This window comes from Porticoccaceae bacterium LTM1 (assembly GCA_030252795.1).
In the GTDB taxonomy this organism is placed as follows: domain Bacteria; phylum Pseudomonadota; class Gammaproteobacteria; order Pseudomonadales; family Porticoccaceae; genus SCSIO-12696.
On sequence record CP127080.1, the window covers coordinates 1,266,888 to 1,324,558 of the forward strand.

Sequence of the window (57,671 nt, forward strand, 5' to 3'; positions counted from 1 at the left end):
ACTTTGTTTTTAGAGGCGGCTGGTATTGCAAGAGTCAATGTAAGCGCGTCTGGTATTGTTCTTACGTCAGTTAAGAAATAGTGAAATTATTTTCTGAAATAGGTGGCAAAAATTTTGAAAACCCACTCTTGTTTATTGAGATTAATGATCTCAATTGATAATCGATAAATATGAGGGGTCAGGTATATGAAATTGTTTTACAAAAGATCTGCTTTAACGTTGGCGATTCTGGCGTCAAGTGCCAATTTGGCAGCCATGGCTGATGATGACAGGCAAGTTAATTTCAGTGTTAAAGCTCAACCTTTGGTTTCAGCAATAAAAGAATTTTCCAAGCAGTCCGGTATCCAGATTGGGTATGATTCCGATCTGTCAGTTGGGTTGAGTTCTCTCGGTGTTAATGATTCCATCAGTATAGAAAAAGGGCTTGAGAGCCTCCTTAAAGGAACCGGCCTTACTTATGAGTTTATAAATGATGCAACTGTAATCCTGAAAACAGTTGTAAATCCTGATGAAAATGACGAAGGGGAAAGGCAACCAAAAGTAGTAGAAGAGGTTGTAGTTACCGGATCAAGAATTCGCAGCAATGCTCAACCCACTTCTTACCTGAAAGTGGTTCACCGGGAAGATTTTGAAAAGCTGGGCTTGGCGAGTGCGGAGGATATCGTACGCTACTTGCCCCAGAACTTTTCCGCCGTAAACTCTGGCACTACAAGTACTGGTCAGGGAAACAATACGACTCCTATTGGAACTCTCGGACAATCTGCGGCCAACCTTCGTGGGTTGGGAAGCAGTGCAACATTGGTGCTGGTGAATGGTCGCCGTATTGCCGGTTCTCCTAACTATGAGGGCGACGGCACAATCAACCTTTCAACGATTCCCTCTGCGGCCATTGAACGTGTTGAAATCCTTCTGGAGGGTGCATCTGCTATATACGGTTCTGACGCGCTGGGTGGTGTAATCAACTTTATCCTGCGCAAGAACTGGACGGGTTCAGAAACCACAGTTCGCTATGAAAACAGTGCTCACGATGGTGATATCCGCTCGATTAATCAGGTGTTGGGTACAACCTGGGAGACTGGTAATGCGACACTGACTCTTGGTTATAAAGAGAGTGATTCGGTAAATGGCCACAAAGCGGGTTACAACTCTTCTGACTACTCATCGAAAGGTGGTAGTGATTTTAGAACCTATCCTATTAGTCCAACCTCTGGTCGTCCCGCCTATTATTTGCCTTCCCGAAACGGATATGCTGTTTTTTTAGGTGCGCTGCCTCAAGGTTATACTGGTTCCGATTGGACGATAGATGATTTGAGTTTTGATAATCTCGATGTCTACGACAGCGTTGCCGTTAGGGGTGTCAATGGCACCTCAATCAGTAAAGACAAAACGGTAACGCTAAACTTCGAGCAAGAATTGGCAGGTACTTTTGTTGCTTTTGGTGACTTTCTATACAGCGATAAAACAAATAAAACCACTAGTAATATCAAGGCAACACCTTTTTTTGGTCCAGAAATGGGCGCAGATAATCCGCACAATAATCTCGGAATCCCTGTCACGGTAGACTATCTGTTTGGCGATGAACCTCTGCCGGCCATGGATAACCATGTAGATCTAGATCGTTTTAACGCCAATTTGGGTGTGAGATTTGACCTGTCTGATAGTTGGCGAATGTCAGTGGTTGCATCCTATGGTACCGAGCGGAATCGTTCCTACTCGACCGAGCTGGGTGGCGCAGCATACCTGTCTGCACTGGCTGGATTTCAGGTGGATGAAGAAGGTGAGCTGATATTGGATGGCAGTGGAGACCCAATACCTGTACCAGCAATTAACTATTTTACTGGTGAACATGATGAAGGGTTGGATTGGAGCAGTTTTGTAGTTCCGAGATTTTCAAATGGCGAAACTACCAGTAAGAATGAGTCTCTTGAATTCAGTGCCGATGGTGATTTGTTCTCTATCGCCGGGGGCGAAGTAAAACTAGCAGTAGGTGGGCAACTGCGTACCGAGTCTTACGACTTGAGTGATAACGGATTTGCCAAATTAGTGAACAACCTTGATGGTGTAGATCCACTTTTGGAGCGTGATGTACAGGCAGCATTTTTTGAAGCCAGTATCCCTGCCATCAGTGAGCAAAATTCTTTACCGGGTATCCAGGCACTGGTCTTTACTGTGGCAGGGCGCTGGGAAGAGTACACCATGGAACACCAGTTCAATGGACCGGACTCACCCAAAGAAGAAAAGGTATTTAACGAATTCAGTCCTAAAATCGGCTTTATGTGGCAACCCATAGATGAAGTGCGTGTCCGAGCCAGCTGGGCCGAATCGTTCCGGGCACCTTCGCTACTTGCTTTGGCGGAGCCGCCCACATTTTGGGGAAATTTCGAATACGAAGATATTGATCACCCGGACTTTCCCGGGGAAACAGTTACTTACAATGTGGATCAATATCGTGCCGGTAACCCCAATCTTTTGCCTGAGACCGCAACCACAATATCTGCGGGCGTTGAGTGGATGCCGACGTTTCTTGAGGGTTTGACGATTTCGGCTACCTATACCGAAATTGACTGGGAAGACAAGATCGAAACCCTTCGCTACAGCGATGTTCGCCTTGCATCCAATACTGAGCTTTATCCCGATATTTATATTAGGGGCGAAGACGGTTACCTCGTGGAACTGTATCAGCGCGCAGTCAATCTCTCGCAAAGTACAACCGAAGTGGTCGATCTCAATACGCGGTACGATTTCGATACCAACCTTGGTGCGTTCTATGTTGGTTTGGCAGCGGTTTATACGCTGGATGCCAGCAATACTATTTTGGAAGGAGAAGCCCCAACTGAATTGGTAGCAACAGATTTTGGCCCTGATGAACTGGTATTGCGTGCCGAGATGGGTTGGAACGCAGGGGGCTTCGGTCTCAATCTGCTGGCCAGTTATTCCAGCAGTTATGACTATACAGACTTTGGTCGTAGAGAGCTGACAGGTCAACCTTTTGATCCTGTAGAACACTATTCAACCATTGATCTGACAGGTTTCTACAATGCGGATAATAATTGGCAAATAAAAGCAGGTGTTCGAAACCTGTTTAACAATCAGTATCCTTTCGTAAATAGCTTTCGATCACCTTATGACCCCCAGCGGGTAGATACTCGTGGACGTATCATTTACATGGATGTCAGAAAATCATTTGATTTCTGATGATGTTGTCAAACCTGTGCTAAACCAGCCGAGGGCGGGGATTTCCTGTCCTCGGTTGTAAAGTTGAGTTGAAAGTGAGTTGTAAGTGAGTTTCGCGAGGTAATTATCTTGAAGCAGTTGATGAGTCTCCTGGTTGGTTTGTGCTTTTTATATGGCCCTGGGCTGTCAGCGAGTGACTTGCCTGACCATCTGAAAAATCTGTCTGTTGCTGGACCCACAGAGAGGGATCCTGTAACTGTGGCAGCTATGGTATGGCCAAAAGAGGCCAGTCCTGGTGATGAAATCACGGTTGCGCTCAAGGTTCGTATTAAACCCGGTTGGCGAATTTATCGATATGTTCCTGCATCAGAGCCGTACATAACCGCCAATTGGAAGTTGGAGTTGAGTGACAATCTTGAAAAGCTGGGGGAGTGGGAAAAGCCGGCGCCAGAAGCCTACCCGGAAAACCCCGAAATTTATATTTACCAGGGTGAACAAGTCTTTACGCACAAGATAAAAGTGCTAAAAGCAGGCAGTGGTGATCAAACCGTTAAAGCGACTATCAGCTATCAGACATGCAACCGGGATATTTGCTTGAGGCCACAGGAAAAAAGTAAAACGATGAAAGTCGTTATCAGCGGTAGTTAACAACTGATGTTTAGTGAGGGAAATGATCGGTATGAAAACAATGAATAGTAAATTAGTGCGAATAGTAAAGGGGCTGTTGGTTCTGGTCGCAGCCACATTGTTAATGGCTTGTGGTAAGCAAGTGGAAGCACAGTCAATTGAGAAGTCTGATTTAAGTATTTTGTACGTTGGACCGGATCCATCCAAGCCACTATCTGATCGAGACAGGCAATTCTCGGTAGACCCGGATCGCTCCGAAAAACTGCAGCAGAAACGAGCGGCCGATTTCAAAAGTTTGCTGAGTCAATACTTCTCGAATGTTGAGGTTGTTTATAGTGACAACTACAAAGAGAACATGTCTGCTAAATACGATGTGACCATTTTTGATGCGCTTCCACCAAAGTTATCCGGTGGCAGGGTTGTTGACCCTGAAACAGGCGAGGAAACCTACGAACGGCGTCAGTATTTATCAGAAGAGTACAACCACGCCACTGTTATGATTGCCGAACCATCGGCATTTATCGGTGAGGGTCGACAATTAAAGATTGATCATTTGTGTCTTTGCCTGGATGCCCATGCGCATGGCATGAAGCTGAATCATCCGATTTTCCATACACCCTATAAAGTTGATATCACCTACGAAGAGCGAAAAACCCCCGGCAATTATGTTGCTCGTTATGGTGGGCGAGACCTGGGTGAAACTATGCCAATGTGGCGTATGCAGACGGAAGGGTTTGATGACGGCAAGGGCTTTCCTATCGGGCTTGTGTCCACAGGTTATGGCTTTGGTAACGGCATCGATTCTGAATGGATCTCCAGCGGAGCTTGCCAGAAGGGTGTTGAGGCAACCGCCATTGGTCGACATGCCAACTTTTTTCACTGGGGCTTTGTGGCAGCACCGGAGTATATGACCGAGAGCGCCAAGCTGGCATTTATCAACGCCATTCACTATATCGCGCCTTATAAAGGTGCCAGACAGGTAACGCGCAAGATTAAGGGTGTCCAGTTGAAACCTTACTTGAGGGAGCAAGAGTGGACTGTTTCTGACCGGGGTTCAGCCCAGTGGCTTGCTTACCTTGAGAAGGGGCGTCAAAAATCCCTGAAAGAGCGCAAAGAGATGCAGGCGAAAAAAGATGCTGGCGAAGCGCTAACCGAACTTGAAAAAATGAAGCTGGGCTTCCCGGAGCAAAAGCAAGAGACACGCGCCTGGACAATTCGCCATGAACCGGAGACCCTAAAAGAAAAGTTTGGAGAGGACTGGTCCGCGTATGAGCGTTATTACGCAGAAAACCTCGATTATTTTTATCCAGTAGCCGGTGAATGGTACAAAGTGGCGGTAGATGAAGATGCCAAGTCTTTGGAAATTCCTAACAACGATATCAAGTTGCTGGACACTGCAGTTGCAATGGTAGCTGAAGGTAATCGCAAAGATATGGCCATGGGCATACTGACTCGATACACCAACGAATCCTTCAAGACCGCAAAAGAGTGGGAGAATTGGTTGAAGGCCAATCGCGATCAGCTCTACTTTTCAGAAGGGGATGGATACAAATTTGTTGTTGTTCCCAAGTAGTAGAATTGCTTTACCTCGCAAGTTGTCATCCTGAGCGTAGCGAAGGATCTCGGTTTTTGTTTTGAGATCCTTCACCCGCTTCGCGGACTCAGGATGACAGTGTCGGGATGGCAGGGCTCGCCAGCTGTCATCCTGAGCGTAGCGAAGGATCTCGTTTGTAGCTTCAACTTGTCGCTTTTGGTGCATAGCGGGCCGAAGGCGACAATCTCGGCCTCAATCAACAACGAGATCCTTCACCTGCTTCGCAGATTCAGGATGACAGAAATTGGGATAACTATTTTTCCACCAGCAGCGACCAAAACGCCGCAACCAGCGGATTCTTTAATTTCTTTTCCAACACACACAGCCCAACATCATAAGGCTCAAGCCCCGGCTCAATATCCAGCACCCGAACCCGATCTGCAATCGGGCTATGATCCAACACAATCTTCGGCACCACACCCACGCCAAAGCCCAAACTCACCATGCTAACAATCGCCTCGTTGCCACTGACCTGAGCATAAATTTTTGGCTTGATTTCCTGATCATGAAACCAGCTGTCGATATGTTTTCTCGATACACCACCTTCGGGAAAAATGACCGGAATCTTTTGCCAATTAATAAATTTGTCGGTGATCTGATCACTGAAGTCACAATTTTCGGCAGGAGCAATAAACAGTAAAGGGGTGTTCACGATGGGTTTAAAGGCCAGGCCGCGCGGCAGCCGATCCGGGCGGGCGGCGATGGTTATATCTTCTTCCCCGGCGGTAATTCTGGAAATGGCGTTCTCAGGGTCACCGGTATGCAACTTCAGATCAATGCCCGGGTACGCCTTTCGAAAATCCGCCAACAGGTTGTAGAGAATGCTGTAACTGGCCGTTACCGAGCAGTACATGCTGATCTCACCGCTGAGGTTGTCGCTGTTCTCAATCAAATCTGTTTTGATCAGATCCCACTGCTCAATGGCATCGCGTGCGTATTGCTGAAACTTTTCCCCTTCCTGGGTGAGCTCAACCGTACGATTGTCGCGGGTAAACAACTCCACGTTCAGCTCTTCTTCCAGCTGCTTAATGCTACGGGACAGGGCAGAAGGGCTGATATGACAACTTTCACTGGCGCGACCAAAGTGCAGGCAATCAGCCAGAGTGAGAAAGTGTTTTAGTGTACGTGTATCCATGTGATTGCACCGTAACTCAGGTAGTTTCGTCATTCCCGTGAAAGCGGGAATCCAGTGGTTTGCTTCTTCAAAAATATGGATTCCCGCTTTCGCGGGAATGACGGAATGAGGAATTGAGGCAACTATAGCTTATGTTGTGGAAAATGGCACATAACATTGCATTTATATCATTTTACGCAACGCCAGACTTCGACTATGGTTACTGCCATCCGGCGTTACCGCCCAAATCAGACAACCCTTTAACCAGGTAAAAGACCATGCAACTGTACTACGACAAAGACTGCGACCTCTCCATCATCCAGGGCAAAAAAGTATCCATCATTGGCTACGGCTCACAAGGCCACGCCCATGCCTGCAACCTGAAAGACTCCGGCGTTGACGTTACAGTTGGCCTGCGCGCTGGCTCCTCTACCCGTCAAAAAGCAGAAGCCCACGGCCTCAAAGTTGCTGACGTTGCCGATGCGGTAGCTGCCGCGGATCTGGTAATGATTCTGACCCCGGACGAGTTCCAGGGCCAGCTGTACAAAAACGAAATCGAACCAAACCTGAAGCAGGGCGCTACTCTGGCGTTTGCTCACGGTTTTGCTATCCACTACAACCAGATTGAGCCGCGCAAGGATTTGGACGTGATCATGATCGCCCCGAAAGCACCGGGTCACACTGTACGTTCCGAGTTTGTGAAAGGCGGTGGTATTCCTGACCTGGTTGCCGTATTCCAGGATGCTTCCGGCAACGCCAAGCAAGTAGCCCTGTCTTACGCCATGGGTGTTGGCGGTGGCCGCACCGGTATTATCGAAACCACCTTCAAGGACGAGACCGAAACCGACCTGTTCGGTGAGCAGGCTGTACTGTGTGGCGGCGCTGTTGAACTGGTGAAAATGGGCTTCGAAACACTGACCGAAGCGGGTTATGCGCCGGAAATGGCTTACTTTGAGTGTCTGCACGAACTGAAACTGATCGTAGACCTGATGTACGAGGGCGGCATTGCCAACATGAACTACTCCATCTCCAACAACGCCGAGTATGGTGAGTACGTGACTGGTCCACGCGTGATCAACGAAGAGTCTCGCAAAGCCATGCGCGAAGCACTGAAAGATATTCAGAACGGCGAATACGCCAAGAAGTTTATCCTGGAAGGTGCCTCCAACTATCCGTCCATGACCGCGTACCGCCGCAACAACGCTGCACACCCGATCGAGCAGGTGGGTGAGAAGCTGCGCGCGATGATGCCTTGGATTACTGACAACAAGATTGTTGATAAGAGCAAGAACTAAGAAACTATTGGTCGCACGTCGCACGTCGCACGTCGCACGTCGCACGTCGCACGTCGCACGTCGCAGCCAAGCTGTCATCCCCGCGCAGGCGGGGATCCATCTTGTTAAATTCACATGGATCCCCGCTTGCGCGGGGATGACGAATTAACATCAGAGGCAGCCGCCTTTAGCGTGCGACGTGCGACGTCAGACGTGCGACCCTATAATCAAAACTGAAGCCCTACACTGGCACCAAACCCATTCGGAGTACCCCATGCCCAAACTAAGATCCGCCACCACCACCGAAGGCCGCAATATGGCCGGTGCCCGAGCACTGTGGCGCGCAACCGGTATGAAAGACGGCGACTTTGGCAAACCGATTATCGCCATCTGTAACTCCTACACCCAGTTTGTGCCGGGCCATGTTCACCTCAAGGACCTGGGCGACCTGGTGGCTGAACAGATCGAAGCCGCCGGTGGTGTTGCCAAAGAGTTCAATACCATTGCCGTGGATGACGGCATTGCCATGGGGCATGGCGGAATGCTTTACAGCCTGCCATCCCGCGACCTGATTGCCGATTCCGCCGAATACATGGTCAATGCCCACTGTGCCGATGCCATGGTGTGTATCTCCAACTGCGACAAAATCACCCCGGGAATGCTGATGGCCGCCATGCGCCTCAATATCCCGGTAGTGTTCGTGTCCGGTGGCCCGATGGAAGCCGGTAAAACCAGATTGGCCGAAGCCAAGATTGACCTGGTGGATGCCATGGTGGCTGCTGTTAAAGATGATGTCAGCGACGAAGAGAGCGAAGCTATCGAGCGCAGCGCCTGCCCGACCTGTGGTTCCTGCTCCGGAATGTTTACCGCCAACTCCATGAACTGCCTGACCGAAGCGCTCGGGCTGTCACAGCCCGGCAATGGCAGCATGTTGGCTACCCACGCCGATCGCGCCGAACTGTTCCGCAGTGCCGGTCGTCGAATCGTCGAACTCTGTGAACGTTACTATCGCGATGATGACGAGAGTGTATTGCCGCGTAATATTGCCAATAAAACTGCTTTCGAGAACGCGATGGTGTTGGATATCGCCATGGGTGGCTCGTCGAATACCGTATTGCACCTGTTGGCCGCAGCCCAGGAGGCCGGGGTGGATTTCACCATGGCGGATATCGATGCCTTGTCTCGCAAAGTGCCGCACCTGAGTAAAGTGTCCCCGGCAACGCCGCTCTACCATATGGAGGACGTCCATCGTGCTGGTGGCATTATGGCGTTGATGGGTGAGCTGGATCGCGCTGGCCTGATCGATACCTCAGTTGGCCATATTGCCGGTTCAAGCCTGGCGCATGTCATCGACCACTGGGATATCAAAAGCCCCAATTGCCCTGAACATATCAAAGAGTTCTTCCGCGCCGGTCCGGCAGGGATTCGCACTACCAAAGCATTCAGTCAGGATTGCCGCTTCGATACCCTGGATGATGACCGCGAGAATGGTTGCATCCGTTCCATCGACAACGCCTACAGCCCGGAAGGTGGCTTGGCGGTATTGTTTGGTAATATCGCCGAAGACGGCTGCATCGTAAAAACCGCTGGTGTGGAAAAGACCTGTTACCAGTTCACCGGTAACGCGCGTATTTTTGAAAGTCAGGAAAGCGCTGTTGAGGCAATTCTTGCTGATCAGATCAAACCTGGTGATGTAGTAGTTATTCGCTACGAAGGCCCCAAAGGCGGACCTGGTATGCAGGAAATGCTGTATCCCACCACCTATCTTAAATCCAAAGGTCTGGGCACCAGTTGCGCACTGATTACCGATGGCCGTTTTTCAGGCGGTACCTCTGGCCTGTCCATCGGGCACGTGTCCCCGGAGGCTGCATCCGGCGGTACTATCGGTCTGGTGGAAGAGGGCGACAAAATCGAAATCGATATTCCTGCCCGTCGTATCGAGCTGAAAGTGTCAGACGACGAACTGGCCAAACGCCGCGAAGCCATGAACGCCCGCGGCAAACAAGCCTGGAAACCCGTCGACCGCCAACGCACCGTATCCGTAGCCCTAAAAAGCTACGCCATGCACGCCACCAGCGCCGACCGCGGAGCGGTCAGAGACTTGAGTTTGTTTGACGAGTAGTCAAGCACTCTCATTCTGAACTTTGCCTCACTGTCATTCTGAACTTTGCCTCACTGTCATTCTGAACGAAGTGAAGAATCCCGTGGTTGATTGAACCTAGAGATCCTTCGCTGCGCTCAGGATGACACGATTGATGTTTTGCTTCTTTGTCATTCTGAGGAGCAAGGCGACGAAGAATCTCATAGTTAGAAAGCAAACCAAAACCCGTCATTGCGAGCCGCAAAGCGGCGAAGCAAACCAGCGTCTTCCACGCCTGAACCTATCCAACCGTAGGGTGCGCCATGAGCACCAAAAGAAAAAAGCTCAATAGTGATACCTAACCTGAGCAATCAAAATCGACTCCCCCTGAGCTTTATAAACAATGCGATGCTCATCATTGACCCGCCTCGACCAGTACCCCGAAAGCGCATGCTTTAAAGACTCGGGCTTGCCAATACCATCAAAAGGATCTCGTTGAATGGCCTTAATCAGCAAATTGATACGCTGCAAAACCTTCTTGTCCGTTTTTTGCCAATGCAAATAGTCGTCCCATGCATTCCCTGCAAAAACTATTTTCATTCAAGCAACTCCCTCTCTTCGCCAGCACCTGATTCCAGCTCTGCAATTGCCTGTACCAAAAGTTGCGCGTTCTTTGGGCTCCGCAATAAATAAGCGGTCTCTTCCAGTGCTTGATAATCCTCCATAGAGATCATCACTACAGCGCCTTCACCTTTACGAGTAATCGCAATAGGGGCGTGGTCCTCGCAAACCTTGGCCATAGTCTTGGCAAGATTGCCTCGGGCAGCGGAATAACTAATGCTTTCCATAATCAAAAACCTGTACATGTACAAAATTACGTACATAGTATCTCAGGACCGCCCCAAACGGTAGCTCGTATGCAGCGAAGCGAAATGCGGGAATATGTAGGCCCATCAGTACCCCTGCATTACGCTTCGCTCCATGCAGGCTACAAAGTTACATACCGTCTTTGCGAGCCGCAAAGCGGCGAAGCAATCCAGCGTCTTATATGGCCAAGTCCCTGGATTGCCACGCTTCGCACGCAATGACGAAAATCCACAAAACCTGTAGGAGCGGCTTCAGCCGCGAACCAATCAGCCGCACCAAACCATCCTCTCCCCAAAAAACCTCCTTTAGCCATCCCCCCAAATCAAGTAAAATCCCGGCCGCTCAGACTCAAATCTTTATATAAGGACTCCCATGCCCACCGACTCCAAGATCATCGTCGCCCTCGACTACAACAACGCCGACGCCGTTTACCAACTGGTCGACCGACTGGATCCGAGCCTGTGCCGCCTGAAAGTGGGCAAAGAACTGTTCACCGTTGCCGGGCCAGACGTAGTACGCCAACTGGTCGCACGCGGATTCGATGTATTCCTGGACCTGAAATTTCACGACATCCCCAACACCACCGCCAATGCCTGTGCAGCGGCAGCGGACCTCGGTGTATGGATGGTAAACGTCCACGCCTCCGGCGGCCGCAAAATGATGGAAGCCGCCAAGGCCAAGTTAGACGGGCAGGGCAGTGATACTCTGTTGATCGGCGTAACCATCCTCACCAGCATGTCTGCCGAAGACGTCGCCGAAATTGGTATTCAACGCTCACCGGCAGATCAGGTTTTACATCTGGCCAATCTCGCCAAACAAAGCGGCCTCGACGGCGTAGTGTGCTCTGCACAAGAAGCAACCTCGCTTAAAGCTGCCTGTGGAAAGGAGTTCAAACTGGTAACCCCCGGCATTCGCCCGGCTGGCAGCGACGCAGGTGACCAACACCGCATCGTCACCCCCGAACAAGCCATAACCAACGGCAGCGACTACCTCGTAATCGGCCGCCCAATCACCCAAGCCGAAGACCCAATCGCAGTCCTCAAGGCAATCAACAGCACCCTGAAATAACACAATTGCCGCTCCTGCAATAAATCCCAAGCCCCCGTAGGAGCGGCTTCAGCCGCGAACCCAATATTCACCGTCATTGCGACCCCACGGGACGCAGCAATCCAATATCTCACCCACACAACCTGATCCTCCCAGTGCTTCCCCAAACCCCCTAGTACTCAATATACCCCTGTGATTAAATACTCCAATGACCACTCAAACAGACCCAGTCATTCTCCAAATTATCGAATTAGCTAAAAAAGATAATTCGATTGAACTCCTATGGTTGTATGGCTCACGGGCAACAGGTAAAAGTACCGAGTCAAGCGATTACGATTTGGCCGTAGCGTACAGGGAGTTTGAGAAAGACCCCTATCAGGCAACAATCCGTCCTCACTTACTTGCAATGGATTGGCGAAATGAACTTGGACTCGGTGAAAGTCAGTTGTCCGTCGTTGATATCAATCGCTGCCCGATTCCATTGGCGTACAATATTGTTGATCAGGGGCAGTTGCTTCTGAGTAAAGACGACTTGCGTCAAGCGCGGGAACAAAGTCGAATTTGGGGTTTGTGGGCAGACCAGGAAGAGTGGGTCAAAGTTATGGAGAGGGATTCGAGGTGACATTCAATGCCTATACCAAAGCAATTCGTGAACAAATGTCTATTCATACAGCCATTCTGGATGAACTTAAGGGTAAGTAGTTGCCCTATTCGGCCCTAGAACGGGCGGCTGCAGAAAGAGCGTTGCAACTTCTGGTAGAGGCCCTGATAGGCTGTTGTAAACATTTGAATAAACATTTCGGCCTGCCAAGCCGAGGTGACGCCTATCAGACGATATTGCAGCTCTGTGAGCACAGGCATATTGATCCCCAGCTGCTTCCTAAACTCAAGGGAGCCATTGGAATGCGAAATGCCATAGTGCATGATTATTTGAACCTCGACTGGGGGCTGATTGGAGCGGTTATCGGTAACAAGCAATATATGGTAATTCAGGAAACCACAGAAGCTATCTGCCAAAAACTAGACAGTCCCACCCCGTAGAAACGGCTTCAGCCGCGAACCCACACCGTAACCGTCAGCTTAAGGTAGCCCGCATACAGCAAAGCGAAATGCGGGAAATAACCCGATGCCCCGCAAATCGCACCATACCCACCGCAGCTTCCCAATCCCCCCGTCATGGCGAGCCTCCAAAGGAGACGCGGCAACCCAGCGTCTTCCCAGTCCCCACATCTAGCAGGCTGTTGAAAAACGTCATCGAGGCAGTCAATGCAAGGCAAAAATGAACGAAAAGAGGGAGTTTATTGCAATAAATGACCGATTTACTCGCTTTGCTCGCCCTTCGGGTCGCCTTCGGCGCTCAACGGCTACGACTTTTGTGAGGCCATTTTTAACGCCGCAGTGGCAACGCAGATAGTTTTTCAACAACCTGCTAGCACTAAAGCAGGATTTACATCTCCCTCCCTTTTATATACCTTGCTTCCCAAATGAATACGGAAGTTCATCAACCACACCACATGGAGGTGTACCATGAAGCAAGCAATTGCAGCTTGTCTGATCGCGCTTAGCGCAACCCTGCCAATGACCGCCGTACAGGCCGCTGATGCAAAAGCTACTGCCAAAGAACCGGCAAAAGCTGAGCAAACAGTAACCAAGGTCAACATCAACACCGCTGACGCCCAAACCATAGCCGACAACATCAAAGGCCTTGGTCTCAAAAAGGCTCAACGAATCGTTGAATATCGTGACCAGATCGGTGGGAAATTTGAGTCCCTGGACCAGCTACTGGAAGTGAAGGGGATTGGCGAGAAGACGTTGGCAAAAATGCGCCAACAGCTGACGCTGTAGCCCAAGTAAAGCCGCAGCCATTCGGGTTGCGGCTTTTCCCTATATTTATGATTTTTAAGGAAAAAATTCTAATTTCGACCGTCTTCAAGAGCCATCTAGTCTCTTAATCTGTTTTCATCACCCAAAATCAGTCCTTTTCATGGCACTGTCATGCCTCAGTCGGTATAATTCGCGGCTTGGTTTGTGGGGTGTAGCTCCACAGGAAGCTTGCAATGGAAGAGTAAGACTTAATTATAAGCAGTGGAGGCATGACCTCTGAGTCTTACAGATATTCCTATTTGTGATAACGACTCCAGATGGTCAAAAAATTATATGTCTAAGAAAGTGTTACTGGTTTTTGGAACCAGGCCTGAAGCCATTAAAATGGCCCCTTTGGTTCATAAGCTAAAAGGCGATGAGCGGTTCGAGGCAAAGGTGTGTGTGACTGCACAGCACCGCGAGATGCTGGATCAAGTACTCGAGCTTTTTGAAATCGTACCAGACTACGATCTGGACATTATGAAACCTGGACAAAACCTGTCTGAGGTTACATCAAAAATCCTTCTCAATATCAAGCCAGTTCTGGAAGAGTTTCAGCCGGATGTAGTGCTGGTGCATGGTGATACCACAACAACTCTTTCGGCCGCTTTAGCTGCATTCTATATGCAGATTCCTGTAGGTCATGTAGAAGCTGGTCTGAGAACTGGAAATCTTTACGCCCCTTGGCCAGAAGAAGCTAATCGAAAACTTACTGGAGCCATTACTGAGTTCCACTTTACTCCCACTGATACATCCAAGCAGAATTTGCTGGCCGAGAATGTGGCGAGTAACTCTATTCATGTCACAGGCAATACAGTAATCGATGCTCTGATGTGGGTAAGAGAAAAATTAACTAGTAGTGATCTCACTTCAGATTTATCAAGCAAATATCCATTTCTTGATCAAAACAAACAAATAGTTCTGGTTACAGGCCACCGACGTGAAAACTTCGGACAAGGTTTTGAGGATATTTGCCAGGCACTTAGAGAAATTAGTCAAGCACACTCCGATGCTCAAGTGGTCTATCCAGTACATCTAAACCCAAATGTACAAGAGCCTGTAAACCGTCTATTGGGTGATTTAACAAATGTGCACCTGATTCCACCGCAAGATTATTTGCCATTCGTTTATTTAATGAACAGTGCAAGCATAATTTTGACTGACTCTGGCGGAATTCAGGAAGAGGCTCCTTCGCTTGGTAAGCCTGTTCTGGTTATGCGCGAAACTACTGAAAGGCCTGAAGCTGTCGAGGCTGGTACTGTAAAGCTAGTAGGAACATCTCCAGAGAAAATTGCATCCGAAGTAGGTCGCTTACTTACGAATAAGAAAGCTTATGCTGAAATGAGCATGGCACACAATCCTTATGGTGATGGTATGGCTTGCCAGAGAATAGCTGACATTCTTGCATCGTAAGAAATTAAATCAGAATTAAAAATCAGGAAGTAAATAATGTCATTTGAAACAGTATCCGTAATCGGGCTTGGATACATAGGGTTGCCAACTGCAGCAGCTTTCGCTTCTAGACGGAAAAAAGTAATTGGTGTTGATGTCAATCAGCATGCAGTCGATATCATTAATAAAGGTGAGATTCATATTGTCGAGCCCGAGTTGGATATGGTTGTACATGCTGCTGTAACAGAGGGTTATTTGAGGGCGACTACGACTCCTGAGCCTGCAGATGCATTTCTGATTGCTGTACCTACACCCTTCAAAGGAGATCATGAGCCAGATCTTAGTTATATTGAAGCTGCTGCAAAATCTATCGCACCTGTTTTGAAAAAAGGTGACTTGGTGATTCTTGAGTCTACCTCTCCAGTTGGGGCGACGGAGAAAATGTCTCAATGGCTTGCTGAGGCTCGAAGTGATTTAACTTTTCCTCAAGCTCTGGGAGAAAATTCTGATATTCGAATAGCGCATTGTCCAGAGCGAGTACTGCCCGGCCATGTTATGCGCGAACTAGTGGAAAATGATCGAGTCATCGGAGGGGTGACTCGTAAGTGTTCAGAAGCTGCAATAACGCTTTATAAAACATTTGTGGAAGGTGAGTGTGTTGTTACTAATGCCCGAACTGCAGAAATGGCAAAATTGACTGAGAATAGTTTTAGAGATGTTAATATCGCCTTTGCAAATGAGCTTTCAATTATATGCGACAAAATAGATGTTGATGTTTGGGAGTTAATAGAGTTAGCGAATAGGCACCCTCGCGTGAATATTCTGCAACCAGGTGCTGGAGTCGGTGGTCACTGCATTGCAGTTGATCCTTGGTTTATCGTGAGTGAAACGCCAGATGAAGCAAGGTTGATCCGTGCTGCACGTGACGTTAATGATAGTAAGCCAAATTGGGTTGTTGAAAAAGTCGAAATGGCTGTTTCTGAAGTTCTGAAGGGAAGCCCAAATAAAAAAATTGAAGATGTAAAAGTTTGTTGCTTGGGCTTAACTTTTAAGCCGGATATTGATGATTATCGTGAAAGTCCAGCTTTGCAAATTGTGGAAAAACTCTCTAGAGAATTTAAGGGTGATCTGATTGTTGTTGAGCCTAATCTAGAAAAGTTGCCTGCTATTGTTGAAAATAAAGTTGTGTTTTCAAATTCTTATGGCTCTCTCATGGAGTCCGATGTTGTGGTTATTCTGGTTAAGCATAAAGAATTTTATTTTATTCCAGATGTTCTGAAAAAAAATAAGAAGTCAGTAATTATTGATTGCACTGGCATATGTAATAGTTGAGGCAAATGTATGAGAGTGGCCGGTCCTTGTGCTTTGTTTCTAATTTTAGTGTCTATTTATGGCTATTATTTTTTTTCAATAGGTGTAAGTGATCTTGCTGCTGTAAGTTGGAGCTTGAGTTATTTTGTTGGTTCTCTGCTTTTATTCCTATCATATATTGATAAGAATAAAATTTTATTTTTAATCAATAATGTCCTTTGGTTTAAGTTCTGTTATGTTCCCGCTGTAATCTTGGAGAATAATCCTGATTTTGCGTCGTTTGGAATTGATGTCAGCGCGGGGTACTTTTGTGCAAGCCTTTATGCCATGGCTTGCATGGTTTCTTTAAATTTTGCTTTTTACTTTGTGAGTAGATATCTATGTGCTGTCGATAAAAATAGGCTTTTCTATAATAATATTGTCCATGGGCAAGATTTTAAATGGGGATTATTTGGGCTTGCATTTTTTGTTTTTATTTCTTCTGTTTTATACAAGGTGGGTAATCCCGTGGAGGTGTTTTCCCATCGATTGATTGAGAATCAAGGTAAAGGTTTTTTGCAAATTGGTGGGTTCATTGGGTATGGGTTGTCGTTCTTTTTTGTGTATAAGTATCTGCTAACTAAAAGAAAAAGATTTTTGTTGTCCGGATTTCTTGTTGCTGCAGTTGGTGGGGGATACTTTGCTTTATTGGGGTATAGGGGTGGGGCTCTATATTCATTAATTATATTTATTGTTTTGATTTTTTTTAGTGCTGATAAGAGGTGGGGGTTTGCGGTTTTCCTTCCGTTGTTTTTTCTTTTAATCAATGAGGTGAATTGGGTTACGGGGGCGGTTAGGATGATCGTTTCCGGTTATGAAGGCTCCTTTTCAGAGTTGTACGCATGGTATAAAAGTCAATACTTGATTCCGTTGGCCTTTAATCATTATGAGCTTGTTTCGTATCTGTTTGAAAGTAGGGGGTTGCAGGAATTGTTTTTTGGTGGTTGGGAAACGGTATGGTCATCATATACGAATTGGATCCCGAGGTCGCTGGTTCCTGATAAGGGGTTGACGAGTGGTCCAATGATCGGTCTTGAGGTTTTGCCAGATATTGTAACTAGTGAAGGGCGAACTTCGAGTTTGACGACGGGTGTTGTTTTTGAGTCTATATATAATTTTGGGGCTGTTGGTGGTTTGATTTTTGTATTTCTATTCTACTCCCTATTTTCGTACTTCTTAAGGGCGTTTAAGGTGGATTCCTTTCCTCGGATGTACCTTTATGTTTTGTGTTCGTGGGTTTTTGGTTTTTCAATTTATTTTGATGACTTAGGTGGGGCAATCAATAAGGTTGTCCTCATATTGGTTGGATATTTCATCTTGCTTGCACTGTCAAAGGTTTTGAAGAGGGTTTCTTTTGGGTAGTAAGTGGGACTATGCAATAAATATTGTTGGAGCAATTCTAGCAAGGGGTTGTTTCTTTTTGGTTAATGTTGCTCTTTCTTTTTTGTTGAGTGTGGGAGAGTATTCTGAGTATGGATATTTTATTGGATGGATTAATGCTCTGTCTGCAATTGTGTTTCTTGTTGTCGATGTTCTTCAGAAAATGGATCTTTCCAGTCATGGGTATTTTGTAAAGAATAAAGTTTTTTTGATGTTTCTGTGCCTGACAGCTTCCCTTCTTGTTGGGTCGGTTGGTTTGGTGTTTTTATCTTCTGAGTATGGGTTTCGGGAAAAGGTTCTCTTTTGCTTCGGTGTCTTTTCTATTTCTATGCTTCAGGTTCTGGCAACCAACTACTCGATAAATAATAAAATTGTTAGATTTAATGTGGTTCAGTCCGTATTTATGGGGCTATATTTGTTCTCAGCTTTGTTTGTGTTCTATTTGGGTGGGGGGGTGTTTTCATATGTTTTAATTTATTTAGTGTCAGTGTTTTTTTGTGGGCTTTGTCTTCTGTTTGGTGATGGCTTTTTTGAAGGCGGCTTTTCTATTTTGGGTGGTTTTAAGGCTTTTGTATTTGGAGCGCTTACATCCCATATTATTCCCTTATTGATTCAGTCTTTAATGGGATTGCCATTACTAATGGTTATTCAGTATTTCATAAAAAATACTGAAGGTGGGGATGTTGCTATATCGTTGATATTTTTGGGGTCACAGCTTGTAAATGCGATTAATATTTTTTCCTCAAAGTATCTTCAGGTTTTGCTCCCCAAGGTTATATTAACGGTCAATAGTGAAGGTGGAGGGGCTGTTAATGGGTGTTTTTGGGGGTATTTGAAAACTATGGCTCTTGTTTTGCTTGTGGTCATGGTCCTAATCCTCTCGGGCTTAGAGTGTGTGGACTTTTGGGCAAAGGAATACAAAAGCTTTTTCTTGTTAATAGTCACATTTTCAATCTTCAATGTAATTTATTGGTGGTACTCTGATGTGGTTAATGCATTTGGCGGTGCCAGATATGTTCTTGCCTCAAGTCTGATTTGGGGGACGCTTGTCCTTCTGATTTTTCTTCTTATTTGGGAAACTCAATGGATGTCATTGTATCTAGGGTATTTTTTGGCACTTTACCTTTCCAGAATACCTTGTTCTTTGTTTCTCAAGTCTCGAATTGGTAATGTTGTATGAATCGTTTTTATTTGTTGCAAATGCTAGGTACGCCATGTGTGAGAGCCCGTAAAATTATAAGTATGGCCTCAAGTGAGTTTGATGTGACTTATTTAGGTGTTAAGAGATCGATTGAGGATGTGTCAAATGATGATGTGATTCATTTGGGCGTGCCAATAAGGAGGGGCAGTTACGGGAAGATATTTTTTCAATTCTTCTATTTTTTGCATGCGGTATTTGTGCTAGTTAAAAAAAAGCCTAAGGTTGTTTATGCAGCTGATTTTGATGCTGGAATTCCGGCGTTTCTTTATAAGTTGATTGTTAGAAAGAATGTGTTTTTTGTTTATGACGTTTTAGATACGTACGCTGATAGGTATAAGGTTCCTAAGATTGTATCTAATGCTTTAAGGTGGTTGGAGTGTTCTGTTGCAAGATGTGCAGATTTGGTGGTTCACGTTGATAAGATTAGGATTCAAACGTTACCTGTGAAATTAAAACAGGTACTTATAGTACGGAATCTTCCGATGCTAAAAGATCTTCCTGGTTCTGTAATCAACAGGCGTGAGGTTGCAGGAAGTGAAGATAAAATTAAAGTTTTATTTTCTGGTGGTGTTTTTTGGCACAGAGGGTTGTCTCAAATTGTTGAAGCAATTCGTATTATTAAAGAAAAATATGCTCAAGATGTGGCTTTAGATGTAATTGGATATGGTGGTGATAGTGAAATTGAATTTTTAAAACAAAATAGTGATATCTGTAACTATCATGGTGTTGTCACAAGTAAAGAGGCTCTTGAATTTTCTGCTAGGTCGGACTTTTTGGTAGCTCTGTACTCTCCTGATTCAGAAATAAATAGGCTTGCCTGCCCGAATAAAGTATATGATGCATTTTATACAGGTATACCTATTATCCTAAATAGGGAGTTGTATATTTCTGCTGGATTTGAAGGGTATAAAAATGTGGTTGTTGCATCTTATGATAACCCGGAAGAAATTGCTGATAATTTGTATGGAGCCTTTCTGAGACAAGATGAGGTTTTTTTATTTGGAATGGAGCTTTCTGAAAGGTGGTTGAAGGGATGCTCGTGGGAGTCTGAATTTGAAGCTGTTATTCGTGAGGTGAAGGGGGGTGTATGTATAGAATAATTAATAAGATTTTTAAAGGTGTTGTGTTTTTTTTGATCAATCTGTTTTGGCATTTTAGGCCAGAGCTCTCTACGTCAATTTATGCGTGGCTGTTGAGGAGAGGTGGGGCCGAAATAATAGGTACTCCAAATTATCTTTCGGCAAAAATATGGTTTGATGGAAGTGATTATTCAAGAATTTCCTTAGGAAAAGATGTGACTATATCAAGTAATGTCAGGGTGCTGACGCATGATTGGTCTATTTTTACTGTAGGGAAAGGGCTTGGTTATGAATTTGAAGGGCCTGTGGGTGTCCATCGTAAAATTAAAATTGGTAATTATGTTTTTGTTGGAACTGGCTCTATTTTGATGCCGGGTTGTGAGATTGGTGATTGCTCCATAGTTGGTGCAGGCTCAGTTGTAAGAGGCATTATTCCACCAAATTCAATTGTTATAGGTAATCCAGCTCAAGTGGTCGGAAATGCAAAAGAATATGTGGATAAACAACTTAAGAATCTTGGTGGAATCTAGTATTCCATTTTAATTTTTAAATGGTAAATAAAAGTGAAACAAATTTTGCAAAATATCTCCAATGGAGAAACACATCTTTCTGACGTTCCGTGCCCTGAACCTAGAAGTGGTCAGATTTTGATAAAAACAGAATCATCTTTGGTATCAGTTGGCACAGAAAGGATGTTAATTGATTTTGGCAAAGCAAATTGGATTGAAAAAGCACGTCAGCAGCCAGATAAGGTCAAGATGGTGCTTGATAAAGTTAAGACGGACGGTCTTTTGCCTACTCTCGATGCAGTTAGGTCCAAGCTTGATCAGCCACTACCTCTTGGGTATTGTAACGTTGGCACAGTCGTCGATTCTGGTGGATCAAGCTTTACCAAGGGAGATAGGGTGGTCTCTAATGGTCACCATGCCCAGATAGTTAGGGTGCCTAAAAATCTAGTTGTAAAGATACCTGATTCTGTTGATAACGAAAGTGCTGCTTTTACTGTTTTAGGTTCAATTGCCATGCAAGGTGTGCGTTTGGCAGAGCCTACAATTGGTGAAACTTTTGTAGTTACAGGATTGGGTTTGATTGGTCTTCTGACTGTTCAAATACTCAAGGCCAATGGTTGTAGAGTCATTGGACTCGACTTTGATTCAAAAAAATGTGAGCTAGCAAGAGAGTTCGGCGCTGAGACAGTTGACCTATCTAAGGGAGAGGATCCTATACAGATAGCTGCTTCTTACTCCAGGGGGAGTGGTGTTGATGGAGTTATTATTACAGCCAGCTCTAAGAGTAATGAAATTATTCACCAAGCTGCAACAATGTGCCGGAAACGTGCCAGGATCATACTGGTTGGTGTGGTTGGTTTAGAGCTAAGAAGGTCTGATTTTTATGAGAAAGAGCTGACATTTCAAGTGTCATGCTCGTATGGGCCTGGCCGTTATGATGATAGTTATGAACTGAAGGGGAATGATTATCCACTTCCGTTTGTTCGCTGGACAGAGCAGAGAAATTTTGAAGCAGTTTTAGATTTAATGGCCAGTGGTGCGCTGAATGTTAAGCCACTTGTCAGTCATACGTATAGCTTCTTTGATGCTCTTGATGCCTATAAGGTATTAGAGGATCGTTCATCACTGGGAATTCTTCTGACTTACCCTCGTTCTCCTTTACCCGAACTCCTTCAAAAATCTGTACAGTTGAAAGATGTTTGTGTTGAGGCTAGTAGTCTGGCAAAGGTGTCATTTGTAGGAGCTGGTAATTACGCTTCAAGAGTATTGATTCCTGCATTTAAGAAAGCAGGTGCAACATTGGGTTCAATCATCACCAGTGGTGGTGTTAGTGCAGCTCACCATGGAGCTAAAAATTCTTTTCAGGAGGCTTCGACAGAGTTCTCCAATTGCTTGAAAGAGGATGTTGACGCTGTTGTCATTGCAACCAGACACGACCTGCATGCGGCACAGACAATAGAATCTATTAAGTCAGGTAAACATGTCTTTGTCGAAAAACCATTAGCATTGACATTGCAAGAGCTTAGTAATATTGAAAAAGAGTATAAAGCCCAAGCTAAACCGCTCAGTGTTATGGTTGGTTTTAACCGGCGCTTTGCGCCACATATCAAAAAAATGAAGGAGCTAATTAGTAGCAAAAAAATGCCAAAAACATTCATCATGACGATGAATGCCGGTAACATTCCATCAGATCACTGGACACAAGATCCTGAAGTGGGTGGTGGGCGTATTATCGGTGAAGCTTGTCATTATATCGACTTGATGCGCTTTCTAGTTGGTGCACCAATCACAGGGTGGAATGCAATTAAAGTTGCAGATGACAAAGGACTTGATGTAACAGATGATAAAGCAATTATTACTTTATCATTTGAAGATGGATCTATTGGCTCCATTCACTATTTTGCAAATGGTGGAAAATCCTTTCCTAAAGAAAGGGTAGAGGTATTTTGTGACGATGCAGTGCTTCAGCTTGATAACTTCCGTAAACTCAGAGGGCATGGTTGGAAAGGTTTTTCCAAGCTAAGCAGTCTATCCCAGGATAAAGGACAGAATGCATGTGCTGAAGCCTTCATTCGATCTTTGAAGCAAGGAGGTGAACCTCCTATTAGCTTTGAAGAGATTTTGGAAGTATCCAGAGTGTCAATAGAAGTCGCTAATTCGCTACGATAGTAAGTATGTGTGATTCAGGAGAGGGCACTTACGTGCCCTTGTTCGTTTATGGAAAAATTTCTTAAATACTACAATACTTTGAAATATGTTAAGCCTTCCCAGTTGGTTTATAGGGTGTGGAGGCACTTTTTCCGCCCAAAAACTCGTGAGGTTCATGTCGTCACTGCTGAGAGTTTAAATTTTGGCTCGTGGGTGAAGCATGAGCTTTATGAGCCGAAACTTTTGAGTGACCAATCAGTTAGCTTTCTGAATGAAACTGGCATTATCGATAGTGTGGAATCCTGGAATTCGCCAACACATTCAAAATTATGGCTTTATAACCTTCATTATTTTGATGAATTGAATTCATTTGGTGCACATAAGAAAAGGGCTTTACATGATGGTTGGTTAAAACGATGGGTAAGGGAGAATCCACCTGGTGCCGGTAATGGATGGGAGCCTTACCCAATATCTTTGAGGTCTGTTAATTGGATAAAGGCATTTTTGTCAGGATTACAACCTGATGCAGAATTAAACAAAAGCTTGGCTTTGCAAATAGATCATCTATCTCAGGATTTGGAAAAGCACCTTCTTGGCAATCATCTCTTTGTTAATGCCAAATCCTTGATATTTGGTGGGTGTTATTTTCAAGGTGAAGCTGCAGATAGATGGCTGAAGTGTGGTTTATCAATTTATAAGCGTGAACTTAATGAGCAGGTACTCAAGGATGGGGGGAATTTTGAGCTAACGCCAATGTATCATGCAATCATGCTTGTCGATTTACTCGATTTGATTAATTTGTCTCGAGTGTATCCAAATCGAATTCCTGACTCAATTGTGATCAAGACACAACAAGTAGCAAACAAAATGATTACTTGGCTTCAGCGAATGTCCCATGCACAGAAAGAGATAAGCTTTTTTAACGATAGCGCAATGGGTGTTGCACCCGAAAATTCTTGCATTTTTGATTATGCAGAAAAGCTAGGCCTTTCATCAAAGGCGTTGAGTGTGGGAAAAGAGTACAAAGTCTTTGATATGCCTGATTCAGGTTATGTATCAGTGCACTCTGAAGAGTTGACACTGATTGCTGATTTGGCAGCTATTGGCCCTGATTACATACCTGGGCATGCCCATGCAGATACCCTTAGTTTTGAAATGAGCTTGGGAGGGCAAAGATTATTTGTAAACTCAGGGATTTCAGAGTACGGGCTAAGTAAGAATAGACTGATCCAAAGGAAGACATTGTCACATAATACAGTTTCAGTTGATTCATTGGATTCTACTGAAGTATGGAGTGGTTTCCGAGTGGCACGAAGGGCAAGAATTCTCAATAGGTTTGTGTTAAACCAAAGCTCTGATGGAATATGCTTTGGCGCTACTCATGATGGTTTCAGAAAACAAGGTTGTCCAGTTCTTCATCGAAGAGAATGGCGATTATGTAAAAATGAGTTAATAGTCAAAGATTTTCTTGAAGGCTCATGGAAGACTTCTGTTGGCTTTTTGCATCTTCATCCAGACGTGAAATTATTGAACTTCTCTTCATCGATGGCGCTTCTTCAAGTTGGAGAGTATCACGTCGAGCTTAAGGTTGAGGGTGGAAAGATTAATGTTGTGCCTTCCACATATCACCCTAGGTTTGGTGTTGTTGAAAATAATGAGAAGCTTGAATTGTCTTTTACTAAGGATCAGATGTCCTCATATATCAAGTGGGAAAAAGTGGCTTAAGAAATGCATATTTTATTTTTGACAGATAATTTTCCACCAGAAGGGAATGCTCCTGCAACAAGAACTTATGAGCATGCACGGGAGTGGGTGAAAGCTGGTCATAGAGTGACGGTTATTACTGGTGTGCCAAACTTTCCGGAGGGGAAGGTCTTTGATGGCTATCAGAATAAGTGGTATCAGAAAGAGTGTGTTGAAGGAATAGAAGTAAGACGAGTTAAGACCTTTATTACGGCAAATGAAGGCTTTGTAAAACGTACTCTGGATTTTATGTCCTTTATGGTTACGGGTTTCATCGCTGGGCTCTTTGTGAAGCGGCCAGATGTTGTTGTGGCGACGTCGCCTCAATTCTTCTGTGCAATAGCTGGCTGGCTTTTATCCGCGCTGCGTAGGAAGCCCTTCATCTTCGAGTTGCGAGATATTTGGCCTGCCTCCATTACAGCAGTAGGGGCTATGGAGAGATCTATAGTAATTCGTTTCTTGGAAAAACTTGAGATGTTCTTATATAAGCGGGCTGATCATATTATTTCAGTGACTCATGCTTTTAAGAAGGAGTTAGGTGAAAGAGGAATTGACACAAGGAAGATATCAGTAGTTTTGAACGGTGTAGATCTTTCAAAGTATGAGCCTCAGCCCAAAGATGTAGAGCTTTCCAATCTCTATAATTTAAATGGAAAATTTGTTGCTGGCTACATTGGTACCCACGGTATGGCGCATGCTTTGGAAACTATTGTTGAGGCAGCGGAAAGGTTACAGAAACAGCAGGATATTGTCTTTTTGTTCGCTGGAGGTGGTGCCGCTGTTGATAATGTGAAAGATCTTGTAGAGGCGAAAGGGCTTACGAACGTAAGAATGCTTGGGCGTCAAGATAAGTCGCTTATGCCAAAGATATGGTCTCTTTGTGACGTATCAGTTGTTCACCTTAAGGATGTTCCACTTTTTACAAGTGTGATCCCATCCAAGATTTTTGAGTCTATGGGAATGGGGCTACCAATTTTGATAGGTGTGCCAGAAGGTGAGGCAACAGAAATTGTGGTTTCTTCTGGTGCTGGCATTGCAATTGCACCAGAGAACAGTGATGTTATGGCAGAGTCTATATTGCAGTTCTATTTAGACAAAGAGTGTCTCTCTGCTCTATCTGAGAATAGCTTAAGAGCAGCTTCTCAATATAGTCGTAGAGCTCTAGCGAATAGTATGCTTGAAAGTCTTGAAAAAGTTGTTAAGCCGGCAGTTGCCAAATCAATTGTTAATTGACTTGGTCCAATTAAGGAGCTTATTGGATAGGCCACGTGTAATTACAATAAGTCGCTTAATTTGCTTTGATGCTTTATAAGCATGCCTAAAAGCATAAAGGTGGCACAGGAAAAGGACAATAAACAGGGCTGCACTAAAATAGCTTGGCGCAGAGGATAGGGCTCCACCTATTGATGCACAAGTCCCTCCATAAATAATAAGAGAAACTAGTGCCTGTCTTCTAGAAAGTCCACCTTTAACAAGGATGTGGTGTAGGTGGGTTTTGTCGGCAACAAATGGTGACTGTTTCTTAAGTATTCTTCTGACCATCGTACTAATCATGTCGATCAGCGGCACTGCAACGAGCCACAGGGCTGTTGCAGGAGTGAACGCGGCGTTCTCACCTTGCGAAAAATAGATCATTAGACCAGCAATGGTGAAGCCCATAAACATACTGCCAGCATCACCTAGAAAAATTTTCTCATGTGTACTAGGGATTATTTGTAAATTGAATAAAAGGAAAACAGCCAGGGATGCTGCCATGAAGGAGAGAAGGTTAATCTCAGAGTCAGATGCAGTTGGGTATGTTAGAACTAGCAAGCCTAGAATAGCTATCAATGACATTGATCCAGCAAGTCCATCTATCCCATCAGTCATATTGTAGGCATTAGTAATGCCAGCGATAGCAATTGCAGTTACAGGGATTGTGGCGATACCCAGCCCAATATTACCAAGTCCGAACAGGTTGCCTAATGAGCTAAGGCTGATACCAATCCCGCTAGCTAGGGCAATGCCAGCCAGTATTTGAATCCACAATCTAAATTTGGCAGGTAAGTCGTATTTGTCATCTAAGGTTCCAACTAGGGTTATAAGGCCACCAAGTGACATTAAGCCCATAAGTTGAGTGTTTAAATCACAAAAAATTGCACTACTTAAGATCACAGAAATATAAATTGAAATACCACCAACAAGGGGAATGTTCCCGGCGTGGTCTTTTCGTCCCTGGGGGATGTCTAACAGCCTGACTTTGTGTGCTAAAGGCACTAAGAGACTTGTTGTCAAATATGAGACAACACAAATGAAGGTAACTGGAAGCCATTGCATTAGCATGTCTGGACTCTATCTTCCCTGGTGGTTCTTTTTAACGATTTGTGAGCGAATTCTAATGTGTTTGACGCTTTGGGGCTAGTCAGAATGTATTACGGTTATTGTCTGTGGGTACTATTTCAGTTTCATTAAGCAATAAAAAAGGGGTGACTAAAAGTCACCCCTTTGTATTTGGCTCCGCCTGCTGGGCTCGAACCAGCGACCCAATGATTAACAGTCATTTGCTCTACCAACTGAGCTAAGGCGGATCAGCATGTTGCTGAGGTCGCGTATGTTAGGGGGGAGGCCCTTAGTCGTCAACCCCTTTTTTCAAAAAAGTTACAATTTTCTAAGTTGTTGATTTTTTGAGCAAAAGGGTGGTGTGGAAGAGGTTGGATCGCCACGCTTCGCTCGCGATGGCGGGGTGGGAGTGAAAGACGCTGGGTTGCCGCGTTCGCTTTGCTCACTCGCAATGACGAGTGGTGGTGGGTTGTGATGGAGAGGTATGTTGTTTAGGTTCGCGGCTGAAGCCGCTCCTACAGGAGACGGGTGGTGGGGGCCGGAGGTTTGTTGTTTGGTGCGCGCGGCGCACCCTACAGTGTTGAGGGGCCTGTTACGGCGTGGTGGGTGGTGATGGAGGGGTGGTATAGTTACCGGCTTGGTGTTTTATGGGTAGGGGTATGGAAAAGCCGTTTAAGGTAGTTAGCAAATACGCGCCTGCGGGGGATCAGCCAGCGGCTATTGATGCGTTGGTGGAGGGTATTGAAGCCGGATTGGCCAGTCAAACGCTATTGGGTGTGACCGGTTCTGGGAAAACGTTCTCAATTGCCAATGTTGTTGGGCGGGTACAGCGGCCAACTATTGTGCTTGCTCATAACAAGACTCTGGCAGCTCAGCTCTACGGGGAGTTTAAGGAGTTCTTTCCGGAAAACGCGGTTGAGTACTTTGTTTCCTATTACGACTATTACCAGCCTGAGGCTTATGTGCCTTCCTCGGATACCTTTATCGAGAAAGATGCATCAGTAAACCAGCATATTGAGCAAATGCGCCTGTCAGCCACCAAGGCCTTGCTGGAGCGCCGCGATGTGATTGTGGTGGCAACGGTTTCTTCTATTTACGGTTTGGGAGACCCGAAGTCCTATCATCAGATGGTGATTCACCTGGTTAGAGGGGAGCGTATTGATCAGCGAACCTTGCTCCGGCGCCTGGCTGAGCTTCAATACGCCCGCAATGATATGGATTTTCGTCGTGCCACTTATCGGGTCAGGGGGGATGTGATTGATATTCACCCGGCTGATTCTGAGTATGAAGCACTCCGTGTAGAGCTGTTTGATGATGAAATTGAACAGTTATCGGTGTTTGACCCGCTGACTGGTGAGGTGCTTCGTAAGGTACCTCGATTCACAGTCTATCCCAAAACGCACTATGTAACCCCTCGCCAGACCATTCTTGAGGCAATTGAGCAAATAAAAGAGGAGCTTCGGGAGCGGTTAGAGCAGCTTAACTCGTCCAGCAAGCTGGTAGAGGCTCAACGGCTGGGGGAGAGGACGCGATACGACCTGGAGATGATGCAGGAGCTGGGTTACTGCACGGGTATTGAAAATTACTCCCGCTATTTGTCTGGCGCTAAGCCTGGCGAACCGCCACCTTGTCTGTTCGATTATTTGCCGAACGACTCTTTGCTGGTGATTGATGAGTCCCATGTGACGATTCCCCAGTTGGGCGCAATGTACAAAGGGGATAGGTCCCGCAAGGAGACTCTTGTTGAATTTGGTTTCCGCTTGCCGTCGGCACTGGATAACCGTCCGTTGCGATTTGATGAGTGGGAGCGATTGGCGCCTCAGGCGATTTTTGTGTCCGCGACTCCCGGTAAGTATGAGGCTGCGAATGCCGGGCGGATAGTGGAGCAGGTGGTTAGGCCTACTGGGTTGATTGATCCGGAGCTGGAGGTACGGCCAGCACTTACCCAAGTAGATGATGTGTTGTCGGAGATCCATCTGCGTGTTCAGGCTGAGGAGCGCGTGTTAATCACGGTTCTGACCAAACGCATGGCTGAGGATTTGACCGAATACTTAGCCGAACATGGGGTAAGGGTGCGTTACTTGCACTCGGATATTGATACCGTGGAGCGAGTGGAGATTATTCGGGATCTTCGAATTGGCGAATTTGATGTGTTGGTGGGGATCAATCTGCTTCGAGAGGGGCTCGATATGCCAGAGGTCTCTCTGGTGGCCATTTTTGATGCCGATAAAGAAGGCTTCCTGCGATCGGAGCAATCCCTTATCCAGACAATTGGCCGTGCAGCTCGAAATGTTAATGGTAAGGCAATTCTCTATGCTGACCGGGTCACCGGCTCCATGCAGCGCGCCATGGATGAGACTGAAAGGCGCAGGGCCAAGCAGGTTGAACACAATTTGGAGCATGGCATTACGCCGCAGGGCGTGAAAAAGGCGGTGGCAGATATTCTGGAAGGTGCGGTAACACCGGGTGTGCCAGGCATGGGGCGAAGCAGGGCGCGTAAAGTGGCTGAATCTGCAGCTGAATACGATGTCGCTAAATTGGTAGCCGACCCGAAAAAGTTGGCAGCCAAGATTGAGCAGCTCGAGAAGAAAATGCATCAGTGTGCCAAAGATCTGGAGTTTGAGGAGGCGGCGAGAGTTAGGGATGAGATTGAGCGGTTGAGGAAGCCAGCCTGAGACGTAGGGTGCGCCGTGCGCACCGAGAAGCGATATATGCCGTGCCCAGCGGTGCGCACGGCACACCCTACAAAATCTGCCATTGCCCACCGTCTTTGCGAGCCGCGAAGTGGTGAAGCAATCTAGTGGCTTATGTGTAAAGGAGAAGTCGCTAGATCGCCACGCTACCGCATGCGATGACGAATCTGTGATCGAAACTTTACCCGCGTACCAAATCCCATTGCATCGGTAGCATTCCGTAACAATGCCTTGCTACAATCCGCCTCTTAGCCGCTATCGGCATGCTTTGTACTTGAGAACTCGGAAATCATAAAGATGAATCAAATGGAAGATCGCCAGGTAATTCAGTCCTATCAGCAGAACGACGAAATTGATCTTAAATCCCTGTTAAGGAATATGTGGGCAGTTCGCGGCCCTGTAATTTTGGCGGTGATTATCGTCACCTTGGGGTACTGGGGTTTTTGGGCTGCTAATCAGTTACTTGCTCCATCGCCATCAACTTACAGTCGGGTGATTCAGTTTACCTTCGAAGGGGCTGAAAAAGGGGAATATCCTAATGAAACCCCATTTCGTATTGCAGATGTAGTGTCTCCAGCGGTGCTGGCTCAGGTTTACGAGATAAATCAACTCTCAGAGCTTGGGATATCCCAGGCAAATTTTGTACAGAGCTTCAATATTCAGCCATACGCGCCAGACTACAACATTATTGTTGCTAAATACGAATCTGCCATGAGCAGAAAAAATATCACTGGCGAAGAAATCAATGCCCTTCAGGCAAATATGAAATCAGAGTTGGAGCAGGCACAGGGTCGTTCCGCGCTGATCTCATTCAAGCCCATTAAAAAGATTCGTCTGAATGAAAATGTAATTGATAAGGTGCTTCTTGATGTGCCGCGCCTTTGGGCTGAAAAGGCGATCAATAGTGACGGTGTTACCAATTTGGATGTCACTATCTATTCAAGCAAAATGTTTGACGATCAACGCTTTGAATCACTTGATTACATGATCGCTATGGATCTGGTTCAGGATAACGTCCGGTTGATTAAAAGTAATATCGAGAAATTACTCGAGCGTCCAAATGGCGCCGTTGTAAAAGATGACCAATCCAGTTTTGGCTTGCCGGATCTTGAAAAAGCCATTGACGATGTTGTGACTTACGATCTGCAGCAGTTGATAACTCCCATTCAGGATTTGGGGGTTACCAAGAATGCTGAAATCGTAAAGCTTTACTATCAAGGTGAAATGCGAAAAGTAGAGCAGGAGCGCCAGTTTGAGTTGGATCAGGCTGAATTGATTCGTGAAACGCTTAGTCAGTATGGGCAGAATTTGGCTGGTGATAGGTCTGCGGGTGGCTCTGGGGCAGTAGCCGGTTCCCCGCAGTTGGGAGATGAGTTCTTGGATCGAGTGATTGATCTGACCCAGAAGGGGGCTGACATGGAGTACCGTCAAAGTCTTACGGATAAAATTTTAGAGCATAGGCAGAATGCAGCAGAGCTTAAGTATAAGCTGGAGCAGATGCAGGTGGTTTTGAATGCAGTGTCCAGTAAACAGGAAAAAAGTGAGTCAGAAGAGCGATATATTGAACTGCTTGAAAAAAGCTTTCCGGCCATACTGGGCAAGCTTAGAGATTATGTTGACATCACTAATCGTATTTACTTGAAGTTGGGTAAAGAGAACTACGGTTACAGTGGAATGTTATACAAGGTCGGTGGCTCTGATGAGCTTAAAATAAAAGGTGCCGCTGTATCCAAGCGGGAAATCTTGATATTTGTATTGCTAATGTTTGTTGCTTTCTTTGGAACATTGGTTACTGCAATGATGATTCGGTGGCTGAAAAGAGCTGATTGATCTTTCATTGATTGATAATTTTTAATCGGCCCCGTTGGGGCCGATTTGGTTTGTGGTGAAATGTATGAAAAAGGAACTACCCCCCTTAAATTGGACTTTTGATCAAAAGCTAAGAGGGTTGTTGGCATTAATCAATATTGCCCTTACTGTTCTGGCTGTTTGGGTTAGCCCGGTTATTAACGATGATGGCGCTTTGTATCTTGCTCAGGCCAAGGCTTTTTCAGAAGGTGGATTTGAGGCGGCGTGGAAGGTTTATAACTGGCCGTTTTATTCATTTTTGATTTACATCGTGCATGCCGTTACCTGGTTTGGCTGGGAGTGGTCTGCGTATGTGGTCAATATGCTCTGTTATGCCCTGCTGTTTGATTGTCTGTACAGGTTGTTTCGGTTAGTTGCGCCTGACACCTCTCTAGGTATTTGGTTTGCTATTTTATTGCTGTGTTTTACGCCGTTGAACGACTACCGGGATATGATTGTTCGGGATGCGGGGTATTGGGCTTTTTTAGTGGCGGCTATTTATTATTTTTGCCGATACATTGCTCAGCCGAATGCAAAGCGCTTGCTGGGCTGGCATGGATGTGCGCTGATTGCGGTGTTGTTTCGTGTTGAGGGGGTGCTTGTTTATATATTCCTGCCGTTTTTAGCCTTATTGCTGCCGGAATACCGCAGAAGGGTGATTGGCAATGTAATTTCACTTAAGCTGCTGCCGTTATTGTTGCTGGTTGCTTCTGTGGTGGCTGTAATGGTTTTTGATTATCAGGCCAGAGATTTTAAAAAATTTAGTCAGTTGTTCAATTCTGCTACAGGATTTATTAATGGTGTTGCAGGCCATGTTGAGGGCTTGACGGAGCATGTGTTACCGAAGTTTTCCAGGGATCTTGCGCCATTTATTTACCTCGGTGCGATGGCTTTTTATCTGGTTGCCGTTATTGTGCAGGGGGTAAGTTACGCTTGGTCATTATTGTTTGTGTGGATGTTCTGTCGTGGTAAAGCAAATTCGGTAGTTGAGGGACGGCTTATGGTTACACGGATTGTATTGTGTGCCGCGATCATCTCTATGTTAACGCTGTATTGTTTTGCCTTATACCGGTCGTTTACGACGGTTAGATATATGATGCCGGTAATATTGTTGCTGTTTTTTGTAGCATCTTTTGGTTTGGTAAGGCTTGCTCTTAACGCTGGAAATGGCAAGTGGTGGGCGCGAGCTGGTTTGTATTTGTTATTGTTTTATGGATTTGCCGACCCTTATGTATCATCAAATATTTCGAAAGAGGCTTGGCCAGAAGTTGGTGATCAAATATCTAATGTTATTAACTCTGAAATGACACTTTCGAATGATCAATTGCTAAGTCACTATGCTGAGTCTAAGGGTGTGGTTTGGTCTTCAAGTTATTTCACCCAAGATGCTGATTGGTTTAAATGGTTTTCTGGGTGGCTCGTAAAAAAAGGTTTTAAATATCTTATGCTGAAGGAAGGTGGTGGTGTTACAGAGGAGGCGTTAATGGCTAAAGTGCCATTCAAGTTGGTGGAAACCTTTGAGCTGAATAAGAGGGAGAAGGTCCTCCTCTTCAAGGTCGAGGCAAAGTAACTATTGCATTTTACTTCTCTTATGCTAAATTACGCGCCCTCTCCCAGAGAGACACTCTAGACGCGTAGCTCAGTTGGTTAGAGCACCACCTTGACATGGTGGGGGTCGTTGGTTCGAATCCGATCGCGTCTACCATCTTCTGAAAGGCCCGCCAATTGGCGGGCCTTTTGCTTTTTTGGCTTCAAGGCTCCTGTTCTAATGCGAGCCCTGCGCTCACTCTTACTGGCTCAGGGGTGGTGTCTGACTCCAGATATGCCGCCAGCATTGCTTCGCTGGAGTGGCCTGTTAGTGCCTGAATGTACTCAGTTGAATAGCCGGCCTCGGCGTAGAGTCTTGCGCCGAGCGATCTGATCTCATGGAAGCCCGGGCGTTCCTCAGGTGGAAGATGGCTGTAGGCGCCGCTTCTGTCCCGGTATTTTCTGAACTCTTTGCTTAAAAAGTCATCCGTCATGGAAAACGGGTGGAGTTTGGCCCTGCGAGTCTGTTGAGTTAGGCGTCGGGGTTGATAGTGAAGTAGGTAAGGGCAGCGGATTCCTGTGTTAAGGCAGGTCTGCACGGCGCCGAACAGCTCGCGACCCATTTCAATTTCCAGATATACGGGATTTTGGTAAGTGCGGGTTTTGCGCTGCAGGATGCGAATGGTGGATTTTGACCAATCCTTGTTATCGATATGGATCTGGTCGGCAGTGTGGATTCGGGTAATGTCACCACGGCGCTGTAGGGTGCGTAGAGCAATATCCATGGCGCGTTTTAGGTGGTCAGGCGTGTCGCTGTGATTGTAGATGGTGTTAAACCCTTCTTTGGTGTGCCGCTTGCGCTTCTTGCGGCGCTGGGTGTCGGACTTGGCCATTGTCATAGCTACAGGGTTGGTGTCGATATAGCCCTGGTGGCCAGCGAAGCTGAAAAGATCCAGTAATAACTTACGGTTTTTGACATATGAGGAAATGCTCAGGCCGTTCAGAAACCGGGCTATCTGCAGGGTGGTGAAAGACCGGATGGCTTGATCGCCCCATTCACGTTTAAAGCGATTGAGTTTGTAGTGAATCTCTTCGATGCTGCGAGAGCTGTAACTTTTGGCTGTCAGGAATAATGCTTCGAACTCTCTGATGACCGTGGTCAGGTCTGGATTTAGGTGTGATGCTGAGGTGTTGTCTTGTTCAAGGATGACCTCTTTAAGTATTTGTGCGGTGTGCTGGCTGGAGTTGAAATACAGGTTGAGTAACCTGGATATCTGTATCGCCTGGCTCTGGTTTCTCCCCAAAGACTTTGTCTCGCCGTTCGGAAGAAGATAGCAGTATTCGCAAACGCGCTTTCCATCTCCATCTGGTTTGCGGTTTGCTTTCAGGTTTTCGGGCAGATTGGTATTTTTGAGGGGCATTCGTCCTCCTTCCTTGGGGTTGTTCGCCAGTCCTTTGGCGGTTTGCTGTTTCAATCCTAAAGTCTTTTCTTTGATCATGCATTAGTGGTGTCTTGGCTTCTTGAGGAGGAGCGCTATGTTGTATTTAAAAAGTGGCCATTAAAGTGGTTGTATTTTTTGTTGATTGCTGATTTGTGGGTCACTATAGTGATCCGGGAACATGTGTTTGTCATCATGCCTAATAGAGAAAGGTTCTGAACTGATAAGATGAAGCGGCCGGAAAATACTACCGAGTTAAAGGAGCAGCTAAAAGCAGACATTGAAGCTGGTAACCTTACTTTAGGTGAGGCAATTAAACGGATGCGTAGAATTGTTGGTATGAACCAAAAGGATTATGCCTCCAAAGTAATTGGCATATCACCCCGAATTCTTATGGATATTGAACGGGGGCGAGGCAACCCAACTATTGAAACACTAAATAAAATTGGTCGTCCGTTTGGTTTTGAAGTTGGCTTTGTTCCCAAAAAGCTTCATTGAATAGTCTTCGGGGTTAGTAAGTGCATTACCTGTGCCTGTAAGTAAGATTTTCATGTGTGCCGGTATGGCATACAGTTTTCGTGTTGCGATCTGTGTGATCGGAAGGTGGCTCAGGCTGCAACAGTCAGAGGCAGACTGAAATCATTTAATTGTGAGGTAAGAGTGATGACCCTAGCAGCACCAAAAGAAGCACGCCTTGTTGCGCGTGTATCTCAGGATGTGCGGGAGTTGATTAAGAGCGCTGCGGAGATATCTGGTGCTACCTTGTCTCAATTTATTGTTGATGCAGTAACTGCAAAAGCGACAATGGTAATTGAGCAGGCGAGAACAATCAGGTTGACTTGATGGTGCCAATCGAGTTTTTGATGCACTGGATAACCCGCCGGCACCCAATAAGGAACTTGTGGCGGCAGCCAGAAAAATGAAAGAACAAGGTGGATTTCATTATGCCAATGGAGCTGGCTCGACTGAATAAAAAGGCTCATGATCGAAAGATGTTTGATTGCGCCCCCTCCCGGAGTTAAGAGGCTTTAGATAAAACTGTCTCCCGCAATCTGAATCATTGTTATATTTTGGGGCAGGCTTGATCTTCAGTAGATGCAAGTGCAGTAGTGTGTATGAATTTTAACAGCAAGGAAGCTATCAGTGGTCAAATTCCGTCATCATGGCGCAGTAACTGGCGTCACCGGCTCGTGTCACGAGCTGGTTCTTGATTCTCAGAGCAGTGTTCTTATCGATTGTGGCCTATTTCAGGGGGCAGAGTCGGCGGGGCGTGAGCTTGGTGAGAAGCAAATCGATTTTCCTCTCGATACCTTAAAGGCACTGTTTGTAACTCATTGCCACATTGATCATATTGGCCGCATTCCCTGGTTGTTGGCGGCAGGTTTTACCGGGCCGGTTTTTGCCTCGGAGGCAACGGTTCAGTTGCTGCCTTTGGTAATTGAGGATGCCCTGAAGGTTGGAGTTACCCGCAACGACAAGCTGATTAAGGCTGTCTTGTCTCGACTGAAGCGGCAGTTGGTTCCGGTTCCATATGGCGAGTGGGGGCAGTGTGAGGTGGTGCCGGGGTTGCGGTATCGCTTTAATCGGGCGGGGCATATTCTGGGGTCGGCGTATATCGAATTTGAATGGGAGCGGGAGCGTATTGTGTTCTCCGGTGATCTCGGGCCTCCCTATACGCCGTTACTGCCTTCTCCAAAGTCGCCCTGGCGAGCGGATTATCTGGTGATTGAGAGCACTTATGGAGATCGCTTGCATGAACAGCGCCGGGAGCGGCGGCGTAATCTTGAGCGGGTGGTTCGTCGCTGCCTGAAGGATGCGGGTACGGTATTGATTCCGGCGTTCAGTATTGGTCGAACCCAAGAGCTGTTGTATGAGCTGGAGGATATTCTGGGTGATGCAACCGATGATTTGGCTCAGCTCGATATCATTGTGGATTCGCCGTTGGCGGCAAAGTTTACCAGGCACTACAGGCGTCTGAGTCAATTGTGGGATGAGGAGGCAAGAAGGCGTCTTTCGCAGGGGCGTCATCCTTTGTCGTTTGATCAGCTGATCACAATAGATACCCACAGTCAGCACCAGAAGCTGGTGAATCACCTGGCGCACTCCGGTCGGCCAGCGGTAGTTATTGCGGCCAGTGGCATGTGTGCTGGTGGTCGAATCGTCAATTACCTGAAGGCGCTGTTGCCTGACTCCAGAACCGATGTGTTGTTTGTTGGGTATCAGGCGGTAGGGACGCCGGGTCGCGACATTCAGAAATACGGCCCATCGGGCGGCTATGTGGAGCTTGATGGTGAGCGAATTGATATTCGTGCCGGAGTGCATACCCTCAGTGGCTATTCCGCTCATGCGGACCAGAAGGATCTGGTGAATTTTGTGAAGCGCATTCGCCGCAAGCCGAAGCAGGTGAGGGTGGTTCACGGGAGTGATGAGGCTAAACAGGAGTTGGCGAGGTTGTTGGTGCCGGTATTGGAGGGTGGGGAGGTTGTGATTCCCGCCGCGTAGGGTGCGCTGTGCGCACTGCAAGTTTGTTTGCCAGGGGGGGAATGGTGCGCATTGCGCACCCTGCAAAATCCACCCTGTAACCTCATCCATCGCTAAGGTATACTCACCGGCTCATTTAAACCCGATTAAATAAACCATGTGACCCTTGGTATGGGCCACCACTGGAAAGGACAGTTCAATGCCTGTAATTACTCTTCCTGACGGTAGTCAACGCACTTTTGAAAGCCCGGTTTCCATCTACGACGTAGCCGCTGATATTGGCCCTGGTTTGGCCAAGGCGACGCTGGGTGGCCGTGTAAATGGTGAGCGCCGCGATGCTCACGACCTGATTACCGAAGACGCCGACCTGGTGATTTTTACTGCTAAAGATGAGGATGGCCTGGAGATTATTCGCCACTCCTGTGCGCACTTGATTGGCCATGCGGTCAAACAGCTTTGGCCTGAAGCCAAGATGGCTATCGGCCCGACCATTGAAAACGGCTTTTACTACGATATCGATCTGGATCACCGTCTGACTGACGAGGATATCGTCAAGCTTGAAGCTCGCATGCTGGAGCTGGCCAAAACTGATTACGACGTGATCAAGAAGAAGGTTAGCTGGAAAGAAGCTCGAGATACCTTTGAGGCTCGTGGTGAGCCTTACAAGATGGAAATCCTGGATCGCGATATCCCTGAGGATGCGCAGCCGGGTCTGTACCATCATGAAGAATACATCGACATGTGTCGCGGCCCTCACGTGCCGAACATGCGTTTCTGCCACCATTTTAAGCTGATGCGCGTATCCGGTGCCTATTGGCGCGGTGACTCCAACAACAAGCAGTTGCAGCGTATTTACGGTACTGCCTGGGCGGACAAGAAGCAGCTCAAGCAGCACCTTAACTTCCTGGCAGAAGCCGAGAAGCGCGACCACCGCAAGATCGCCAAGAAACTGGACCTGTTGCACCTTCAGGAAGAGGCGCCGGGGCAGATCTTCTGGCACCCGCGCGGCTGGAGCATTTACAAAACCATCGAACAGTACATGCGCGACAAGCAGAATCGCCATGGCTACAAAGAGATCAAAACGCCTCAGTTGGTGGATTTCAGCTTGTGGGAGCGTTCCGGTCACGCTTCCAAGTTCGGTGATGACATGTTCTCCCTGCAGTCGGAAGAGAAGCAATTTGCTATCAAGCCGATGAACTGCCCCTGTCACGTTCAAGTGTTCAATCAGGGGCTGCGCAGTCACCGCGACCTGCCATTGCGACTGGCGGAGTTCGGCTCCTGTCACCGCAACGAACCGTCCGGTTCGCTGCACGGCATTATGCGTGTTCGCGGTTTTGTGCAGGATGATGCTCACATCTTCTGTACCGAAGAGCAGATTCAGAGTGAAGTTTCGGCCTTTACCGACTTCCTGCATGAGGTCTACGCTGACTTTGGCTTTACCGACATCATCTATCGTCTGTCGACTCGCCCGGAACAGCGTGTGGGTACTGATGCGGACTGGGATAAGGCCGAGAAGGCGCTGGCTGAAGCGCTGGATGCCAAAGGTCTGGAGTGGCAGGAGCTGCCGGGTGAGGGGGCTTTCTACGGGCCCAAGATCGAGTTCTCCCTGAAAGACTGTCTGGGCCGTGTATGGCAGTTGGGCACCATTCAGGTGGACTTCTCCATGCCGGGTCGCCTGGATGCCCAGTATGTGGCGGATGACGATACTCGTAAGGTGCCGGTAATGCTGCACCGCGCGATTCTGGGTTCGTTCGAGCGCTTTATCGGTATTCTGATCGAGCACTACGAAGGGGCGTTCCCTGTATGGCTTGCGCCTGAGCAGGCGGTAGTAATGAATATTACCGATAATCAGGCCGATTACGTGCTTGAAGTGACTGAAAAGCTGCAAAATCAAGGTTTTAGGGTCATTAATGACTTGAGAAACGAAAAGATCGGCTTTAAAATCCGCGAGCACACAATTCAGCGCATTCCGTATTTGCTCGTAGTGGGCGATAAGGAAGCCGAAAGCCAGACCGTGGCCGTCCGTACCCGTAGTGGGGAAGATCTGGGCAGCATTCCACTGGATGCCTTTGCCGAGATGCTTTGCAAGGACAATGAGAGCCGCGGTCGCCTGCGTTCTGAAGGCGCTGAGTAAAATTAATTAGCGGAGAAAGAAGCTATTAAGAAAGATTACAAAAAGGGGCAGCAGAAGCGAGCCCGCCTGAACGACGAGATTACTGGCCTGAGTGAAGTACGCCTGGTTGGCGTAGACGGCGAACAGATTGGTATCGTTTCGATGGACGAAGCCATGTCAGCCGCGCAAGAAGCGAAGCTGGATCTGGTTGAAATTTCTGCTGACGCCAAGCCGCCAGTCTGTAAAATCATGGACTACGGCAAACATGTGTTTGAACTGAAGAAGCAGCTGGCTGCACAGCGCAAGAAGCAGAAGCAAACTCAGGTTAAAGAGATGAAATTCCGTCCGGGTACGGACGAAGGGGACTACCAGATCAAACTGCGTAGTCTGAAACGTTTCCTGGAAGGTGGGGATAAGGCCAAGGTGACTCTGCGTTACCGCGGTCGTGAAATGGCCCACCAGGAACTCGGGATCGAGATGCTGAAGCGCATCGAAAAAGATCTCGAAGAATTGGGGCAAGTAGAGCAGTTCCCGAAAATGGAAGGCCGTCAGCTGACCATGGTGCTCGCCCCGCGTAGCAAGAAGAAGTAACCATTTATCGTCGTTCCCGTGAAGACGGGAACCCACCATCGAAAGATGGATTCCCGTTTTCGCGGGAATGCAGGAAAGGCCCAGGCCTTGACGATAAGATGGCTGTATCGCCCTCAGCCTATTGGCTGGCTGACCGAACAGGCTTCTTCATTTATTAACTGGACACACCTCAGAAACTGAAATTCGTTATCGAGGCAGCCAGTGCAAGGCAAAAGTGCGCGAAAATTGGGAGTTTATTGAAATAAATGACCGATTTGAGCCCACTTTTAACGCAGCAATGGCAACGCAGATAGGATTTCAATTGGGGAATAAGTGTCACATTGTGGAGTAGATACAATGCCAAAAGCCAAAGTACATAGCGGTGCTGCCAAGCGTTTCAAGAAAACTGCTTCTGGCTACAAGCACAAGCACGCTAACAAGAGCCACATCTTGACCAAAATGAGCACCAAGCGTAAGCGTCAGCTGCGCGGCACCGATCTGATGAACGCTGCCGACAAGCCGCTGGTAGATCGTATGCTGCGCGTTTAAGCGCACCGGTAACCATTTTAAGTTTAAGAGGATAGAGTAATGGCTCGAGTTAAACGTGGTGTGGTTGCGCGTCGCAGTCACAAGAAAATTCTGAAGCAGGCCAAGGGTTACTACGGTGCCCGTAGTCGTGTATTGCGTGTTGCCAAGCAAGCAGTAACCAAAGCTGGTCAATATGCATACCGCGACCGTCGTGTTAAGAAGCGTACTTTCCGTCAGTTGTGGATTACGCGTATTAACGCTCAGGCTCGCAACGAAGGTATCACCTATAGCCAGTTCATCAACGGCCTGAAAAAGGCTGGTGTGATTCTGGACCGTCGCGTTCTGGCCGACCTGGCTGTTCACGACAAGGCTGGTTTTGCGGCAGTAGTTGAAAAAGCGAAAGCCGCCCTTGCCTGATCAATCTCGTTAGAGGTTGAAACACTTGCCGACAATGTCGAACAGGTGTAACAAAAGAAGTACCAGAATAGGGAAAGGGCTTGCGCTCTTTCCCTATTTTTTTTGCATAGTGTCATCCTGAGCGCAGCGAAGGATCTCGGTGTTACCAAGAGGAAAGAGATCCTTCGCTGCGCTCAGGATGACAGTATGTTTAGAGTGAAACTGCTGCGTATTTGAGGCTTGAGGTTAGCGATTCCCGAAAGATTGCTAACCTGAAGTTTTAATGCAAACCGTGTCATTCTGAGCAGGGCGCAGGATTCCAGTGTAATAACAACATTAGATCCTTCGCTGCGCTCAGGATGACAATAAAAGTATTTGTAGGGTGCAAAGCGCGCACCCAAAGTACCAACGCGACTTAGGAAGGCACGTGGAAAATCTCGACATTCTGGCCGCAGAGGCCAAACAAGCAGTAAATGCGGCCGCCGATGCAGCTGCACTCGACGAGATCCGGGTTGAGTACCTGGGTAAAAAAGGCCAGCTGACCGGCCTGCTGAAAAGCCTCGGCAAACTCTCCCCTGAAGAGCGCCCGCAAGCCGGTGCCCGCATTAATGTGGTTAAGCAGGAAGTTCAGGAGCTGATCAATGTTCGCAAGGCAGCCTTTGATAAAGCTGCAATCGACGCCCAGCTGGCCAGCGAAACTGTTGACGTTACTCTGCCAGGCCGTGGCCACAAACCGGGTGGCCTGCATCCGGTTACCAAAACCATGGAGCGTATTGAAGCCTTCTTTACCAAGGTGGGATACGACATCGCCGAAGGTCCGGAAATCGAAGATGACTACCACAACTTCGAGGCGCTCAATATTCCGTCGCACCACCCGGCGCGTGCTATGCACGACACTTTCTACGTTAATGAGCATACCGTACTGCGTACTCACACTTCCCCGGTGCAGATTCGCACCATGGAAGGAAAGGAGCCGCCGATTCGCGTAGTGTGCCCGGGTCGTGTATACCGCTGCGATTCCGACCTGACCCACACCCCGATGTTCCACCAAGTGGAAGGCCTTGTGGTAGACAAGAACATCAGCTTTGCCGACCTGAAAGGCACAGTTGACCAGTTCCTGAAAGCGTTTTTTGAGGCGGATCTGCCGGTGCGTTTCCGTCCTTCCTACTTTCCGTTCACCGAGCCGTCCGCGGAAGTGGATATCCAGTGCACCAACTGTAAAGGCGCTGGCTGCCGTGTTTGCAGCCACACCGGTTGGCTGGAAGTAATGGGTTGCGGCATGGTTCACCCCAACGTATTTAAACACTGCGACATCGACCCGGAGCAGTACAGCGGCTTTGCCTTTGGTATGGGGGTAGAGCGCCTGGCCATGCTGCGCTACGGCGTAAATGACCTGCGACTGTTCTTTGAGAATGATTTGAATTTCCTGAAGCAGTTTTGATTGACAGGTCGCACGTCGCACGTCTGACGTCGCACGCGGTGTGGCAGTTGGTAAAGCTAGGCGAAATAAAACGAGAGCGTTCTGGCTATTGAATTACATAGTTGAGATAGGTGGTTTTAGCGTGCGACGTGCGACGTGCGACGTCAGACGTGCGACCACTTTCAAAAAAGTAGAGAGCTTTGAGCCTGCAAATTAGGCCAAACAAAGGATGAAATAATGAAATTCAGCGAATCCTGGTTGCGCGAGTGGGCGAACCCGCAGATTACAACTGATGAACTGGTGGCCCAGGTCACTATGGCTGGCCTGGAAGTGGATGGTGTTGAGCCTGCTGCTGCGGAATTTAGCGGCGTTGTTGTTGGTGAAATTGTTGCGATTGAGCAGCACCCTGATGCAGACAAGCTGCGTGTTTGTCAGGTGACTGGCAACGGCGACGAAACTGTACAGGTGGTTTGTGGCGCGCCTAATGCGCGTCAGGGCTTGAAGGTGGCGTTTGCCACTGTCGGTGCCAAATTGCCGGGTGACTTCAAAATCAAGAAAGCCAAACTGCGCGGCGTTGAATCCAACGGCATGCTCTGCTCGGAAGATGAGCTGGGTGTTTCCGAGGCGGCTGATGGCATCTGGGAATTGCCGCTGGATGCTCCAGTTGGTACCGATATTCGTGAGTACCTGAAGCTGGACGACCAGCTGATCGAAATCGACCTGACTCCCAACCGTGGTGACTGCCTGAGTGTTCGTGGTGTGGCCCGTGAAGTGGGGGTACTGAACCAGGTTGACGTTAACGAAGTAAGTATTGAGCCGGTTGCTCCGCAAATCGACGATGTATTTTCGGTTGAGCTGCTCGCTCCCGAAGGTTGCCCGAATTACATTGGCCGGGTTATTCGCAATGTGGATACCACTCGCCCGACACCTTTCTGGATGCAGGAAAAATTGCGTCGCAGCGGTTTGCGCCCAATTGATCCGGTAGTGGATGTTACCAACTTCGTTCTGCTGGAACTGGGTCAGCCAATGCACGCCTTTGATCTCAGCAAGCTGGATGGCGGCATTCGCGTTCGCATGGCGGAAGAGGGTGAAGAGCTGAAGTTGCTGGATGGTTCCGAAGTGAAACTCAACTCCGACACTCTGGTAATTGCCGACCACAGCAAGGCGGTTGCCATGGGCGGAATTATGGGTGGTGACGACTCGGCAGTAGCGGAAGGCAGTAAGGATATTTTCCTGGAGTGCGCCTACTTCAACCCGCTGGTTATCGCAGGACGTGCCCGTAATTACGGTATGCACACCGATGCGTCACATCGCTACGAGCGCGGTGTTGATCCGCAGCTTCAGGAGATGGCAGTAGAGCGTGCCACTCAGCTGCTTATCGATATTGTTGGTGGTCAGCCTGGGCCGTTGGCGCGCAGCTGCTCCGAAGAGCACATGCCAAAGCCGGCTCAGGTTGAGCTGCGCAAAGCTCGTCTGGAGCAGCAGTTGGGCCTGACACTCGCCGATGATGTAGTAGTTGAGATGTTGACTCGCCTCGGTCTTGAGCTGGTATCCAGCAGTGACGACAGCTGGACATTCAAGGCGCCAAGCTGGCGTTTTGATATTGCTATTGAAGCTGACCTGGTTGAAGAGATCGCCCGAGTCTATGGCTATAACCGCTTGCCAACTACCACGTTGGAAGCGCCGCTGCCGATTCTTCCCAAGCTGGAAGCCAAAGTTGGATTGCCGGCTTTGCGTGAGCAATTGATTGGTCGTGGCTATGAAGAAGCGATTACCTACAGTTTCGTTGATCCTGCCATGCAGGAATTGATTGAGCCAAATGCGCCGACTGTCGCATTGGCAAATCCGATTTCAGCCGATATGGGCGTAATGCGTCGCAGTTTGTGGTGCGGTCTGCTGGGAGCGTTAAAGCGCAACCTGAATCGTCAACAACCCCGTGTTCGCCTGTTTGAGTCTGGCCTGCGTTTTCTGCCGACAGCCCAGAACTCACTGGATGGCCTCAAGCAACAGCCGGTAATTTCCGGTCTGATCTGCGGTCGTCGTCTGGAAGAAAACTGGACCCACGATAAGCAAGGCGTCGATTTTTACGATCTGAAAGGCGATGTGGAAGCGCTGTTGTCACTGACTGGTGATGCAGAGTCGTTCGAATTTGCCCGTTGCGAGAATCCGGCTTTGCACCCGGGGCAGAGTGCAGCAATTTTGCGCAATGGCCAGCAAGTTGGTGTGTTAGGTAAGTTGCATCCTTCTGTTCAAAAGCAGGCGGATGTCGGTCCAGACGTATATCTGTTTGAGATTGAGCTGGATGCTGTTTCTGAAGCGCGCCTGCCTGCCTTCCATGAGTTAAGTAAATTCCCTGAAGTGCGACGCGATATTGCCCTGGTTGTAGATGCCGATGTGGCCGTTGGTGACTTGAGTAAAACCGCTCAGCAGGTTGCGGGCGACACTCTGGTTGACTTAAAGGTGTTTGACGTCTATCAAGGCAAAGGTATTGAAAACAATAGAAAAAGTGTTGCACTGGGCTTGATCTTTAGGGATTTATCCCGCACCCTTAACGAGCAGGAAGTCAACGAAGCGGTTGAACAAGTTCTAAAAGCGCTTCAACAACAATATGGTGCCACTCTCAGGGGCTGACTCTCCCGGGAGGGGAAAGCTTAGGTGGGAATGACTCCAGGTGGGTAAAATATGACGGCACTAACAAAAGCCGATCTTGCCGAAATGTTGTTTAACGATCTTGGCCTCAACAAACGTGAGGCCAAGGAAATTGTTGAGTTGTTCTTCGAAGAGATCAGAACCGCCCTCGAAAATAATGAACAGGTAAAACTGTCCGGATTTGGCAATTTCGATCTGCGTGACAAAAGTACCAGGCCAGGCCGCAACCCAAAAACGGGAGAAGAAATTCCGATTTCTGCTCGCCGGGTTGTAACCTTCAAGCCAGGGCAAAAGCTCAAGGCACGCGTCGAAAACAGGGTAGATGACTATGCTGGAACCGAGCAATAATAACGAGTTGCCTGCGATACCGGGAAAGCGCTATTTCACAATTGGTGAGGTCAGCGAGCTTTGCGAAGTGAAGCCGCATGTGTTGCGTTACTGGGAGCAGGAGTTTCCAAATCTCAGCCCCGCAAAGCGCCGCGGTAATCGCCGTTACTATCAGCGTCAGGATGTTTTGCTGATTCGCCAGATTCGCTCTCTGCTGTACGACCAGGGTTACACCATTGGTGGCGCCCGTCAGCGTCTTGGCGGTGGCGATGCCAAAGAGGAGGCCACCCAGGTTCGTCAGCTGATTGGCCAAACTGTTAAAGAGCTGGAAGACGTATTGGAAGTGCTTAACGCCTGACCAGACGGCGAAAATTCAGTTGCAAAGAGACGCCCAATCCGTATGATAGGCGCCTCTTCAAGCGGAGTGTAGCGCAGCCTGGTAGCGCACCACACTGGGGGTGTGGTGGTCGTCGGTTCAAATCCGGCCACTCCGACCAATTAAAAAGAAAGGGGCTTCTCGAAAGAGAAGCCCCTTTCTTTTTAACCGACCGAAGGTCGGACGTTGTTCTGTAGCGAGCGCCAAAGCGCGAGCGTATCCTTGGTTCACAAAATCGCCGGGAGCGATTTTGAGCGCCGTAGGCGACCCGAAGGGCGAGGGCCAGGACGGCCCGAGTAAATCCGGCCACATTCTTTCAGTTCTACCTCAGCTCTCGAAAGAGAAGCCCCTTTCTTTTTAACCGACCAATTTTTATCTTTCATACAAAACCGCTGCCCCTCCGACACCTCGCGATGACATGCAAGAATGTATGGTTAACGGTTGAGGTGCTCAAGAGCGGTTTCAACCTGCCGACGATAAGCATACTGCTCAAACCAGAGTGTTGGCATTCCGGAAAAGTCTCGGGTTGACGAATCTTTAAAGCGCCAGTGAATCCATCCATCCTGGCAAAACGTCTCCACATAGAAGTGAGAGCAATCTACGTCGCCACAGGTGCAGCCGAGCAGGATGATATGGCTTTTACCTGGTTCTGTACTCTTGCGCCAGCCATCTACTGAGTAATATTGCACATCCTCTGCCGGGAGATAGGTGTCATTGAAATGAGAGTAGCCGCTCGTGCTCTCAAAGTCGTGCACCATTGTCATTAGGGGAGTGTCGTTGATACTAATGTGCAGTATGGGTTTACCTAAGTTTCGTGACCCTGGTTCCATTTCGGTCTGCCACTGCAGGGATAGGTTATTCACGAAAATTCCTGTTACGTTGTTTAGTCTCGAATATGAAATTAATAGGTTATGCCTTATTCAGGTGCTGTCAATAAAAAAGGTTAAGTTCTCATCAAGGGCGTCAGTTTCTGCTTATTCTTTTGTATTGAGATTTGTAGCACTGTTAATCAAGACAAGAGGGTATAAAAATGGATAACCGGCAATGTGGTATGTATTTGCCGAGTGGCAATATTTGGCCGTCAAAATATTGGCTGTTTAGTCGATGTAGATTGAAAGCATCCTCTGGAGCTGAAGCGATTGCGGTCATGAAGTTGCTCACAGTATCTGTGGATAAATTCGTAGATAACCATCAGATAAATAGCTGTGAGCCTTTAATCGCAGGGGTTTCAGAGGATTGTTTGATTATTGCGCAAAGCAAAAAAATCTGTATGCTAATTAGTCATTCGAGCACGCCCCCAATCCTCAAATAACAGTTCCTTTCTCCTCTGTCTACACCGGCAGATATCGAAAAATCTTTAGTCTTATTTGTAAACACCGATTCAAAGTCGGTTCACAAAATTCCATTTCGTGATGAATTAATAATGTATATGTTTGGCGCTCGCGGGGTTCTGTCTGCCGATTGTTTCATGGGTTTTTAGCCTGCTGGATAAAGGATCCATCCATCCTGGTTTTTGCTGCCTTAGGGGAGGTGGTGTGGAAACAGGGAAAGGCAAGTGCCAAAAGTGGCATGAGAGCTGCATATCGCCAGTAGACAGTTTTATAAAAAAGACAACCAAGAAGAACAGCTTATGCACAATACAGTAGCATCCAGCGATTCCATATCAGATGCAGGAAATGGCGAGTTCAAGAAGGCGGCCCGATTATTGTCGGTCTTGCCGTTTTTTGTGCTGATTCCGTTTGCTGTATACGTCGCCGTTGGCACAAAGGCCGGTGCCGTTGAGTTTTCTCTGTTGGCCGTCAGTGTGGTTGCTGCCGCTCTGGTGGGGTGGCAGGTTTGCCGGATTTTTCATAGTAACTGCCAGGAGTTGGTCAGTTTGCGCGCGCAGGCACTGGATAATTGCGCCCAGCGTGATGCGGCTATCAATACCCTTGGCAACTTCTTTTCCGAGGTGCTGCCCATCTGGGCGCGCCAGATCAAAATGGCTCAGGAGCACGCCCGTGAAGAGGTGGAGATTCTGGCTGAGCACTTTGACACCATCGTGAATACGCTGGATGAGCATTGTGATAATCAAAATGCTCAAGGTTTTTCGATTGCTGCCGATACTGTGGTGGAGGAGCAGGGTTTGCCTGCTCTGAGTAAGGAACGACGCCAGGACATTCGCGATAGTCTGGATAAGATTTTGGTGTCGCTGCAGTTCCAGGATCGGGTTAACCAGATCCTGGAAGCGGTCGGGTTGAACCTGGAGCAGATTGCTGCACACATTGACCAGATTCTGGATACCGATTCGGAAGCGTCTTTGGAAGAGCTGTTGAGTTTGACCAGTTGGCTGGAGTTGATGCAGGAAAACTACACCATGGTCGAGCAAAAGCTGGTGCACAGGCAGGACCATGTAGCTGTAGTGCCCAGTGCCGACAGTAATGAAGTTGAATTCTTTTAATTGAATAAAGAACGGTTCCATCAGAACTTTCATTCAAGAATAAATCGCGATGACAACAAGGGTGTGATATGTCCAAAACAATTCTAATCGTCGATGACTCCATGCCACTGCGCAAAGTCGTTTCCATTTCGCTGAAAGGTGCCGGTTATGAGGTTATCGAAGCGGAACACGGTCAGGACGCGCTGGATAAGCTCAAATCAAGCAAGGTCAATTTGATCGTCAGTGATATCAACATGCCGGTGATGGATGGCATTCAGTTCGTTACTGAGCTGAAGAAAATCCCGGAGTACAAATTCACTCCGGTAATTATGTTGACCACTGAATCCGAAGTGGAAAAGAAAGAGCAGGCCAAAGCAGCAGGCGCACGTGCCTGGATGAACAAGCCGTTCAAACCGGATCAAATGCTCAACGCTGTTGAAAAACTGATGATGTAAGAGACCTTCCTATGCCGGTAGTACTGAGAAAACGTAAACGGGAACTGGCTATCGCCTTTACCGACGAGATCACCATCTACCAGGCAGAGGCGGTGGCCGCTGACTTGAAGGGAATTTTGGGTTCGCTTCAAAGTGGCGAAGAAAAAGCTGTGGTGGCGGATTTGAAGGCCGTCACCGATATCGACTCTTCCGGTGTGCAGCTGTTGCTGGCAATGGAGAAGTCGCTAGCTAATAAGCAACTGGCTCTTGCTCGAGTGGATCACTGCCAGCAGAGCCAGAGTCTGTTTGATCTCTACAAATTGTCGAGCAGTGATCAATAACAACAAGAAATGTCGAATTAAGCGATTTGAGAGGTTAGCTGCATGAACCTGGATTTGGGGCCAGCGATTGAAAGTTTTCTGGAAGAGGCGACCGATTTTGTCGCCCAGCTGGAAAGCGACATTATGGCGTTGGAGTCTGCCCCGCAAGACCAGGAGCTGATCAACTCAATATTTCGTGCCGCTCATACCATTAAAGGTTCTGGCGGCATGTTTGGTTTTGACGGTCTTGTGGCCTTTACTCATGTTTTTGAGTCTGTGTTGATGCGCATGCGCGACGGCCAACTCGTCGCTAATAAAGAGATGGCCGAGATTCTGCTTGCCGGTGTCGATCATATCGGTCAGGTACTGAGCTACATAGATCTTGATGGTGAGCATACCCCCGAGGATATTTGTGAAGCGGGTGAGCAGCTCGGAATGATGCTGGCCATGTATCTGGATGAGCCTGCTGGTTGCAGTGCAACACCAGAGCAGGATAAGTCGCAAGACCAGTCTGGGCAGAAGGGTTCAACACCAGCTGTTGCCACGCAAAGTGATTGCCCTAACTGGTTGTTGTCACTGCGATTTGGTGAAAATGTGCTTCGCGACGGCATGGATCCTTCTTCTTTCCTGCGCTATCTGCAGCGCCTTGGTGACATAGTCACCTTGAACACCCTGTCATCGTCACTACCAGCTCTGGAGGAGATGGATCCGGAGCAGAATTACCTCGGCTTTGAAATTCAGCTGCAAAGCGAATCTTCACGAGAAGAACTGCTCGATGTATTTGAGTTTGTTCAAGAGCAAAGCCTGATACTGTTGGTAGAACCCAAGGCATCGTTAAGTGATTACCGGAAACAACTGCACAAGCTGCCTGAGTCCGTAGAGCAAATTGTCGATCTGTGGTGTGAAAGCGGTGTCCTAACCCCAGAGCAGGCGCGTTGGTGCCAGTCTGATGCTGAGCTTCCTGCTGAATCAGGAAACGTCCAATCTCTCGGTATTGAATCCGGAATTGCCTTGGAGAAAACCGACACTGGTTTGTGCCTGGCGATTGCCGAGCCAATGAATATTTACAACGCAGAACAGCTGACCAACCAGTTAAACCAGACCCTGACAAGCTATCCGGAAGCCGTAGACGCGATTCAACTTGATTTAACTGGTGTTTCGGAGTTGGACACAACCGGTATGCAAATTCTGGTATCACTGGAAAAGACATTATCCGCTACAGGGCAGGGAATTACCGGTGTTCTGCACAGCGAAACATCCCGTGGGTTATTTGATCTCTATCGCATTCAACTGAATGCGGCGGCACAGTAAAAACAAGCAGAGATAAGTGATATGGATCTCGATTTAGCGCCAGCCATTGAAAGTTTTCTCGAAGAAGCTGCCGATTTTGTTGTTCAGCTGGAAAGCGACATTATGGCGCTGGAAGAGTCGCCGGATGATCAAGAGCTGATCAATTCGGCTTTTCGTGCAGCTCATACCATCAAAGGTTCCGGTGGTCTTTTTGGCTTCGATAAGCTGGTCAGTTTTACCCATGTGTTTGAATCAGTATTGATGCGGATGCGTGATGGATCACTGCAGCTCAATAAAGATATTTCGGAAGTGATGCTGGCGGGTGTCGACCACCTTGGCCAGATGCTCAAGCATATTGACCTCGAAGGCGAGCATATCCCTGAGGATATCAGCGAAGCCAGTGGTCAGTTGTGCATGATGCTCGAAATGTTTTTAGATGGCGGGCAGGCTCAGCAATCTGTTAGTAAAACTACAGCAGAAACTGCGCCGAATTCTGCCTCTGCAGATGAAAATGTTGCCACCAGCGCTAGTGATTATTGGCATCTTTCATTGCGTTTTGGTCCGGACGTCCTTCGCTGTGGAATGGATCCACAGTCGTTTTTGCGCTATTTGCAGCGCTTGGGCGAGATTGTATATCTGGAAACAATCACCGATTCAGTGCCAATGCTCGATACGCTCGATGCTGAAACCAGCTATTTCGGTTTTGAAATTGCCTTGAAAAGTGAGGCGACTCGCGAAGAAATTGCCGAAGTATTTGAGTTTGTTGAAGACCAGAGCATTATTCGAATTCTTCCGCCAAACTCTCAAATCACTGAATTCCTGGAAAACATGGAAATTTTGCCGGAATCCTCAGTTCGACTGGGAGATATTCTGGTGCAGTGTGGCGCCTTGACCGAGGCGGATTTGCAGTGGTGCCTGACCAAGCAAAACAGTGAAGCAGAAGACTATAGCGAAGCTCCGAAACTTGGCGAAGTAGCCGTTACCAACAAAATGGCTACTGAAAAAACAGTCGATGGTGCACTGAAAAAGCAAAGTGAAGTACGTCGAGCTCGCGCTGCAGAGAGTCAAACACTGCGTGTCGATTCCCGCAAGCTGGACCTGTTGATCAACCTGATTGGCGAGTTGGTTATCTCCGGTGCCACTACCCGAGTAAAAGCGGAGCGTACCGGCGATGAAGAGCTGCTGGAATCCCTGGATACCATGGCTCACCTGATTGAAGAGGTGCGCGATTCAACGCTGAATCTGCGAATGATGCCAATTGCACAAACCTTTTCACGTTTTGGGCGTGTAGTTCGCGATGTCAGCAAGCAGCTCGATAAAGATATTCAACTGGTCACTTCCGGTGAAGATACCGAAGTGGACAAAGGCGTTCTGGAAAAAATCGCCGACCCGCTGATGCACCTGATGCGCAATGCCATGGACCACGGCATTGAAATGCCGGATGAGCGTGAGGCCGCTGGCAAGCCACGCCAGGGAACGGTTCGACTGAGTGCTCATCACGAATCAGGCAACGTCATCATTCAAATTAAAGACGACGGAAAAGGGATTCACCGCGACCGCATCATTGCCAAGGCTATTGAGAATGGCCTGATCGAATCCGGTGAAGGCATGAGCGACAAAGAGGTCTACAACCTGATTTTTGAAGCAGGGTTCTCCACTGCCGCCCAGATCAGTGATCTCTCAGGGCGTGGTGTGGGCATGGATGTGGTGCGTCGCAATATCGAATCCCTGTCCGGTGAAGTGACAGTAGACAGTGAGCAGGGCAAAGGTTCCACGTTCACGATTCGTCTGCCGTTGACCCTCGCGATCATTGATGGTTTCCGTCTGGGTATCGATAACAGCATTTATTTGATCCCGCTGGATAACGTTACCGAATGTGTCGAAATTGACGCGAGCCGCCGCAAGGAAGAGCTGGATAAAGGCTTCCTGAATTTACGTGGCCAACTGCTGCCGGTATTGAAACTGCGTGAGATGTTCGGCGTTGAAAGCGAGCGTCCGGTGCGGGAAAACATTGTTGTTGTTGAGTTGTTCGGTCGCAAAGCCGGAATTGTTATCGACCGCCCGCTGGGGGAATTCCAGACCGTTATTAAACCATTGTCGCCAATCTTCCAGAAATTGTCCTGGGTAAGTGGTTCCACCATTCTGGGTACTGGCGAAGTGGCATTGATTCTGGATGTAGCTGGTTTGCTGGACAGGGCGACCCGCACTTTTGATGACAAACAGATTCGCAACCAGAACGTAATAAACAATTAATAAGCAGACCGACCACACTTGACTGTGAGTGAGGCAACCATGAGTGAAGTGAACGATATCGTGAGTGAACAAGAGAGCAGCCAATTTCTGACTTTCCTGCTGGGTGACGAGAGCTACGGACTCAACCTGTTGCGGGTAAAAGAGATCATTGAATATGCACCGCTGACGCAAGTCCCGATGGTGCCCGATTACATCGCCGGGGTGATCAACCTGCGGGGCAGTGTGATTCCGGTTATTGATGTGTCGATTCGCTTTGGTGGTGACGTTGCCGAAATCTCCAAGCGCAGCTGTATCGTTATTGTTGAGGTTAACTGCAATGGCGAGACCCTGGAAATGGGCGTGCAGGTGGACGAGGTTCACGAAGTCATCAACATTCATGCCGGGGAAATTGAACCGCCGCCAGCATTCGGTACCCGAATCCGCACCGACTTTATTGCCGGTATGGGCAAGGTAAAAGACAAGTTTGTGGTACTGCTGAATATCGACCATGTTCTGTCGCTGGAAGAATTGACGGTGGTTGAAAGTGCTGCCCGCAAGGGAAACGCAGACATTGAAGAGCCGGCGACGGTTTAGAAACATCGATAACTGTCGCTATTAATGTGACGGATTAGAAGAAAAGTAAAAAGACAATTACAAGAAGGTACAGCCAAATGAAATTGCTACGCGACTTGAAGCTGGGGACCAAGGTGACTATCGCCTGCTGTCTGCTGACGGCGATTGCGATCGGTACTACGGCACTGATCAGTTTCACCAAGGCTAACGCGGCGTTAAATGCCAGCGTTTCAGCGCAGCTGCAGTCTGTAATGACTGTGAAGGCCGCTCAGGTGGAAGAGTTTTTCGCCAGTTTAAATTCCCAGGCAGACTCCATGTCCAAGAATTTCATGGTGGTTGAAGCAATGGAGGCATTTAAGGCTGGTTACAGCGAAATTGCCGAGGAGCTGGATTACGACAGCGATAAATTGGCCGAGTCTCGCACGGCTGTCGCCGGTTACCTGGATAACAAATTTCTGCCGCAGCTGGATAAATCTCTGGGCTATACCGCGTCGGATTTCATCCCAAAAAATGATAGTGGTGTGATTCTGCAAGACCTTTATCTTGCTAAAAATGATAATGAAGCCGGATTTGAGATATTTCTGGAAGATGCAGAAGATGGCAGCTCCTACTCAGAAGCCCACGCTAAATATCACCCTCAATTCAGTAACTATATCGACAACTTTGGTTATGGTGATATCTACCTGATTGATAGTGAGTCCGGCGAAGTTGTTTACAGTGCCTATAAAGGTATTGCCTTTGGTACTTCACTGAAAAGTGGCCCACACAGCGGGTCCGGTCTTGCCGTTGCATTTAATAATGCCGTCGAAAACGAAGAGCTGACACTGGTTGATTTCAAGCCGTTTACTCCGGCACTGGAAGCACCATCTTCTTTTATTGCCAGCCCGATTCAAAACGAAGATTACGAAACAGTAGGTGTGTTGGTTCTGCAATTGCCGGTTGAACAAATCAACAGCATGATGACGCACAACCAGAACTGGGAACTTGCTGGCCTGGGTAAAACCGGGGAAACCTATATCGTTGCCAACGATAAGACTTTGCGCAGTGAGCCAAGAAAGCTGGTGGTAGAGCTTCAACAGCAGTTGAGCCAGGCGCGCGAGGACGCCGTAGAAATTCCGGAAGATGAACGCGTAGACTACCAGGCCCTGTTGGAAGAAGTCGGTGTTGATGCACAGATTCGTGAAAAAATTGAAGCGTCCAAGTCGGCGATTGGTTTTCAGATTATCGATAGCCCGGCTGTTAATACCGCACTTTCTGGTAAGTCCTGTAATGATGAAGATGTGACGGTAGAGCAGCGTGAATTTGTCGGCTATCTGGGTGAAAAAGTATTGTCAGCTTTCCGTCCGCTCACGATCTCCGGCCTTGAATGGGTAATTGTTGCTGAAATGCAGGAAGATGAAGCGCTGGCGGCAGTTTATAACCTGCGTAATACAATTTTGGGTGCGGCGGTGATCTTGTTGCTGGCGGCTATGGGTATTGCGTTCTGGCTGGGTGCGTCGCAAATTCGTCGTCCGATGAAAGGGCTGCTGGATGCTGCCAATGATCTGCGCGCGGGTGATGGCGACCTGACCAAGCGTATCCCGGTAGTAAGCCATGATGAAATTGGTGAAACAGCGGTAGCCTTTAATGGCTTCCTGGATAAACTCCACGGTGTGATCAGCGAGGTGTACAGCTCCATTGCGTCGCTGCAAACCGCTTCTAACGAAGTAAAAGGCACCGCGCAATCGGTCAGTGATGGCGCCAGCCAGCAGGCCGCCAGCGTCGAACAGACCAGTGCATCATTGGAAGAAATGACTGCTTCCATTAACCAGAACGCAGAAAATGCTCGTCTGACCGACGATATTGCGGCTAAAGCCGCAGATGATGTGAAGCGTGGTGGTGAGTCGGTATCGGCAACAGTTAAAGCGATGGAAGACATCTGCGAGCGTATCAGCATCATTGATGACATCGCCTACAAAACCAACCTGCTGGCCCTTAACGCAGCCATTGAAGCGGCGCGAGCCGGTGAGCACGGCAAAGGTTTTGCGGTGGTAGCTGCAGAAGTTTCCAAGCTGGCAGACCGAAGCCAGGCCTCTGCGCAGGAAATTGGTGAGCTGGCTAAAAACAGTGTGAAAGTTGCCATTGAAGCCGGTGAACTGCTGGAGAAAGTAGTGCCGGATGTGTATCGCACTGCCGATCTGGTTCAGGACATTGCCAATGCATCGGATGAGCAGTCCAGCGGTGTGGGCCAGATTACCGATGCCATGAGTCATGTGGATCAAAATACTCAACGCAGCGCTGCCGCTTCTGAAGAGTTGGCTGCTACTGCCGATCACATGGCACAGCAGATTTATCAACTGGCGGAACAGGTTGGCTTCTTCAAGGTGGCAAATGCCGCAAGAATTGAAGGCGACTACGAGCAAAAAGCACCCCAGCCTGCTGTAGAAAGAAGAGCTGCAAACAGCCCTGAAGCAGCATCAGCCGATGTGGCTCAAGCGGCAAATTTCAAACCGTTTAGCTAATAACGGTCAGGCAGCCGCAGTCCACCGGACTGTGGCTTGCCAACAAAAGTTGGCATAACAGAGATAAGCCTTTGATCGCATTTAATCCATTAACCATTGCATCTGACCTCACTCCCGAGCTGTATGGCAAGTACTGTCAGTTTATTTATGAACGAGCCGGTATCACTCTGCCTAACAACAAGCAGACTTTGGTGGCAGGGCGGATTACCCGTCGAATGCGCGATCTGCAACTGCATTCGACTGGGGAATATTGGGATTATGTGTGTGAGCATGAGGAAGAAGCTCAATACCTGGTTGATGCGCTGACCACTAACGAAACCCGTTTTTTTCGCGAACAGCGTCACTTTGATCGCCTGACAGAAATTGCTGCCCAGCATACCGGGTCGGAACCGTTTAAAGTCTGGAGTGCGGCCTGTTCCAGTGGTGAAGAGCCATACAGCGTCGCGATGGTGTTGGCAGAATCACTTGGCACTCGTCCATGGCAAGTGCTTGGCAGCGATATCAATTGCCAGGTGCTGGAGCAGTGTCGTTTGGCGCTTTATCCAATTAATGCCAGTGAGTTAATCCCACGGCCGCTGCTAACCAGATACTGTCTGGAAGGTGTTAACCAGCTGAAGGGACGATTTACCGTTGTTTCTGAATTGAAGCAGCGAGTTAATTTCAGGCAGATCAATCTAAATACCAATCTTCCGATGGACGATCTGTTTGATGTCATCTTTTTACGCAATGTGTTGATCTATTTTGATCCCAATACAATTCGAACAGTTATCAACAGAGTCGTGCAACGTTTGAAGCCTGGTGGATACCTGTTTATTGGTCACTCGGAAAACCTGCGTGGTGTTTCGCCGCTTTTGCAGAGTGTAGAGCCTTCGGTTTATCGACGGGTGTAATGATGGTGATTCGACCGGATTCAAGAAGTATGCAGCTCAGCGATACCAGCTGCTTTTTACATCCGGGAGATTGGCTGTATTCAGCTGAAGCGATGACCTTGAAAACTGTATTGGGGAGTTGTGTGGCGGTGATAATCTGGCACGGCAAAACCCAATCGGGAGGAATGTGCCATTTTGTTCTTCCTGAGGTGCCAACCGGATCCATGCAGCATCGGCCAGCCGGATATTACGGGGATAGTGCGGTAAAGCTATTAATTACTGAAACTAAAAAACTGAATGCACACCCCGGCGAATTTAGGGTCGGGGTTTACGGTGCGATTTGTCGATCAGGCGATGAGAGCGGTGCACTTTCAAGGAATATTGGCAAACGTAATGTTGAAATGGCAAAAAAGCTGTTGGCTCAAAATGGTTTTGTGATCGCTGAAAAAATTGTGAGTGAGCCCGTTGGTTATCTGTCGGTATCACTTAATCTGCGAGATGGGCATGTCGATGTAAAGTCGGGACCACTCACCGATTCAAATCAGAATGAAAATTACACCCCGATAGGGGACATTGGAGTGAAGTCATGTCGCCCATTCGCGTCTTGATTGTCGATGACTCTGCGACGGTTCGCAGTGTAATCAGCCAGGTACTGTCGACTGACCCGGAAATAGAGGTCATGGGTACGGCGGTTAACCCGGTTTTTGCCTTTCGGAAAATGGAACAGAATTGGCCGGATGTGATTATTTCCGACGTAAACATGCCGGAGATGGACGGGCTGACTTTTTTGAAAAAAGTCATGACCACTCGACCAACTCCGGTGATCATGTGTTCAACCGAAGTTGGCGATGGCGCACGGGCGGCTGTTGAAGCGTTGTCGTGGGGCGCTGTGGAACTGGTTCAAAAGCCGGAAGTGGGTTTGAAAGGGTTTCTCAATGATCACGCCCGGGATTTTGTGCGTGCGGTAAAAGCTGCAAGTACGGTTGATGTGACCAAGCTTGGAAAGAAAAAACGCCCGGCTGCTAATAGTTTGTCTGCCACTCCGGAAAAAAACAGTGCCGATGCAATTTTGCCTCCGCTGGAGTTGGGGCGTTTGCGTAACACTGACCAGAACCCGATTATCGCCATTGGCAGTTCTACAGGCGGTACCACTGCTATTGAAGAGGTGCTGAGTATATTACCGAAGACCACTCCCGGCATTGTGATTGTTCAGCATATGCAGGAAAAATTCACGGCGGCTTTTGCACAGCGCCTGAATACGCTTACCGAGTTAGATGTAAAAGAGGGAGCTACCGGTGATGTGATTGAGCCGGGCAAGGTGTTCGTGGCCCCCGGTGGCAAGCATATGATGGTGAAGCGTATCGGTGGTCAACACCAGATTGTTGTGAAAGATGGCCCTCCTGTGAACCGTCACCGTCCGTCAGTGGATGTGCTGTATCGCTCGGTTGCGAAGGAGGTAGGCAAGAATGCCATTGGGGTTATTCTGACTGGTATGGGTGACGACGGCGCAGCGGGTATGCTGGAAATGCGCCAGACTGGCGCGCTGACGTTTGCCCAGGATGCTGCCAGCTGTGTGGTGTACGGTATGCCGAAGGAGGCTGTTCGCCGTGGAGCGGTGGTGCGGCAGTTGCCATTGACGGAAATTCCCGGTGCTATTTGTCGGGAATTGACCAAGCGGGCTCTGAAATAATATTTATTGAACTCTTTTATTGAGATCTTCTTCGATCACCACCCAAGCCATGGATAGAGTCTGACTTGCTGTGACACGTCGTTGACCCATCCATGGGGACTCGAGGCCAGCATCCTTGCTGGCCACGGTCACAGCAAGTCAGACTCTATCCATGGCGGCACTAACTAGTTTTCCTCGTTACTTGTCGAAATCACTCTTCGGACAGTTTGGGACTC

49 protein-coding genes and 3 tRNA genes (1 of these 52 only partly in view) are annotated in these 57,671 nt (G+C 47.9%); 45 read left to right on the forward strand and 7 right to left on the reverse strand.

Annotated features, from left to right (window positions below; genetic code table 11):
- The 4 genes from QP938_05465 to QP938_05480 all read left to right on the forward strand — a co-directional run.
- On the forward strand, positions 1 to 81 hold the final stretch of the coding sequence (locus tag QP938_05465; protein ID WIO75357.1) for a FecR domain-containing protein. 984 nt of this gene lie to the left of the window's left edge; the window shows 81 of its 1,065 coding nt (coding positions 985-1,065); its start codon lies off the left edge, out of view; its stop codon occupies positions 79 to 81.
- 105 nt (positions 82 to 186) lie between these two features.
- Positions 187 to 3,195 (forward strand): TonB-dependent receptor, encoded by a 3,009-nt coding sequence (locus QP938_05470; GenBank protein WIO75358.1) that lies wholly within the window; start codon positions 187 to 189, stop codon positions 3,193 to 3,195.
- A 246-nt stretch (positions 3,196 to 3,441) separates the two neighbouring features.
- Positions 3,442 to 3,822: a protein-disulfide reductase DsbD family protein gene (locus QP938_05475; protein ID WIO75623.1), complete on the forward strand. Its 381-nt coding sequence runs from the start codon at positions 3,442 to 3,444 to the stop codon at positions 3,820 to 3,822.
- Positions 3,823 to 3,853: 31 nt separating this feature from the next.
- Positions 3,854 to 5,374: a hypothetical protein gene (locus QP938_05480; protein ID WIO75359.1), complete on the forward strand. Its 1,521-nt coding sequence runs from the start codon at positions 3,854 to 3,856 to the stop codon at positions 5,372 to 5,374.
- A 274-nt stretch (positions 5,375 to 5,648) separates the two neighbouring features.
- On the opposite strand, the gene ilvY is transcribed toward QP938_05480, so the two are convergent.
- A complete protein-coding gene (gene ilvY / locus QP938_05485) occupies positions 5,649 to 6,530 on the reverse strand; it encodes an HTH-type transcriptional activator IlvY (GenBank protein WIO75360.1) in 882 nt (293 codons plus the stop codon).
- A gap of 257 nt (positions 6,531 to 6,787) precedes the next feature.
- Between ilvY and ilvC the strand changes: the two genes are divergently transcribed.
- The gene (ilvC, locus tag QP938_05490; protein WIO75361.1) at positions 6,788 to 7,804 is read left to right on the forward strand and encodes a ketol-acid reductoisomerase; all 1,017 of its coding nucleotides are present in this window, start codon (positions 6,788 to 6,790) and stop codon (positions 7,802 to 7,804) included.
- 253 nt (positions 7,805 to 8,057) lie between these two features.
- Positions 8,058 to 9,905, forward strand: a complete 1,848-nt coding sequence (ilvD, locus tag QP938_05495; protein ID WIO75362.1) for a dihydroxy-acid dehydratase — start codon at positions 8,058 to 8,060, stop codon at positions 9,903 to 9,905.
- A gap of 303 nt (positions 9,906 to 10,208) precedes the next feature.
- Here the strand turns inward: ilvD and QP938_05500 are convergent, their stop codons facing one another.
- The gene (locus QP938_05500) at positions 10,209 to 10,463 is read right to left on the reverse strand and encodes a Txe/YoeB family addiction module toxin (GenBank protein WIO75363.1); all 255 of its coding nucleotides are present in this window, start codon (positions 10,461 to 10,463) and stop codon (positions 10,209 to 10,211) included.
- Positions 10,460 to 10,711: a type II toxin-antitoxin system prevent-host-death family antitoxin gene (locus tag QP938_05505; GenBank protein WIO75364.1), complete on the reverse strand. Its 252-nt coding sequence runs from the start codon at positions 10,709 to 10,711 to the stop codon at positions 10,460 to 10,462. The genes QP938_05500 and QP938_05505 overlap by 4 nt, the downstream gene beginning before the upstream one ends.
- Positions 10,712 to 11,102: 391 nt before the next feature.
- On the opposite strand from QP938_05505, the gene pyrF reads away from it, so the two are divergent.
- The 13 genes from pyrF (at position 11,103) to QP938_05570 (ending at position 25,675) form a co-directional block, all read left to right on the forward strand.
- On the forward strand, positions 11,103 to 11,798 hold the full coding sequence (pyrF, locus tag QP938_05510) for an orotidine-5'-phosphate decarboxylase (GenBank protein ID WIO75365.1): 696 nt from the start codon (positions 11,103 to 11,105) through the stop codon (positions 11,796 to 11,798).
- Positions 11,799 to 11,985: 187 nt separating this feature from the next.
- On the forward strand, positions 11,986 to 12,399 hold the full coding sequence (locus QP938_05515) for a nucleotidyltransferase domain-containing protein (GenBank protein WIO75366.1): 414 nt from the start codon (positions 11,986 to 11,988) through the stop codon (positions 12,397 to 12,399).
- Positions 12,400 to 12,521: 122 nt separating this feature from the next.
- On the forward strand, positions 12,522 to 12,818 hold the full coding sequence (locus QP938_05520) for a DUF86 domain-containing protein (protein WIO75624.1): 297 nt from the start codon (positions 12,522 to 12,524) through the stop codon (positions 12,816 to 12,818).
- 486 nt (positions 12,819 to 13,304) lie between these two features.
- Positions 13,305 to 13,622, forward strand: a complete 318-nt coding sequence (locus QP938_05525) for a helix-hairpin-helix domain-containing protein (protein WIO75367.1) — start codon at positions 13,305 to 13,307, stop codon at positions 13,620 to 13,622.
- A 312-nt stretch (positions 13,623 to 13,934) separates the two neighbouring features.
- Entirely contained in the window at positions 13,935 to 15,053 is a 1,119-nt protein-coding gene (gene wecB, locus QP938_05530) for a UDP-N-acetylglucosamine 2-epimerase (non-hydrolyzing) (protein ID WIO75368.1), read from the forward strand.
- 36 nt (positions 15,054 to 15,089) lie between these two features.
- Positions 15,090 to 16,364, forward strand: a complete 1,275-nt coding sequence (wecC, locus tag QP938_05535; protein ID WIO75369.1) for a UDP-N-acetyl-D-mannosamine dehydrogenase — start codon at positions 15,090 to 15,092, stop codon at positions 16,362 to 16,364.
- A gap of 9 nt (positions 16,365 to 16,373) precedes the next feature.
- Entirely contained in the window at positions 16,374 to 17,744 is a 1,371-nt protein-coding gene (locus tag QP938_05540) for a hypothetical protein (GenBank protein ID WIO75370.1), read from the forward strand.
- Positions 17,737 to 18,942: a hypothetical protein gene (locus QP938_05545; protein WIO75371.1), complete on the forward strand. Its 1,206-nt coding sequence runs from the start codon at positions 17,737 to 17,739 to the stop codon at positions 18,940 to 18,942. Before QP938_05540 ends, QP938_05545 begins: the two co-directional genes overlap by 8 nt.
- On the forward strand, positions 18,939 to 20,063 hold the full coding sequence (locus tag QP938_05550) for a glycosyltransferase (GenBank protein WIO75372.1): 1,125 nt from the start codon (positions 18,939 to 18,941) through the stop codon (positions 20,061 to 20,063). Before QP938_05545 ends, QP938_05550 begins: the two co-directional genes overlap by 4 nt.
- On the forward strand, positions 20,051 to 20,572 hold the full coding sequence (locus QP938_05555; protein WIO75373.1) for an acyltransferase: 522 nt from the start codon (positions 20,051 to 20,053) through the stop codon (positions 20,570 to 20,572). Before QP938_05550 ends, QP938_05555 begins: the two co-directional genes overlap by 13 nt.
- Positions 20,573 to 20,605: 33 nt before the next feature.
- Positions 20,606 to 22,720 (forward strand): bi-domain-containing oxidoreductase, encoded by a 2,115-nt coding sequence (locus tag QP938_05560; protein WIO75374.1) that lies wholly within the window; start codon positions 20,606 to 20,608, stop codon positions 22,718 to 22,720.
- Positions 22,721 to 22,768: 48 nt separating this feature from the next.
- Entirely contained in the window at positions 22,769 to 24,424 is a 1,656-nt protein-coding gene (locus tag QP938_05565) for an alginate lyase family protein (protein ID WIO75375.1), read from the forward strand.
- Between the two features lie 3 nt (positions 24,425 to 24,427).
- On the forward strand, positions 24,428 to 25,675 hold the full coding sequence (locus QP938_05570) for a glycosyltransferase family 4 protein (GenBank protein WIO75376.1): 1,248 nt from the start codon (positions 24,428 to 24,430) through the stop codon (positions 25,673 to 25,675).
- Here the strand turns inward: QP938_05570 and QP938_05575 are convergent.
- Entirely contained in the window at positions 25,661 to 26,764 is a 1,104-nt protein-coding gene (locus QP938_05575; GenBank protein WIO75377.1) for an MraY family glycosyltransferase, read from the reverse strand. The genes QP938_05570 and QP938_05575 overlap by 15 nt on opposite strands.
- 169 nt (positions 26,765 to 26,933) lie before the next feature.
- A tRNA-Asn gene (locus QP938_05580) sits at positions 26,934 to 27,009 on the reverse strand.
- A 411-nt stretch (positions 27,010 to 27,420) separates the two neighbouring features.
- On the opposite strand from QP938_05580, the gene uvrB reads away from it, so the two are divergent.
- From uvrB to QP938_05600, 4 genes are all read left to right on the forward strand, one after another.
- Positions 27,421 to 29,436 carry an excinuclease ABC subunit UvrB gene (uvrB, locus tag QP938_05585; protein WIO75378.1) on the forward strand — a complete coding sequence of 672 codons (2,016 nt, stop codon included), beginning with the start codon at positions 27,421 to 27,423 and terminating at the stop codon, positions 29,434 to 29,436.
- 315 nt (positions 29,437 to 29,751) lie between these two features.
- Positions 29,752 to 31,284 (forward strand): hypothetical protein, encoded by a 1,533-nt coding sequence (locus tag QP938_05590; protein ID WIO75379.1) that lies wholly within the window; start codon positions 29,752 to 29,754, stop codon positions 31,282 to 31,284.
- Positions 31,285 to 31,348: 64 nt separating this feature from the next.
- Entirely contained in the window at positions 31,349 to 32,872 is a 1,524-nt protein-coding gene (locus tag QP938_05595) for a hypothetical protein (protein WIO75380.1), read from the forward strand.
- Positions 32,873 to 32,930: 58 nt separating this feature from the next.
- A tRNA-Val gene (locus QP938_05600) sits at positions 32,931 to 33,007 on the forward strand.
- Positions 33,008 to 33,053: 46 nt separating this feature from the next.
- On the opposite strand, the gene QP938_05605 is transcribed toward QP938_05600, so the two are convergent.
- Positions 33,054 to 34,250, reverse strand: a complete 1,197-nt coding sequence (locus tag QP938_05605) for a tyrosine-type recombinase/integrase (GenBank protein WIO75381.1) — start codon at positions 34,248 to 34,250, stop codon at positions 33,054 to 33,056.
- Between the two features lie 246 nt (positions 34,251 to 34,496).
- Here QP938_05605 and QP938_05610 point away from each other — a divergent pair, with 246 nt between their 5' ends.
- The 12 genes from QP938_05610 to QP938_05665 all read left to right on the forward strand — a co-directional run bounded on the left by QP938_05610 (position 34,497) and on the right by QP938_05665 (position 45,249).
- Entirely contained in the window at positions 34,497 to 34,766 is a 270-nt protein-coding gene (locus QP938_05610; GenBank protein ID WIO75382.1) for a helix-turn-helix transcriptional regulator, read from the forward strand.
- A gap of 165 nt (positions 34,767 to 34,931) precedes the next feature.
- Positions 34,932 to 35,111 (forward strand): DUF1778 domain-containing protein, encoded by a 180-nt coding sequence (locus QP938_05615; protein ID WIO75383.1) that lies wholly within the window; start codon positions 34,932 to 34,934, stop codon positions 35,109 to 35,111.
- 300 nt (positions 35,112 to 35,411) lie between these two features.
- The gene (locus QP938_05620) at positions 35,412 to 36,770 is read left to right on the forward strand and encodes an MBL fold metallo-hydrolase (protein ID WIO75384.1); all 1,359 of its coding nucleotides are present in this window, start codon (positions 35,412 to 35,414) and stop codon (positions 36,768 to 36,770) included.
- A 178-nt stretch (positions 36,771 to 36,948) separates the two neighbouring features.
- A complete protein-coding gene (thrS, locus tag QP938_05625) occupies positions 36,949 to 38,883 on the forward strand; it encodes a threonine--tRNA ligase (GenBank protein ID WIO75385.1) in 1,935 nt (644 codons plus the stop codon).
- 102 nt (positions 38,884 to 38,985) lie between these two features.
- On the forward strand, positions 38,986 to 39,453 hold the full coding sequence (infC, locus tag QP938_05630; GenBank protein ID WIO75625.1) for a translation initiation factor IF-3: 468 nt from the start codon (positions 38,986 to 38,988) through the stop codon (positions 39,451 to 39,453).
- A 336-nt stretch (positions 39,454 to 39,789) separates the two neighbouring features.
- The gene (gene rpmI / locus QP938_05635) at positions 39,790 to 39,981 is read left to right on the forward strand and encodes a 50S ribosomal protein L35 (protein ID WIO75386.1); all 192 of its coding nucleotides are present in this window, start codon (positions 39,790 to 39,792) and stop codon (positions 39,979 to 39,981) included.
- Between the two features lie 39 nt (positions 39,982 to 40,020).
- The gene (gene rplT, locus QP938_05640; protein ID WIO75387.1) at positions 40,021 to 40,377 is read left to right on the forward strand and encodes a 50S ribosomal protein L20; all 357 of its coding nucleotides are present in this window, start codon (positions 40,021 to 40,023) and stop codon (positions 40,375 to 40,377) included.
- Positions 40,378 to 40,783: 406 nt separating this feature from the next.
- Positions 40,784 to 41,797: a phenylalanine--tRNA ligase subunit alpha gene (gene pheS, locus QP938_05645; protein ID WIO75388.1), complete on the forward strand. Its 1,014-nt coding sequence runs from the start codon at positions 40,784 to 40,786 to the stop codon at positions 41,795 to 41,797.
- A gap of 216 nt (positions 41,798 to 42,013) precedes the next feature.
- Positions 42,014 to 44,407, forward strand: coding sequence for a phenylalanine--tRNA ligase subunit beta (pheT, locus tag QP938_05650; GenBank protein ID WIO75389.1), 2,394 nt, complete (start codon positions 42,014 to 42,016; stop codon positions 44,405 to 44,407).
- 51 nt (positions 44,408 to 44,458) lie between these two features.
- Positions 44,459 to 44,773, forward strand: a complete 315-nt coding sequence (gene ihfA, locus QP938_05655) for an integration host factor subunit alpha (protein ID WIO75390.1) — start codon at positions 44,459 to 44,461, stop codon at positions 44,771 to 44,773.
- On the forward strand, positions 44,754 to 45,110 hold the full coding sequence (locus QP938_05660; protein ID WIO75391.1) for a MerR family transcriptional regulator: 357 nt from the start codon (positions 44,754 to 44,756) through the stop codon (positions 45,108 to 45,110). The genes ihfA and QP938_05660 overlap by 20 nt, the downstream gene beginning before the upstream one ends.
- 62 nt (positions 45,111 to 45,172) lie before the next feature.
- A tRNA-Pro gene (locus QP938_05665) sits at positions 45,173 to 45,249 on the forward strand.
- Positions 45,250 to 45,562: 313 nt separating this feature from the next.
- Here the strand turns inward: QP938_05665 and QP938_05670 are convergent.
- Positions 45,563 to 45,991, reverse strand: a complete 429-nt coding sequence (locus QP938_05670) for a hypothetical protein (GenBank protein ID WIO75392.1) — start codon at positions 45,989 to 45,991, stop codon at positions 45,563 to 45,565.
- 767 nt (positions 45,992 to 46,758) lie between these two features.
- On the opposite strand from QP938_05670, the gene QP938_05675 reads away from it, so the two are divergent.
- The 10 genes from QP938_05675 (at position 46,759) to QP938_05720 (ending at position 57,456) form a co-directional block, all read left to right on the forward strand.
- Entirely contained in the window at positions 46,759 to 47,568 is an 810-nt protein-coding gene (locus tag QP938_05675; protein WIO75393.1) for a hypothetical protein, read from the forward strand.
- 68 nt (positions 47,569 to 47,636) lie between these two features.
- Positions 47,637 to 48,002: a response regulator gene (locus QP938_05680; GenBank protein ID WIO75394.1), complete on the forward strand. Its 366-nt coding sequence runs from the start codon at positions 47,637 to 47,639 to the stop codon at positions 48,000 to 48,002.
- A gap of 11 nt (positions 48,003 to 48,013) precedes the next feature.
- The gene (locus tag QP938_05685) at positions 48,014 to 48,322 is read left to right on the forward strand and encodes an STAS domain-containing protein (GenBank protein WIO75395.1); all 309 of its coding nucleotides are present in this window, start codon (positions 48,014 to 48,016) and stop codon (positions 48,320 to 48,322) included.
- A 42-nt stretch (positions 48,323 to 48,364) separates the two neighbouring features.
- Positions 48,365 to 49,612 (forward strand): Hpt domain-containing protein, encoded by a 1,248-nt coding sequence (locus QP938_05690; GenBank protein ID WIO75396.1) that lies wholly within the window; start codon positions 48,365 to 48,367, stop codon positions 49,610 to 49,612.
- Positions 49,613 to 49,633: 21 nt separating this feature from the next.
- Entirely contained in the window at positions 49,634 to 51,844 is a 2,211-nt protein-coding gene (locus QP938_05695; protein ID WIO75397.1) for a chemotaxis protein CheA, read from the forward strand.
- A 39-nt stretch (positions 51,845 to 51,883) separates the two neighbouring features.
- Positions 51,884 to 52,417: a chemotaxis protein CheW gene (locus QP938_05700; GenBank protein ID WIO75398.1), complete on the forward strand. Its 534-nt coding sequence runs from the start codon at positions 51,884 to 51,886 to the stop codon at positions 52,415 to 52,417.
- Between the two features lie 77 nt (positions 52,418 to 52,494).
- Positions 52,495 to 54,897, forward strand: a complete 2,403-nt coding sequence (locus QP938_05705; protein ID WIO75399.1) for a methyl-accepting chemotaxis protein — start codon at positions 52,495 to 52,497, stop codon at positions 54,895 to 54,897.
- Positions 54,898 to 54,968: 71 nt separating this feature from the next.
- Positions 54,969 to 55,787, forward strand: a complete 819-nt coding sequence (locus tag QP938_05710; protein WIO75400.1) for a protein-glutamate O-methyltransferase CheR — start codon at positions 54,969 to 54,971, stop codon at positions 55,785 to 55,787.
- Positions 55,787 to 56,374: a chemotaxis protein CheD gene (locus QP938_05715; protein WIO75401.1), complete on the forward strand. Its 588-nt coding sequence runs from the start codon at positions 55,787 to 55,789 to the stop codon at positions 56,372 to 56,374. Before QP938_05710 ends, QP938_05715 begins: the two co-directional genes overlap by 1 nt.
- Positions 56,353 to 57,456, forward strand: a complete 1,104-nt coding sequence (locus QP938_05720; GenBank protein ID WIO75402.1) for a chemotaxis response regulator protein-glutamate methylesterase — start codon at positions 56,353 to 56,355, stop codon at positions 57,454 to 57,456. The genes QP938_05715 and QP938_05720 overlap by 22 nt, the downstream gene beginning before the upstream one ends.
- Positions 57,457 to 57,671 lie beyond the last annotated feature (215 nt).

Bases quoted from the DNA above. Each gene is read 5' to 3' on its own strand.
- QP938_05470 (WIO75358.1), top strand. From the start codon at position 187: ATGAAATTGTTTTACAAAAGATCTGCTTTAACGTTGGCGATTCTGGCG.
- QP938_05475 (WIO75623.1), top strand. From the start codon at position 3,442: ATGGTATGGCCAAAAGAGGCCAGTCCTGGTGATGAAATCACGGTTGCG.
- QP938_05480 (WIO75359.1), top strand. From the start codon at position 3,854: ATGAAAACAATGAATAGTAAATTAGTGCGAATAGTAAAGGGGCTGTTG.
- ilvY (WIO75360.1), bottom strand. From the start codon at position 6,530: ATGGATACACGTACACTAAAACACTTTCTCACTCTGGCTGATTGCCTG.
- ilvC (WIO75361.1), top strand. From the start codon at position 6,788: ATGCAACTGTACTACGACAAAGACTGCGACCTCTCCATCATCCAGGGC.
- ilvD (WIO75362.1), top strand. From the start codon at position 8,058: ATGCCCAAACTAAGATCCGCCACCACCACCGAAGGCCGCAATATGGCC.
- QP938_05500 (WIO75363.1), bottom strand. From the start codon at position 10,463: ATGAAAATAGTTTTTGCAGGGAATGCATGGGACGACTATTTGCATTGG.
- QP938_05505 (WIO75364.1), bottom strand. From the start codon at position 10,711: ATGGAAAGCATTAGTTATTCCGCTGCCCGAGGCAATCTTGCCAAGACT.
- pyrF (WIO75365.1), top strand. From the start codon at position 11,103: ATGCCCACCGACTCCAAGATCATCGTCGCCCTCGACTACAACAACGCC.
- QP938_05515 (WIO75366.1), top strand. From the start codon at position 11,986: ATGACCACTCAAACAGACCCAGTCATTCTCCAAATTATCGAATTAGCT.
- QP938_05525 (WIO75367.1), top strand. From the start codon at position 13,305: ATGAAGCAAGCAATTGCAGCTTGTCTGATCGCGCTTAGCGCAACCCTG.
- wecB (WIO75368.1), top strand. From the start codon at position 13,935: ATGTCTAAGAAAGTGTTACTGGTTTTTGGAACCAGGCCTGAAGCCATT.
- wecC (WIO75369.1), top strand. From the start codon at position 15,090: ATGTCATTTGAAACAGTATCCGTAATCGGGCTTGGATACATAGGGTTG.
- QP938_05540 (WIO75370.1), top strand. From the start codon at position 16,374: ATGAGAGTGGCCGGTCCTTGTGCTTTGTTTCTAATTTTAGTGTCTATT.
- QP938_05550 (WIO75372.1), top strand. From the start codon at position 18,939: ATGAATCGTTTTTATTTGTTGCAAATGCTAGGTACGCCATGTGTGAGA.
- QP938_05555 (WIO75373.1), top strand. From the start codon at position 20,051: ATGTATAGAATAATTAATAAGATTTTTAAAGGTGTTGTGTTTTTTTTG.
- QP938_05565 (WIO75375.1), top strand. From the start codon at position 22,769: ATGGAAAAATTTCTTAAATACTACAATACTTTGAAATATGTTAAGCCT.
- QP938_05570 (WIO75376.1), top strand. From the start codon at position 24,428: ATGCATATTTTATTTTTGACAGATAATTTTCCACCAGAAGGGAATGCT.
- QP938_05575 (WIO75377.1), bottom strand. From the start codon at position 26,764: ATGCTAATGCAATGGCTTCCAGTTACCTTCATTTGTGTTGTCTCATAT.
- uvrB (WIO75378.1), top strand. From the start codon at position 27,421: ATGGAAAAGCCGTTTAAGGTAGTTAGCAAATACGCGCCTGCGGGGGAT.
- QP938_05590 (WIO75379.1), top strand. From the start codon at position 29,752: ATGAATCAAATGGAAGATCGCCAGGTAATTCAGTCCTATCAGCAGAAC.
- QP938_05595 (WIO75380.1), top strand. From the start codon at position 31,349: ATGAAAAAGGAACTACCCCCCTTAAATTGGACTTTTGATCAAAAGCTA.
- QP938_05605 (WIO75381.1), bottom strand. From the start codon at position 34,250: ATGCCCCTCAAAAATACCAATCTGCCCGAAAACCTGAAAGCAAACCGC.
- QP938_05610 (WIO75382.1), top strand. From the start codon at position 34,497: ATGAAGCGGCCGGAAAATACTACCGAGTTAAAGGAGCAGCTAAAAGCA.
- QP938_05615 (WIO75383.1), top strand. From the start codon at position 34,932: ATGACCCTAGCAGCACCAAAAGAAGCACGCCTTGTTGCGCGTGTATCT.
- thrS (WIO75385.1), top strand. From the start codon at position 36,949: ATGCCTGTAATTACTCTTCCTGACGGTAGTCAACGCACTTTTGAAAGC.
- rpmI (WIO75386.1), top strand. From the start codon at position 39,790: ATGCCAAAAGCCAAAGTACATAGCGGTGCTGCCAAGCGTTTCAAGAAA.
- rplT (WIO75387.1), top strand. From the start codon at position 40,021: ATGGCTCGAGTTAAACGTGGTGTGGTTGCGCGTCGCAGTCACAAGAAA.
- pheT (WIO75389.1), top strand. From the start codon at position 42,014: ATGAAATTCAGCGAATCCTGGTTGCGCGAGTGGGCGAACCCGCAGATT.
- ihfA (WIO75390.1), top strand. From the start codon at position 44,459: ATGACGGCACTAACAAAAGCCGATCTTGCCGAAATGTTGTTTAACGAT.
- QP938_05660 (WIO75391.1), top strand. From the start codon at position 44,754: ATGCTGGAACCGAGCAATAATAACGAGTTGCCTGCGATACCGGGAAAG.
- QP938_05675 (WIO75393.1), top strand. From the start codon at position 46,759: ATGCACAATACAGTAGCATCCAGCGATTCCATATCAGATGCAGGAAAT.
- QP938_05680 (WIO75394.1), top strand. From the start codon at position 47,637: ATGTCCAAAACAATTCTAATCGTCGATGACTCCATGCCACTGCGCAAA.
- QP938_05685 (WIO75395.1), top strand. From the start codon at position 48,014: ATGCCGGTAGTACTGAGAAAACGTAAACGGGAACTGGCTATCGCCTTT.
- QP938_05690 (WIO75396.1), top strand. From the start codon at position 48,365: ATGAACCTGGATTTGGGGCCAGCGATTGAAAGTTTTCTGGAAGAGGCG.
- QP938_05695 (WIO75397.1), top strand. From the start codon at position 49,634: ATGGATCTCGATTTAGCGCCAGCCATTGAAAGTTTTCTCGAAGAAGCT.
- QP938_05700 (WIO75398.1), top strand. From the start codon at position 51,884: ATGAGTGAAGTGAACGATATCGTGAGTGAACAAGAGAGCAGCCAATTT.
- QP938_05705 (WIO75399.1), top strand. From the start codon at position 52,495: ATGAAATTGCTACGCGACTTGAAGCTGGGGACCAAGGTGACTATCGCC.
- QP938_05715 (WIO75401.1), top strand. From the start codon at position 55,787: ATGATGGTGATTCGACCGGATTCAAGAAGTATGCAGCTCAGCGATACC.
- QP938_05720 (WIO75402.1), top strand. From the start codon at position 56,353: ATGTCGCCCATTCGCGTCTTGATTGTCGATGACTCTGCGACGGTTCGC.